Source organism: Micromonospora sp. NPDC127501, assembly GCF_040302185.1.
Classification (GTDB): Bacteria; Actinomycetota; Actinomycetes; order Mycobacteriales; family Micromonosporaceae; genus Micromonospora.
This window is the reverse complement of record NZ_JBEORJ010000015.1, coordinates 1-55,420: the sequence shown is the minus strand read 5'-3', so window position 1 is coordinate 55,420 and position 55,420 is coordinate 1. Positions and strand designations below refer to the sequence as shown.

Here is a 55,420-nt window from a genome sequence, read left to right as displayed (position 1 = left end):
TGCGGCATCGACCGCAGCGACGTGGTGGCCGCCATCAACGACCTGGCCGGCCGAGGGCTCGTGGTGCGCGCCCCCGACCCGGCCGATCGCCGCCGCAACGTCATCAGCGCCACCGACGCCGGCGCCGACGAGGCCCGCCGGATGGGCGCGACCCTCGAGCGCGTCCAAGCCGACCTGCTCGCCCCGCTGTCCGCCACCGAGCGCGAGCAGCTGACGCGACTGCTCACCCGACTGCTGCGCCACCACAGCCGGCACTGACAGGCCTCAGCGGGCCTCGCGCAGCTCCGCCAGCCGGGCCTCGATCTCGGCCAGCTCGGCGCGCAGCTTCTCGGCCTGCTGCTCCGCCTCGGCCCGCTCGGTGCCGAGGATCTGCTCCACCGCCTCCTGCACCCCCGGCACGTCGACCAGTGCCACCATCTTCAACGCCTCCGCCGGCTTCACCACGTACGGCTTCGCGAGGGCCTTGCTGCCCTGCTGCGCGGCGACGGTCCACTCACCGTCGGCGTACGCCAGGGTCACCGTGAGGCCCGCGGGGCCCTTCGGCTTGACGGCCTTGACCGCCCGCCGCGCCGGCGGCTTCTCCGACTGCTCCACCTTCGGCTCCTCCTGTCGCTGCGCGGGCACCCGCGGCGTGTCCAACACGAACTCCGGCGCGGCCACCGCTGGCGGCTCGGGCTCGGGCTCCGGCTTCGGCTCCACCACCCGACGAGTGACGCCCTTGGGCGCCACGGCCAGGTCGGCGGGGGAGAACGGCAACTCGTCGCGACCGAAGCGCACCACCACGAACTCGTCGGACACCTCGGGGTCGGTCAGCTCGATCACCTGACCGACCTGACCGGCGATCTGCCCCGCCGACGCGGTGAACACCACCCGCGGTTTACGCCCGGCCGCCAACGACTCCCGGATGCTCTGCACCTCGCTAGTGGACAAACCCTGGCCGGCATCCATCACAACCCTCTTCCGTACACCTGTTTGATTGCTGTCTTGATACCAGCCGACTGCGACACCCGCCGCACGGGGCTCACGCCCGCTCAGCCACCCAGCGCCCGCAGCGCCCGGTCCGCGTGCTCGTTCATGCTGACCTCGCTGTGGATCACCTCGATGACCCGCTGGTCGGTGCCGATGACGAACGTCATGCGCTTCATGCTCAACGGCCCCAACGGCACCCGCCGCTTGACCCCGAACTGCTGCGCCACCGCGCCGTCGGCGTCCGAGAGCAGCGGATAGTCGAAGCCGTGCAGCTTCGCGAACTCGGCCTGCTTCGCCACCGGGTCGCGGCTGATGCCCACCCGCGTCGCGCCCAGCGCCGTGAACTCCGCGCCGAGGTCGCGGAAGTGGCAGCTCTCCGCCGTGCACCCCCGGGTCATCGCCGCCGGGTAGAAGAACAGCACCACCGGCCCGGCCGCCAGGAACTCCGACAGCCGCCGCGGCGTGCCCGTCTCATCCGGCAGCTCGAAATCCTGCACCTCGTCGCCGACACCCACACCCGCCACCGCGCACCTCCATCGTCTGATCGACCGCGCGGTGAGCGTAAGCGATCACGCCCAGAGCGCCGCCACCTCGTCGGCCACCACGTCGGCCTGGCTTCTCCCGGCTCGCGCCGCGCCCGCGCGCCGGGCCGGGTCCAGCACGTTGCGGCCGATCGCCGTGCGCGCCGCCGCGTCCGGCGTCAGCACCACCACCCGCGACCCGGCCGCCCGCAACGCGTCCACCTGCGCCGACAGCCGTGGCATCGGTCCGAACGCCGCCGACGTCGGCGCGAGCACCAGCACCCTGCGCCCGCCCGCCGCCAGATCCGCGTTCACCGTCGAGCGCATCCCACCGTCGACGAATCGGCGCGCGCCGATCGTCACCGGCGGCCACACCCCGGGCACCGCGCAACTCGCGCCCACCGCGTCCACCAGGGACACCCCGCTGTCCCTGTCGAACACCACGAACTCACCGGACGACGCGTCCACCGCCGTGATCAGCAGCCGCCGCTGCGGCCACTCCCGGTCCGGCAGACGGGCCTCGATCACCGCCCGTCGCGACGCCTCCGACGGGGTACGCGCCGCCACCGCCATCGCCCCGATCCGGGCCCGCGAGCGCACCGCGTCGCGGGTCCGACCACCGGCCCAGATCAGCCGCGCCAACGTCGCGAAGCCCAACCGTGCCGCCAGCTCGCTCGACGGCGGCACCAACTGCTCGCTGTAGAAACCCTCGACGGGCAACCCGGAGCACACCTGGGCGCCGACCACCGAACCCGCCGACGTGCCCACCACCAGATCCGCCTCGGTGACCGGCACGCCCCGCTCGACCCACCCGGCCAGCAGCCCCAACTCCCAGGCCACCCCGGTCACCCCGCCACCGCCGAGCACCAACGCCCGCTGCATGTGACCCTCCTCTCGACGACCGACCCGCGCCGGTCACGGTAGCGTCGGCACGACCAGCGCGCAGCCGTCAGACCGCCAGGAGGCACCGTGGCACCCGTCACCGTCATCACCGGCGGCGGCCGGGGCATCGGCGCGGCCACCGCCCGTCGGCTCGCCGCCGCCGGTCACCACGTCGCCCTGTGCTACCGCCGCGACGAGGCCGCCGCCACCACCGTCCTGGCCGACCTGCGGGCCGCCGGCGCACAGGCCATCGCGGTACGCGCCGACACCACCGACCCCGAGCAGGTGCACGCCCTGTTCGACGCGGCCGCCCAACTCGGCCCGCTCACCGGCCTGGTCAACAACGCCGGCGTCACCAGCCTGATCGGGCCGTTCACCGAGCTGCGCGTCGAGGACCTGCGCCGGGTCGTCGACGTCAACCTCGTCGGCTACGTCCTCTGCGCCCAGCAGGCCGCCCGCCGGCTCACCGACGGTGGGGCGATCGTCAACGTCTCGTCGGCGGCCGCGACCCTCGGCAGCCCGGGGGAGTACGTGCACTACGCCGCCGTGAAGGCCGCCACCGACACCCTCACCGTCGGCCTGGCCAAGGAACTCGCCCCGAAGGGCATCCGGGTCAACGCCGTGGCCCCCGGCATCGTGCGCACCGACATCCACGCCGACTCCGGGGTGCCCGACCGCGCCGACTCCGCCGTCGGACGCATCCCGCTGGGCCGCGCCGGCGAACCCGACGAGATCGCCGCCGCCATCGCCTGGCTGCTCGGCCCGGATGCCTCGTACGCCACCGGGACCGTGCTGCGCGTCTCCGGCGGTCTCTGACGGGCGCCGCGGGGTGCCGCTTCACGGCACCCCGCGCGCACTCAGTGGGTGAACAGCTTCGCCGCGGTGACGACGGTCTGGGCGACCCCGTAGCCGAGCAGCGCCGCCACCACCAACCAGGAGATCCACAACCGGGCCTGCTGCCCGGGTCGGCTGTCCTCACTCATCGCGTACCACTCCTCTGCGCCGTCGTGTCCTCGTCCACGTCCCGATCCGCGTTCTCATCCGCGCCCTGTTGCGGGGCCTGCTCCGCCGCCGGTTCGTGGTAGCGCTGCGGCACCGGCCGCACCAGCAGGTTCGCCACGAAGCCCACGGCCAGCACAGCCACCATCGTGAACAGCGCCGGCCGGTACGCCGCGGCGGTCAGCGAGCCCGGCTCGCCCTGGGCGTCGAGGAACCCGTTGACGATCAGCGGACCGGCGATCCCCGCCGCCGACCAGGCGGTCAGCAGCCGACCGTGGATCGCGCCGACCTGAAAGGTGCCGAACAGGTCCCGCAGGTACGCCGGCACTGTCGCGAAGCCACCGCCGTAGAACGACAGGATCACGCAGGCCAGCAGCACGAACAGGGCCGTCGAGGTCTGCCCGACGAGCGCCAGCAGCGCGTAGAGCACCATGCCGACACCCAGGTACACCAGGTAGATCGGTTTGCGGCCGATGACGTCCGAGGTGGACGACCACACGAACCGCCCGGCCATGTTGAACAGCGACAGCAGACCCACGAACCCACCGGCCGCCGCGACGGTCACCGCCGAGGTGCCGTTGTCGCGGAAGAAGTCCTGGATCATCGGGCTGGCCTGCTCCAGGATGCCGATGCCGGCGGTCACGTTGCAGAACAGCACCACCCACAGCAGCCAGAAGGAGCGGGTCTTCACCGCGTTCGCCGCCGACACGTTCGCCGTGGTGACCAGCGGCTTCGCCGCCACGCTCGCCGGGTCGAAGCCGGCCGGGCGCCAGCCCTGCGCCGGCACCCGCACGTTCGCCACCCCGAACATCATGATCACGAAGTAGCCCAGGCCGAGCGTCACGAACAACCACACCAGGGCGCTGCCCGACGCCGTCGACCCCGCATTGGCCGGGTCGTAGCCGGAGTCGTAGAACGACAACAGTTGCCGCGACAGGGGAGAGGCGACCATCGCCCCACCACCGAACCCCATGATCGCCAACCCGGTGGCCAGCCCTGGCCGGTCCGGGAACCACTTGATCAGGGTGGAGACGGGGGAGATGTAGCCGATGCCCAGCCCGATGCCGCCGAGCAGCCCGTAGCCCAGATACAGCAGCCACAACTGCTTCGTGGCGATGCCCAGCGAGCCCACCAGGAAACCCGTCGCCCAGAAACAGGCGGAGACGAACATGGCCTTCCGCGGCCCGTTCGCCTCCACCCAGGTCCCGGCGACCGCGGCGGACAGCCCGAGCATCACGATCGCGATGCTGAAGATCACCCCGATCGCGGTCTGGCTGGTGTCGAAGTGGGCGATCAGGGAGTTCTTGTAGACGCTGGTCGCGTAGACCTGACCGATGCAGAGGTGGATGGCCAACGCCGCCGGGGGGATGAGCCACCGGCTGTAGCCGGGCGGCGCGACGGTGTGCCGACGATCGAGTGCGGAAAGCATGCGCTGCTTCCTCTCCGATGAGGACGAGAAACGTCGCACCCAACGTGCCCACACCACTCGTAAGCGGCAAACCTCACCGTCGCCGGACGGTCGTTCCGCTGAGCTGAGCGGTCAGTCAGCGTCCGCGCGGCGCGCTCCGTGATCGACTCGGCTTGCGGAAAGTCGGGGCATCACGGCGGTCCGGACACCACGACACGCCGGGAAACCGAGTCGGCCACGCCAGCGGCTCAGGCCGCGACTAGCGCAGGTCCGGCAGGTGCCAGCCGCCGGCCAGCGCGTCGGCGTCCGCCGGACCCCAGCTGCCCTTCTCGTACGACTGCACCGCCGTCGGCAGATCCAGGATCGGCTCGACGATGCGCCACTCCTGCTCGATCGTCTCGGCCCGCGCGAAGCGCAGGTGCTGCCCGTCCATCGCATCGTCGAGCAGCCGCTCGTACGCCTCCTGCCGGCGACCGAAAGCCGAGCCGAAATCGACGGACAGATCCACCGGACGACTCGCCACCTCGGCACCCGGGCTCTTCGCCTGGATCGACATCGTGATGCCGTCACCGCGCCCGAGGCGGAAACGCAGCAGGTTCGCGGCCCTCGCCGTGCCCTGCTCGGCGGGGATCAGCGAGCGCTGCGGCTGCTTGAACTCGACCACGACCTCCGTCGCCGTCCCCGGCAGGGACTTACCGGTGCGCAGGTAGAAGGGCACGCCCGCCCAGCGGGGGGAGTCGACGGTCAACCGGGTCGCCACGAACGTCTCCGTGTTCGAGTCCGCCGCCACGCCGGGCTCGTCGCGGTAGCCGGCGTACTGCCCCCGGACGGTGGACTCCGGCGACAGCGGCGCTACCTGGCGCAGCACCGCGGCCTCCGCCTCCCGGAACGCGGCGGTGTCCTCGCTGGCCGGCGCCTCCATCGCGATGAGCGCCACGACCTGGAGGATGTGGTTCTGCAGCACGTCCCGGGTCGCACCCACCGTGTCGTAGAAGCCGGCCCGGCCCTGGGTGCCGAAACCCTCGGCGAGGGTCACCTGGATGTTGTCGATGTGCTCGTTGTTCCACAGCGGCTCGAAGAGCCGGTTGGCGAACCGGAAGGCGTAGAGACCCTCGACGGCTTCCTTGCCGAGGTAGTGGTCGATGCGGAACACCCGCTCGGGCGCGAAGACCGCGCCCAGGCTGCGGTCCAGCTCGCGGGAGGACTCCAGGTCACGCCCGAACGGCTTCTCCACGATCACCCGACCCCGGTCGGCCAGACCCACGGCCGCCAGGCCCTCCACGACGGAGCCGAACACCGCCGGAGGGATCGCCAGGTAGAAGACCGGCCGCTCGGCGTCGCGCAGCCGCTCAGCCAGCCGCTGGTACGTCGTCGGGTCCGCGTAGTTGCCGGAGACCATCGAAAGGTTGTCCGCCAGCCGATCGAAGATCTCGTCGTCGATCTCGTCATCGGCCTCGTTGACCGACTTGCGGGCCATGGTGACCAACTGCTGATCATCCCAGGGGGAGCGGGCCACGCCGATCACCGGAACGTCGAGGCGGTCGCGCCGGGTCAGCTCGTACAGCGCCGGAAACAGCTTCTTCGAGACGAGGTCTCCCGTGACGCCGAACAGCACTACCGCGTCAGAGCGCACGTCCATGGCACTTCCCATTCGATCATCCGAACCTGATCTTCCGAACGGACAACGGCACGACCCACCCCAGGAATTCCCCAGCGTGCGGCGTACGTGAGGTCGGCGACAACACTGTCTCGACGAGCCCTTACGTTAAGGAAGGTTTACAGTGCAGGCGCAACGCCGGTAGCCTGCGACTCTAATCGACGAAGGTCGATCATGACGAGGCCTGGAGGTACCGTGCGTCGCCGACACACCACCACACGGCTGCTGGCCATAGCCGCCCTCGCGCTACCAGTCATCCTGCCCGCAACGCCCGCCGCCGCCACGACACCCACCGCACCAGCCCGACACCTCAGCGACGTCATCCCCGCACCGGTCGAAACCCACCCCGACGCGCACGACACATTCCGGATCACCCCCCTGACCGTCATCCGCACCACCCCCGGCTCAGCCGCCGCCTGGCACGTCGGCCACCAACTCGCCACCACACTTCGCCCCGCCACCGGCCACGCCCTGCCCGTCCTGCCCGTACGCTCCACCCCGCTACCCGAGATCGCCCTGCTCATCGGCGGCGCCGACGACCGCATCGGCCAACAGGGCTACCAACTCGACGTCACCCGCCGCGGCATCACGATCCGCGCCAACACCCCCGCGGGGCTGTTCGCCGGCACCCAGACCCTGCGCCAACTGCTCCCCGCCGAGATCGAGGCACCCGAGCGGCAGCGGACCACCTGGACAATCCCCGGCGGACGAATCGTCGACTACCCACGCTTCGCCTACCGGGGCGCGATGCTCGACCTGGCACGCCACTTCCACACCGTCGACGACATCACCGCCTACGTGGACCTGCTCAGCCAGTACAAAATCAACTACCTGCACCTGCACCTGACCGACGACCAGGGCTGGCGCATCCAGATCGACTCCTGGCCCCGCCTCACCACCGTCGGCGGCGGACCCGGCACCGGAGTCGACGGCGTCGGCCCCGGATACCTCACCAAGGCCGACTACAAGGCCGTCGTCGCCTACGCCGCCGCACGACACATCACGATCATCCCCGAGATCGACATGCCCGGGCACACCAACGCCGCCCAGTCGACGTACCCCGAACTCAACTGCGACGGCGTCGCACCGCCCCCGCGCACCGACATGGCGGTCGGCTACAGCTCCCTCTGCATCAACGACGAACTCACCTACCGCTTCGTCGAGGACGTCATCCGCGAAGTCGCCGCCATCACCCCCGGGCCATTCCTGCACATCGGCGGCGACGAAGCCCACGCCACCACCGACGCGGACTACCGCACCTTCATGAACCGGGTCCTGCCCCTGGTCGCGAAGTACGGCAAACGCGCCTCCGGATGGAACGAGATCACCCAGGCCGACCTGCCCACCGACGCCGTTGCCCAGTTCTGGGGCACCGGCACCACCAACGCCAGCCTCGCCGCGGCCGCCGCCCGCGGCAACAAGGTCATCATGTCCCCGGCGAACAAGGCCTACCTGGACATGAAGTACGACGCCAACACCCGCCTCGGCCTGCGCTGGGCCGGCCTGATCGAGGTGTCCGACGCGTACGGCTGGGACCCCGCCACCCGGGTCACCGGCGTCGGCGAGAACGCCATCCTCGGCGTCGAGGCCCCCCTGTGGTCCGAGACGCTGCGCACCCTGGACGACATCGAATACATGGCCTTCCCCCGCCTACCCGCGATCGCCGAGCTCGGCTGGTCCACCACCGCCAGCCACGACTGGGAATCCTTCCGGACCCGGCTGGGGGAGCAGGCGCCCCGCTGGCGACTGCAACAGGTCGACTTCTACCCATCCCCGCAGGTGCCCTGGCTCTGAGCCGTACCCCGTCACCCACCCGTCGTGGGCACCGGCCGAAACGGCCGGTGCCCACGACGGTCAACGACCGCAGACGGTGTCCAACGCCTTCACCGCCGGATCGAACGCGGACCGCACCCCGTCATCTGGCGTGACCCCGATGCGACACCGCGCGGACAATCATCGCGTCGGCCCCCACCAGAACCCGCACCCCCGCGGGACCCGGACGGGCAGCGGTGACGATGGTCGCCGGTTCGCCAAGGACGTCACCCATGTCGGCGGTCAACTCGGTGAAGCCGTTGCCCGCCATCCGGGCGGCCAGGCAGGCGGTGCTGTTCACATTGGCGACGTCCTCAGCAACCCCGATCGACGGCGCGAACATCCGCGCCACCACACCCCCCACGCGGGTGGGGACCGAATAGACGTAGCAGCCCAGCAACCCCAACCTGTCGCACGCCGCCCGGAGCCGGTCCAGGCGAGGGTCCAGGGCCACGACGGCACCAGGTGCGGTGACCGGCACCAACATCCGCGCCCGCCCCAACGACGCCACACACGCTCCGGAAACAAGGTCGCCCGCAGCGACACCGAGAGCGTCGACGACGAGCCCAACCTCGAACGAGGTCGCCTCCCGTACGACCACCGGACCCGGGTCGAACTCGGCCCGGATCCGGTCACCGTCGCAGGCCGCGCGACCGACGAACGTACGCCCCGACACCCGCAACCTGAACTCGTGCTCGCCACCGCCACGACGCCCGGCGAGGTACGCCACCGCCGCCACCGTCCCATGCCCACACGCGGGCAGCTCCCCCTCTGCGGTGAAGAACCGCAGATCCACCGGCTCGTCGCCCACGACGCGCCCCACGAACACGGCATGTGACGTGCCCATCCGAACCGGCACCCGGCTGCGCTCGGCATCGCTCAACACGTACCTCGCATCCGGTGCGGGGGACAGGGGCTCATCGACGACAGACGTTGGACTGCCCCCACGCCCGCCCCGAAGGCAGGCGTTGACGATGGTGACCACAACCGAGTCATCGAAAGCGGCCACCGCCGCACTGTCGCCACCCACGACGCAACCACCCCTCTGGATCCGTGCCATCACCGTCCACCCACGAGGTACATACCAAGCCAACAACCTCAGTAGCATCTCGACCATGAACCTGGCGGTCGATCAATCAGCGGAAACCGGAGCACCCGTGGTGTGCCTGCCCATGTTCAGCATGAGCCGCGCCGCCACGGCCGCCGCCTTCCGCCCCGCGCTCGCCGACGCCGGCCTGCGAGAGATCTACCTGGACCTGCCCGGCCACGGCGACACCCCCGCCAACTGCCCACCCACCTCCCAGGCGGTGCTGGACACCGTCTGCGCCTGGCTCGACCACCACGTCGACGCGCCAGTCCTGCTCGCCGGCAGCTCCTACGGCGCGTACCTGGCCGCCGGCATCGCCCGCCAACGACCCGAACTCGTCCGCGGCCTGCTCCTCGTCTGCCCCGGCGTCACCATCGCCCGCGACAGTCGGAGCCTGCCCGACGACCCACCACTCGACGCGCCCCCGGGCTGGCTCGACGCCGCTCCCGCCGCCCTGCACGGACACTTCGACGCCGCCCTGGGCCACCGCACTCCAGCCGTCGTCGCGACGGTGCTCGCGGCACTGAACGCCGGCGGCCCCGGCGACGAGGCATTCCAACAGGAGTTGCAGAGCGGTCCCGGCTACGCGCTACCCGACGAGAACGCTGACGTCGTCTTCGACGGCCCGGTCACCGTGATCACCGGAAGACAGGACGGAATCATCGGCTACGCCGACCAGTTCCGCGCCATGCGCCACTACCCGCGTGGCACCTACACGGTGATCGACGCGGCAGGGCACTATCTGCCGTACGAACAACCCGCCCTGCTGCGCGCGCTCACCCAGGACTGGCTGCGCCGCACCCGCGGCACATCACCGTACTGACGACGCCCAGCAGGGGAGAGCATCGCCAGTGGTCAATCCGGTAGCCCTGCCAGGACCAGGGCCACGCAGCGGGCGGCGTCAGCCGTGCCCCACTCGTGTCGACGATCTGCCGCCGTCACCCGGTACCGATCGCCGTCCAGTGGTTCGACCCAGGGGCAGTCGCCGCTGTAGGGATAGCCAACGGTGCGGCTGAAGCCGAGAGCCGCGTGACTGGTGAAGGGCATCAGCCGGCGCAGTCGAGGCTCACCGATGGCCACGGCGATGAAAGACTGCAGGCGGAGCAGGTGCGGAGCCCGACGGGCATTCTGGTGGTACTGCCGCCAGGTGTACTCGGCGGCTTCGCCGCGCTCGTGCGCCTCGGCCAGAGGGCTGATGGCAACGAACGGCCACTCGCGACCCAACTCCCGCAGTCGTGACCCGGACTGCCAGGTCCGCATCGCGCCGGCCACGCCGTACAGATCATCGGTGTCGCCCCGCGCCAGGCAGACCCCACGCGCCGAGAACCGCATCAGGAACACTCGCTCGGCACCGCCCATCAGGACAGTCGCCGTGCGCTCGCCGTCCTGCACCCTCGCACCCAAGAGACGCCAACCGGGCGCTGATTCGGGACGGGCCCGCCGGAGCGGGGCGACGCCGACGGACCCGGCTCGCAGGATGCCGCTGAGGCTGCCCACGCGAGCGACGTCCGGGTAGAGAGCCGGATCTGGCCTTGTGGAACCACGGTGGTCAGACACCTCCCATGATGCCTCGCGAAATCCTCGTCAATCGAGGTGCGGGGTGACGCGGTCACCCCTTCTCGACGACTCCCAATTCACCAGAACCAGATTCGATAATGCACATTATGTAAAGTAGCGTCCTTCGAGGGTCCCCTCGCCGCCTGCCGACAGGGGTCAGTCGCGCATCAGGCCGGGCGGACACGCGTCCTCGTCCGGCCCGACGAGACGCGCGTTGGCCAGCGGGTTGCCCCGCAGGGCCGCGAGCACGGCACCGCTGGCGCCGATGTCGGTCCAGGTGTCGTCCCAGAGGGCGGAGACGAGCCAGGAGCGATCCGCCGGAAAGAACAGGTCGGGCAGCGCGCCGTCGCCGCCGCGCATGTGACCGACGCGCCAGGTGAGAGCCTGCTCCGGCCCGGCCTCGACCAACACGTAGGGCCAGTCCCCGTAGAGGGACACTCTCGGGGCGTGCGGGAAGACGACGTCGTGGGCGCCGGTGTCGAGAAAGCCGAGCCACCAGGGCTGATCCGGGGTGCACGACACCAGTTCGTCGATCACCGCGCGTTCGTGGGCGTGGAACTCGACACCCTCTGGCCGGTGGAATGTGCCGTACGCCTCGAACACCGGTGGGATCGCCGCTGTGACCGACAAACCCTGCGTGGTGCGCCCGGCGAGCCAGGCGACGTCGCTGGCCGCGCCGATCCGCCAGGTCCGCCCGTCCTTGCTGACGTCCATGGGCTCCGTCGGGGTCGTCACGTCGTGCTCGACGGCGGCGGGCGACGCGTACGGGGCCCACCCGGCTCGGCCAACGGCCCGCCACTGGTGCCCCTCGGAGCAGACCAGGTCTGTCGGACCGTCGAGGTCCCGGTACACGATGGGCGTGCCGTGTCGACCACAGGTGGGACAGGTGGCGGCGAACGACGTCATGCCGCGCACGTTACGTGCTTCTCGATCGGCTCCAGCCGTACTCGCCTCGGTCCGGGATTGAGGCCCCTCTCCCCTCGCTCACCACTTCCCGGATACGCGAAAATGCTGCATAATATCCCTTATGCATGACAAACAGGACGAATCGCTCGCGGTACTGATCGAGGAGTTCCTGACCGCGCGGGCCACCCGTAAGCCCTCCCCGCACACCCTGGCCGCGTACCGCAGGGATCTGCGCACTGTGGCCTCCCTGGTGGCGGAGGATGCCACCCCTCCCCTACCCCTGGACGCGCTGTCGATCACCGACCTCTCCCCCCGGGTGATGCGGGCGGCCTTCGCCCGGTTCGCCGCTCCCCGGGCGCCCGCGTCGGTGCATCGGGCCTGGTCCACCTGGAACACCTTCTTCACGTTCCTGGTCGTTGACGGGTTCGTGGCGGGCAACCCGATGCCAGCGGTTGGGCGGCCTCGGGCGCTACTCCCCCAGCCGAAGCCGCTGCGCGGTGCGGACACCCCCGAGGTGCTGCTCGCGTCCGCCGCGCGGGACGACGGCCGGCAACGCGACCCGTGGCCGGAGCGCGACGTGGCGGTGTTGGCGGTGGCGCTCTGCGCCGGGCTGCGGCTGTCGGAGCTGCTGGCGTTGCGCGTCGACTCGCTCGGTGGTCGGTCCGGTGAGCGGCGGGTCGAGGTGGCGGGCAAGGGCGGGCGGCCTCGGGTGGTGCCGATCGAGGCGGATCTGGACCGGGTGCTGCGGGACTACCTGGACAGTCGGGTGCGGCGCTTCGGTTCGCGGTCGGTACGCCCCGACTCGCCGTTACTGGTGGATCGGCGTGGTGAGCCGTTGCGCCGTGGTGGCCTGCAGTATCTCGTCGAGTCGTGCTACCGGCGGGCCGGCATCGGTGACCGGGTGCCGCGTGGTGCGCGGCTGCACGCGCTGCGGCACACCTTCGCGACCCGGTTGGCGGAGGACGGCGCGAGCGCGGCGGAGATCATGCGGTTGTTGGGGCACGCGTCGTTGGCGTCGTCGCAGACGTACATCGAGGTGACGGCCGGGCAGCAGCGCGACGCGGTCCGCGCGAACCGGACCAACCGCGCGCTGGCGGGTCTGGTGCCGCCCGGTTGAGCGTGGTCAGTGTGCGCGGTGGCCGGTGCCGTCGGCGGTGACGGGCAGTGGGCCGAGGACGGCGTTGATGATGTGGATGCGGGCGTTGGTGGCCTGGTAGTCGGCGCAGACGGTGTCGGCGCGGTCGCCGAGGCGGGCGGTGGGTCCGGTGCGGGTGACGGTGACGGTGACGCCGTCGAGGGTGGTGGCGGTGCCGGCGGTGGTGAGGTCGGCGATCGGGTGGCTTCCGGTGATGAGGTGGGCTTTCAGCAGCGTGCGGAGCTGGTCGGTGTGGTGGGTCATGAGGTCGTCCCAGTTGTCCTCGGAGAACGTGGCGGCGAAGGCGTCGTCGGAGGGCGCCAGGACGGTGATGCCGTCGCCGGCGGGCAGGTCGGTGAGGACGCCGCTGGTGCGCAGGGCCGCTTCGAACGTGGTGAGGGTGGGGATCCAGCGCAGCGCCTGGTCGACGGGTTGACCGGCGAGGAAGCTCGGGTTGCCGGGGTCGGTGCCGGTGGGTAGGGCGGCGCAGAGTGGCCCGGTGGGCTGGGGTGCGGCATTCGTGCGGGGAGCTGCGGGGCTGGCGGTGCAGGCGGCCAGCAGCAGGGTCGGCAGGAGCAGGCCGAGGGTCCGTCGGACGCGCCGAGCGTCGTGCGGTCCGCGGAATCGTCGGGGGTGTCGCTGTGGGGTGGCGGTGTGCGACACGGCGGCCTCCACGGGTGCGGGGTGGGTGGTGAGGTGCCGGCGGCGCGGGTGTCGGGCCCGCGCCGCCGGCGTGCTGGCTCGCTAGTTGTCGGTCACAGTGCCGCGCACTGGCTGGTGCGGGGGCCGTGGACGGTGTTGGCGATGCCGAGGTTGCGCGGGGTGGGGTTGTTGCCGGTGCAGCTGAGGGGGCCGCGGATGGTGGTGCCGGCCAGCACGGTTGCGTCGGTGCCGGTGGTGTTGCGGGACAGGTCGACGGGGCCGGCGATGGTGGCGTCGATGATGGAGATCGTGTCGGTGGTGGCGATGCGGACCGGGCCGCTGATGGTGCTGTCGGCGAGGAGGATGCCGGCGGCGCCGGTGGCGGTGAGGGGGCCGCTGATGGTCGTTGCTGTCGTCACGAGTGCCGCACCGGCCCGGACGGTGACCGGGCCGTTGATGGTGGCGTCGTCGGCGCAGGTGAAGCCGGTGACGACCAGGGGTCCGTTGCGGCGGCCGGTGAGGGTGGGATAGACGCGTTCGCCGTCGGTCAGCTTCTCCACGCCCTTGCCGTCGAGGAGCAGGGGGATGAGGCCGCGTTCGGGTTGGTTGAGGGGGACGTAGTGGTCGTCGCCGATCGTGATGACCTTCCAGCCGTGGGCGGCGATGCGCTGGGCGACGGTGGTGCCGACGCCACCGGGTCCGTCGGTGCGGGGGCCGTTGTACTGCGCGGCGGTGAGTTTGTAGGCGCAGGGCGCGTTGTCGAGGATCAGGTCGGCGGGGGGCGCGTCGAGTGGTGGTGGGCTGTCGCCGGGGTGCGGTGCCGGGTGTGCGGGGATGGGGCGGGAGCCGCGGAAGACCAGCCGGCCGGTGTTGGCGGCTTGGGATTCGATGGCTTCGCTGCGGGCCTTCAGGATGTCGGCGCGGTCGGCGCGGTGGTAGTCGAGGAACTGGTGGAACGTCCACAGGGCGGAGTAGGTCTTGCGGCGTCGGTTGTTGGTGGTGTTGCCCTCGTCGGGGCGGGTCTGGCCGCCGGAACTGCGCAGTTCCAGCAGGGAGTTCGTGACGTTCTTGAGCCCGAGGGTGTTGCGCAGGATGGTTTCTTCGCTGAGGCCGACGTTGCCGCCGCCTTCGCAGCCGTAGGGGCAGGCCCACCAGCCGGCTTCGGCGCCCTTGGCGTACATGTGGCCTTCGATCATGTCCTGGGACTGGTCGAAGATGGGTTGGGCGACGTTCTGGTGGCGTGGGGGCAGCATCGGCAGGTCGCCGGCGCGGGAGTTGCCGAACTCGTGGCCGTCGTAGCCGGCGACGGGTCGGTAGTCGCGGACCATCTTGATGTACGCGGTGGTCTCGGGTTGGCGGATCAGGGAGTAGTCGCGGTTGAGGTCCTGGCCGGTGGAGTTGCCGCGGGTGTTGTTGGCGCGGCCGTCTCCGTTGATGGTGGGGACGATCAGGACGGTGGTGTGGCTGAGCAGGTCGGTGATGCGGGGGTCGGTGCTGAAGGCGAGTTGGCGGGCCATGATGAGGCAGGCTTCGCGGTCGCCGGGTTCGTTGCCGTGCACGTTGCAGTTGATGGCCACGGGTGAGGTGGCGGCGACTGCTTCCGGGGTGGCCGCCGGGGTGGGGTGGCCGATGACGAGCATGTTGATGGGTCGGTTCTGTACGGTGCGGCCGAGTTCGACGACGCGTACGCGGTCGCTGAGGGCGTCGATGGCGGCGGTGTAGGCGTACTCGTCGGTGTCGGTGGTGTACTGCGCGGCGTGGGTGGTCTCCCAGCCGGTGCGCAGTTGCTCGCCGGGGGTGGTGGGGTTGCCCCAGGGTGCGGTGGTGGTGGCGGTGACCGGGTCGGAGTAGGGCTGTTCGGTGGTGCCGGTGCGGGCGCGTACGCGCCATTGGAAGGTGTCGCCGGGGTTGTAGCCGGAGTCGGCGAAGGTGGGTGCGTGTTGGTTGATCTGGCGGTTGGGTCGCCAGATGCCGACGATGGTGGGTGCGCCGGTGGGGGTGTTGTCGGCGTCGACGGGGGTGCGTTCGATCTGGTAGTCGGTGGCGCCGTCGACGGGTTGCCAGGCGAGGGTGGTGTATCCGTCGGCCTGGTGGGCGGTGAGGGCGGTGACCTGGTCGGGTGGTGCGGCGTTGGCGGGGGTGGGTGCTGCGGTGGTGAGGGTGATGGCGATGAGGGTGGACACGGCGATGAGGGTTGGTCGCTGGCGTCTCATGTGGCCTCCGACGGGTTGATCGTGGCGCGTGTCGACCAGCATGATCGTCGAAGTCCGTCGATGCAATGATCTTGAGGGAATCTTGCGAGTTGGCGGTCCGCTCCCCCGCCGATCCTTGATCGCCTCGGTTTTCAGGAAGGCGCGGTGTCCGGGGATGCCCCGGATTTCAGGAAGCCGGGCGCAGTGGCAGGCCGAACGGTCGGCCCGGTGAGGCGTCGCGGTCAGCGGGCGTGGCGCAGGGCCCAGTCGAGGGCGACGTCGGCGATGCGCTGCCAGCCCTGCTGGGCGGGCAGAAGATGCGCGTACCCCTCGAAGAGTTCGACCTCGGTGATGGTGTCGCCTTTGTAGTGCGCGGCGTTGGCGCGTTGCACGCTGGGCGGCATGATGTGGTCTTCCGAGCCGGAGATGAACAGCAGCGGCGCGCGCTGGTCGTTGTGGTAGTTGACGGCGATGTCCTGGGGGCCGGGCAGCAGGTTGGCCAGGACGCTGTCCCAGAGGATGCCGCCGGCGGCGGGGATGGCGTATCGCTCGTACAGTGCGCGGGCGGTCTGCTCGTCGAAGGTGTTGGTGAACGCGTAGTTCCACTGCTCGAAGGTGAACCCGACGGCGCGGTGGCGGTTGGCGGGGTTGCGCAGCACCGGGAAGGTGGAGCGCACCTGCGAGAAGGGGATGTTCCGGACGCCTTCGGTGGGTGCCGAGTTGAGCACGACCGCCGAGGCGCCGTAGCCGCGGTCGAGCAGTACCTGGGTGAACGCCCCGCCGGCGGAGTGGCCCATGATGATCGGCGGCTTGGGTAGCGCGGCGACCACTTCGGTGAGGTGCGCGATGACCTGCGGTGCGGTCAGCGTCTCCAGGGGGCTGGGGTCGGCGTTGATCGCCTCGACCTCGCCTTCCAGCCCGGGGTACGTGGGAGTGAGCACCCGGAAGCCCTTGTCCTGGTAGTGGGTGACCCAGTGTTCCCAACTGCGGGGGGTGACCCAGAACCCGTGGATGAGGACGATCGTGTCCGGCGTGTCGCTCATGGTCAGCTCCGTGACTGTCGGGGGCGGCGATGACGCACGACGGCGGTGTCGGTGAGCCCACCCTAGACATTCGTGAGCCGCGATGGCGGAGTTTCGATCGTGGATTTTCAGCCGAGGTCGACCAGCAGGGGGCGGTGGTCGGAGATGGTGGACGCGGGTGCGGTGACCGCGCGTACGGGTGGAAGCTGGTCGAGGGCGTGCCGGTCGGCGAGGATGTGGTCGAGTTGGACGCGGGGCTGCCCGGACGGGTAGGTGGGGCGTCGGCCCAGGGGGTACCAGCCGGAGATGAGCCGGGCCGCGCCGGCGGGCAGGTTGAGGTCGCCGAGCAGCACACGGGGTCCCGGTAGCGCGCGCAGGGCGCGGACGGTCTGACGTAGTTGGCGGGCGTTCCAGCCGGGCACGAAGGACAGGTGGGTCGCGGCGACGGTGAGGGGGCCGTGCGGGGTGTCCAGGACGGCGGCGAGGACCACGCGGGGTTCGTCGTGCAGCAGGATGAGGCCGCCGCGGGGGCCGGGCACGTAGACCGGTGAGCGCACCGGCGCCGGTTTGAGTCGGGTGACCTGCCAGCTGCGGACGGGGTGTCGGCTGATCAGCCCGATGCCGTAGCAGGGTTCGCCGTGGCCGTCGTCGTCGTGGCGCAGTGGGCGGAACTGTTCGCCGGGGGTGCCGACGACGGCGGCGGCGAAGCGGTGGTGGGGTGCGCCGAGGGCGCGGGCGGCGATGGCGGTGAGGTCGAGGTTGCCGCTGCGGCGTTGGTCGCGGTCGACCTCCTGCAGGGCGAGCACGTCGGCGTCGAGGGCGCCGATGGCGGCGGTGAGTCGGTCGGAGTCGACGAGCCCGTCGGTGAGGGACCGTCCGTGCAGCAGGTTGAAGGTGGCCAGGCGCACTCCTGCACCTTACGTGCCCGTGGCATGGTTGCCGGGTGGTGAAGGTGTTGCTGTGTTCGGTGCTGGTGTTCGTGGCGGTCGGCGCGTTGGGGGTGTGGTTGCGGCGTACGCGGGGTCGGTGACCGGGTGAGGCTGGCCACTCGGGTGCCGCTGCGGCGCCTCGGATGGGCAGAATTGCCGCCCGTGGACGCCGTGACGCTGAGTACCCTGCTGGCCGCCGCCGCGATGGCCGGGTGGGTCGATGCCGTGGTCGGTGGTGGCGGGTTGCTGCTGCTGCCGGCGCTGTTGGTGGCCGCCCCGGGGTTGCCGGTGGCCACCGCGTTGGGCACTAACAAGTTGGCCGCGATCTTCGGTACGGCCACCGCGGCGGCGACGTACGCCCGCCGGACGAAGGTCGACTGGCGGGTGGCGGGCCCGGCGGCGGGGTTCGCGGTGCTCAGCGCGGGCGTCGGCGCGGCGCTGGCCGGGGCGGTGCCGGCGTCGGCGTACCGGCCGGTCGTGCTGGTGGTGCTGGTGTCCGTGGCGGTGTTCGTGCTGCTGCGTCCCCGGATGGGGGTGGTGGCGGTGCCGGCGAAGCGCACCCCGGTGCGGGTGGCGATGGTGATCGGGGTGGCCGGGGTGGGGATCGCCCTGTACGACGGGTTGATCGGCCCGGGCACCGGCACGTTCCTGGTGTTGGCGTTCACCGCCCTGGTGGGCGCGGACTTCGTGCACGGCTCGGCGATGGCGAAGGTCGTCAACGCAGGGACGAACCTGGGCGCGCTCGTGGTGTTCGGGGCGACCGGGCACGTGTGGTGGCTGCTGGGCGCGGGCATGGCGGTGTGCAACATCGCCGGCGCGGTGCTGGGAGCGCGGATGGCGTTGCGCCGCGGCTCCGGGTTCGTGCGGGTGGTGTTGCTGGTGGTGGTGGTGGCGTTGGTCGCGAAGCTGGGCCACGACCAGTGGGTGAGCTAGCCGCGGCGGCTGGGTGAGTCGAAGCGCCCGGCGCGGATCTCGCGCAGGGCCCGGCGGCGGGTGTCGCCGCGCAGGGTGTCGACGTAGAGCTTGCCGCCCAGGTGGTCGGTCTCGTGTTGCAGTGCGCGGGCCAGGAACCCGGTGCCGGCGATGGTCAGAGGCTCGCCGTGCTGGTCGACGCCGTGGGCGGTGGCGTGCAGCGCCCGCACGGTCGGGAAGTACAGCCCGGGGATGGACAGGCAGCCCTCCTCGTCGTCCTGGAGCTCGTCGGACAGCTCCAGGGTCGGGTTGATGAGGTGGCCGCGGTGCCCGTCGGCGTCGTAGACGAACACCTGTGCGCTGACGCCGATCTGCGGTGCGGCGACGCCGGCGCGGCCGGGGGCGCCGAGCAGCGTGTCCATCAGGTCGGTGACGAGGCCGCGCAGCTCGGCGTCGAAGGTGGTGACCGGTTCGCATCCGGTGCGCAGGACAGGGTCGCCGATGATCCGGATGGGCCGCATGGTCATGGGGTTCAGCGTATCGCCGTGCCTCGCTGCGGTCAGCGCCCGGCCAGGGTGGCGCGGATCGGGGTGGTCTTCGCGGCGGCCTCGGCGACCTCGGCGTGTGCGTCGCTGTCCCACGTGATGCCGCCGCCGGCCCAGGTGTGCAGCCGCTGGCCGTCGGCGGCGGCGGTGCGGATGGTCAGGCCCAGGTCGACGTGGCCCGGAGCGACCCAGCCCAGCGCGCCCATGCTGGCGCCCCGCCCGACCGGTTCGAGGGCGCTGATCTGGGTCAGGGCGGCGAGTTTCGGGGCACCGGTGACGGAGCCGCCTGGGCAGGTGGCGCGCAGCAGGTCGGCGAGGCCGAGGCCGTCGGCGGCGTCGGCGCGGACGGTCGACTCGGCCTGCCACAGGTCGCACCAGCGGCGCACGGCGAACAGTTCGTCGACGGTGACGGTGCCGGTGCGGGCGATGCGGGCGAGGTCGTTGCGTTCCAGGTCGACGATCATGATGTGTTCGGCGCGTTCCTTCGCGCTGGCGAGCAGTTCGGCGCGGCCGGTGGCGGTGGCCGGGCGGGTGCCCTTGATCGGTCGGGTGATCACCTGCCCGTCGGTGACCTCGACGAGGGTTTCCGGGGAGGCGCAGCCGATGGCCCAGCCGTCGCCGGTGAGGACGCCGCCGTAGCGGGCGCCGGGGAGCGCGCCGAGGCGGCTCAGGGCCGGCAGCGGGTCGCCGGTGTAGGGGGCGGCGGCGTGACCGACGAGGTTGCTCTGGTAGACGTCGCCGCGGCCGATGGCGGCGCGGACCGCGTCGACGGCGGCGGCGTGCTGGCTGGGGGTCCAGCTCTCGACCCACTCGCCGAGGCGCCACGGCGGCGGTGGGCCGGGCCGGGTGACCCGGGTGGGGCCGTGCTGGTAGACGACGACGGCGAGGTCGGGCAGGGCCGGCGCGGGTTCGGGTGCCCCGGTGGGTGCGCCGGCCAGCAGCGCCCCGGCGGCGGCGGACAGGTACAGCGCCGCGCCGCAGACCCCGGTGCCGTGCTGGCCGGTGGCGGGCCGGGTCAGGTCGTGCAGGGGCAGGCCGTGCGCGGCGAGGAACTCCTCGGCGAGGGTCGCGGGGTCGCCGCCGTCGCCGCGAGACCAGTGCAGGCGGGCGCGTTCGGTCAGCGCACCCCGGCACGCGGCCGGCGCGGCGGGTACATCGATCGACGCAGCCGGGCCGCGATATGCGAGAGCCACCTGTGGGAGCGTTTCCACGCCGTACGGTCCAACCTTCCTCATCCGTTCAGTGGATTTCCCGTGCACCAGGCGGGCACCTGCTCGATGCTGGCCACTTTCGCTTGGTACTGTGCGTCACTGGTCATGTGAACCATGACACAGTGCCCCCACAGTCCGGAGAACCCGATGTGCCAGCACCAACCGACCTGCCCCTCCGCTGAAGCCACCGACCGGGAAGCCGCGCGGGTCCTCGCCTGCTTCCGTGAGCAGGGCTGGAGCCTGCTCTGCAACGGTGTCATCGTCTTCGAGGACACCGGCGAGTTGCTTCCCGACGGCAGCAGCATCGCACCGCACCGCGGCCCCGCCCGCCACGCTCTCGTGGCCTGACCGACCACTCAGCGTCACCGTTTAGCCGCCGTCGACCCAGGCTAGTCCCCCGGTAAGGGACGTCCCCGCCCAGGTCGCAGCGGCTGCCGGGGCAGGCCGTACCGCCCGCCCCGGCGCGCCGTCGTCAGTCTTCGACCGGCTGCGGCGTCGTCAGTCCTCGAACGCCTCCGGCGACGGGCACGAGCAGACCAGGTTCCGGTCGCCGTACGCGCCGTCGATGCGCCGCACCGGCGGCCAGTACTTGCCGGCCCGGTCCACTCCGGCCGGGTACGCGCCCACCGACCGCGGGTACGCGTGTGACCACTCGTCACCGCTGACCATCGCCGCGGTGTGCGGTGCGTTGGCCAGGGGGTTGTCCCCCGCCGGCCACGCCCCGGAACCCACCTGCTCGATCTCCGCGCGGATCGCGATCATCGCGTCGCAGAACCGGTCCAGCTCGGCCAGGTCCTCGCTCTCGGTCGGCTCCACCATCAGCGTCCCCGCCACCGGGAACGACATCGTGGGCGCGTGGAAGCCGTAGTCGATCAGCCGCTTCGCCACGTCGTCGACGCTCACCCCGGTCGCCTTCGTCAACGGCCGCAGGTCGAGGATGCACTCGTGGGCCACCAGGCCCTTGTTGCCGGCGTACAGCACCGGGAAGTGTCCCCGCAGTCGCGCCGCCACGTAGTTCGCCGCGAGCACCGCCACACCGGTGGCCCGGGTCAACCCCTCGGCGCCCATCATCCGCAGGTACGCCCACGGGATCGGCAGGATCCCCGCCGACCCGTACTTCGCCGCCGAGATCGCCGGCGTGGCGTCCACGTGCGCGCCCAGCGGGTCACCGGGCAGGAACGGCGCCAGGTGCGCGCGGACCGCCACCGGGCCCACCCCGGGGCCGCCGCCGCCGTGCGGGATGCAGAACGTCTTGTGCAGGTTCAGGTGCGACACGTCCGCGCCGAACTTGCCCGGCTTGGCGAACCCGACCAGGGCGTTGAGGTTCGCCCCGTCGACGTACACCTGCCCGCCGGCGTCGTGCACCTTCGCGCACAACGACGCGATGCCCGTCTCGTACACACCGTGGGTGGACGGGTACGTCACCATGATCGCGGCGAGCGCATCCCGGTGCTTGTCGATCTTCGCGTCCAGGTCGACGAGGTCGACGTTGCCGTCGTCGTCGCAGGCCACCACCACGACCCGCATGCCGGCCATCACCGCCGACGCCGCGTTCGTGCCGTGCGCCGACGACGGGATCAGGCACACGTCGCGGTGCGTCTCACCCCGCGACGCGTGGTACGAGCGGATCGCCAGCAACCCGGCCAGCTCACCCTGCGAACCGGCGTTGGGCTGCACGCTCACCGCGTCGTAGCCGGTCACCTCGGCCAGCCACGACTCCAGCTGACCGATCATCTCCCGGTACCCGACGGTCTGCGCGTCCGGCGCGAACGGGTGGATGTTCGCGAACTCCGCCCAGCTGATCGGCTCCATCTCGGTGGTCGCGTTCAGCTTCATCGTGCACGACCCGAGCGGGATCATGCCCCGGTCCAGGGCGTAGTCGAAGTCCGACAGCCGCCGCAGGTAGCGCAGCATCGCCGTCTCGGAGTGGTGGCTGCGGAACACCGGGTGGGTGAGGAAGTCGCTGCCGCGCGTCAGGTCGACCGGCAGGGCCGCGTCCACGTCGGCGTCGAACGCGGGCACCCCGAACGCCGCCCACACCTGCGTCAGGTGCGCGTCGGTGGTGGTCTCGTCGCACGACACCCCCACCCGGTCGGCGTCGACCAGCCGCAGGTTGACACCACGCTCGGCGGCGGCGGACACCACCTCGCCGGCCCGCCCGGGCACGGTCGCGGTGACGGTGTCGAAGAACGCGACGTCCGCGACGTCCACCCCACCGGCGCGCAAACCGGCCGCGAGCCGCGCCGCCATCCGATGGGTACGCGTCGCGATGTCACGCAGCCCGTCCGGGCCGTGGTAGACGGCGTACATGCCGGCCATCACCGCGAGCAGCACCTGCGCGGTGCAGATGTTGCTGGTCGCCTTCTCCCGCCGGATGTGCTGCTCACGGGTCTGCAACGCCAACCGGTAGGCCGGGTTGCCGTCCGCGTCGCGCGACACCCCGACCAGGCGCCCGGGCAGCATCCGCTCCAGCCCCGAGCGCACCGCCAGGTAGCCGGCGTGCGGCCCACCGAAGCCCATCGGTACGCCGAAACGCTGGGTGGTGCCGGCGGCGATGTCCGCGCCGATCTCCCCCGGTGCGCGCAGCAGCGTCAACGCCAGCAGGTCCGCCGCGACGGTCACCAGGGCGCCGACGGAGTGTGCCGCCTGCACGAGGCTGGCGTGGTCGCGCACCGCCCCGGACGCCCCCGGGTACTGCAGGTGCAGGCCGAAGAACTCCGCCGGCAACTCGTCGCGCTGCACGTCGAGGACCCGCACGTCGATACCGAGCGGCTCGGCCCGACTGGTGATCACGGCGATGGTCTGCGGCAACGCGTCGGCGTCGACGACGTACACACCGCTCTTGCTCTTGGAGGCCCGCCGCGCCAGGGTCATCGCCTCCGCCGCCGCGGTGCCCTCGTCGAGCATCGAGGCGTTCGCGGTGGCCAACCCGGTCAGGTCCGTGACCATGGTCTGGAAGTTCAGCAGCGCCTCCAAGCGGCCCTGGCTGATCTCCGGCTGGTACGGCGTGTACGCCGTGTACCAGGCCGGGTCCTCCAGCACGTTGCGGCGGATCACCGCCGGGGTGTGCGTGCCGTGGTACCCCAACCCGATCATGGAGACGGCGACGGTGTTACGCGCCGCGAGGGCCCGCAGCTCGGCGATCGTCTCAGCCTCGGTGGCCGGGTCGGGCAGGTCGAGGGTGCCGTGCCAGCGGATCACCTCGGGGATCGCGGCGTCCATCAGCTCGTCGATCGAGTCGTGCCCGACGACCTCCAGCATCCGACGCTCATCGTCGGGGCCGGGACCGATGTGACGGGTGGCGAACTGCTCTACGGTCATAGGGGGCACTCCCGGGGCGAGGTCGACGTGTCGGCCTCCCCCTCTGTCGCACCCACAGGGGCACTCCACAGTGCCTGCCCACGAGGTCCTTTTGCCTGAGAGGTTCCGGGGAGGATTTGCCCCTTCGGCGCCGCCCTGCGTGCTGTCGGGCGGTCTCTCCCACGTGGGTGTTACCGGCGTGGTCAACGCTACCAGCGTTGGTGTTTCCGGCGGATGTCCTACCCCCGGGCCGGGTGCCCAGCCGGAGCCCGGCCCGTCACACCGCCAGCGGCGCCCCGGCGCCGACCCGCGCGACCAACCGCGGCAGCACCACGCCCAGCGGCGCGTCGACGCACACGGTGGCGTGGCCGTCACCCCGGGTCGGCCCCTGGTTGACGATCGCGACCGGGATGCCCCGTTTCGCGGCCCGAATCACGAACCGGCGCCCCGACATCACCGTCAACGACGACCCGAGCACCAGCAACGACCGGGCCTGTTCCACGGCCGCGAAACACCGCGCCACCCGCTGCGCCGGCACCGTCTCACCGAAGAACACCACGTCCGGTTTCAGCATCCCGGTGCCGCAGATCCCGCAGTCCACCGGCCGAAACGACGCCACCTGCTCATCGGGGAGATCAACATCACCGTCCGGGTTGACCGCGGCGACGCGGGCCACGAACTCCGGGTTGGCCTCGCGCAGCCGCCGGTGAAGCTCCTCCCGGGAGGTCAGGTTGCCGCAGTCGAGGCAGGTCACCTCGTCGAGGCGGCCGTGCAGCTCGATCACCGACGGGCTGCCGGCCGCACCGTGCAGACCGTCGACGTTCTGGGTGATCACCGTGTCGACCAGCCCGGCCTGTTGCAGCCCGGCCACCGCCCGGTGCCCGGCGTTGGGCGCCGCGCCCGCGATCAACCGCCAGCCCAGGTGGCTGCGCGCCCAGTAGCGCCGCCGGGCCAGGGGATCGCTGGTGAACGCCTGGAAGGTCATCGGCGTGTGCCGCCGCGCCACCCCGCTGGGCCCCCGGTAGTCCGGAATTCCCGACTCGGTGGACAGGCCGGCGCCGCTGAGCACCACCACCCCACCAGCGGCCACCAGCGAGGTCAACGCGTCGAAGCTCTCCATCACCTCTCCATGCTGCCTCAACCGGTTCACCAACGCCGAGCCCCGCGCCGGGTGGGCGGCCCCACCCGGCGCGGGTGGCGTCGGCTATACCGCGACGACGTCGGCGACGACGCAGGCGACGTTGTCCGGCGCCCCCTCGGCCCGCGCCAGATCGATCAGCGTCCGCACCGTGTCCTCGGGATCGTCCGTCGCGGCCAACACCGACCCCAGGTCGGCCCGGTCGACGACCGCGGACAGCCCGTCGGAGCACAACAGGTACCGGTCCCCCGGCAGAGCGGTACGCAGCGCGAGATCCGCCTCGACCTGCCGGCCGCCACCGAGGGCGCGCATGAGCACCGCGCGCTGCGGATGCGCCGCGGCCTGGTCCCGGTCGAGCCGGCCCTGATCAACCTGGGCCTGCACCCAGGTGTGATCCTGCGTGAGCAGCGACAGTTCACCGCCGCGCAGCAGGTAGGCCCGGGTGTCGCCGACGTGCACCAGCGCCAACCGGGAACCGCTGAGCAGCAGCGCGGTCAGCGTGGTGACCGGCTGGTCGGTGTCGGTGGCCAACCCGTGCACGGCGCGGTCGGCGTCGCTCACCGCGCCAGCCAGCATCGTCAGCAGGTCGGCGGCCGGCACGTCGGTGAACGCCAACGGCTTCAGGGCGTCGACGGCGGCGGCGCTGGCGGCCGCACCGCCGGGCCCCCGCATACCGTCGGCGACGGCGAGCAGCCGCTCGCTGGCGTACGCGGCGTCCTCGTTGCTGTCACGTACCAGCCCGGTGTCACAACCGGCGGCGCAGCGCACGGCAACTGTGGGATTCGGGTCGGACATGGTGGCGCCCCCTTCAGACAGGTGGTCCACGAGGAGAGTGGCGAGCCGGGCGCGCGCTGCGGTGTCGGCGCTGACCTGCCGCCAGTACGCGGTGACCGCCTCAGCCGCCGCCGCGGGCTCCAGGCCGCACACGACCCGGATCGTCGCCAGCGGCATACCGAGCCGACGCAACTGGGCGACCAGCCGAGCCACCGGCAGCTGAGCCGGGTCGTAGAGCCGGTAACCGGACTCCGGATCGACAGCGGCCGGCACCAGCAGCCCCACCTGGTCGTACAGGCGCAACGCCTTCGGTGTCAGCCTCGCCGCCCGGGCGAACGCCCCGATGGTCATCAGCCCCACGTCGACATCCTCCTCGCGCCGGTCACGGCGACCGGCACTCACCAGGCTCAGGGTTGCCCGAAGGTCAAGGTCAAGCCGCTGACACCGCCCGCACCCCGCGGCGCCGGTAGGTTGGGCGCATGCGCGTCGTCATCGCCGGAGGCCACGGCAAGATCGCCCTACTGTTGCAACGCCACCTCGTCGGGCGCGGCGACACCGCCGTCGGCCTCATCCGCAACCCCGAGCAGACCGCGACGCTGCGCGCCGCCGGCGCCACCCCCGTCGTCTGCGACCTGGAACACACCCCGCTCGAACAGGTCGCCGGGCACCTCGACGGCGCCGACGCGGTGGTCTTCGCCGCAGGCGCCGGCCCCGGCAGCGGCGCCGCCCGCAAGGACACCGTCGACCGGGCCGCCGCCGTGCTGCTCGCCGACGCCGCCACCCGCGCCGGCGTCCGCCGCTACCTGCTCGTCTCCTCCATGGGCGTGGACACACCACCCGCCCCCGGCACCGACGACGTGTGGGCGGCGTACCTGCGCGCCAAACGCGCCGCCGAGGACGACCTGCGCGGCCGCGACCTGGCCTGGACGGTGCTGCGGCCCGGCCGGCTCACCGACGACCCACCCACCGGGCGGGTCACCCTCACCCCCCACGCCGGCAGTGGCGCGATCAGCCGCACCGACGTCGCCCACGTCCTCGCCGCGCTGCTCGACGAACCGCGCACCACCGGCGCGACCCTGGAACTCGTCGACGGACCCACCCCGATCGCCGAGGCCGTCCGCGCCGCCGCCAGCTGACCACCCCGCCGCACCGACGGTCGCCTCAGCCGCCCGGTCGGTGCGCGGCGACCAGGACCGGCCCGCCGGGGACGGTCGGAAAACGCCGAACCTCACCCAGCCCGGCCCCCGCCAGCACCTCCGCCATCCGGTCGGCGTCGAAGGCGTTGCCGCCGTTGCGGACGGCGTTCCACCGGTCGACGGCCGCCCGCAACGGGTCCCCGGCCGGCGGGTTGGTGCCGGCCACCAGCCAGCCACCGGGTCGCAGCGCCTGCACCAGCCGGGGCACCGCGAGCGCCAACGTCTGTTGGGGAAGAAACGGCGCCGGCACCCAGACCAGGTCGTACCCGCCCGGCTCGGCCACCTCCGCGACGTCCTGCCGGCGCAAACTGATCCGATCCGCGACATCGCGCGCCTCGGCCAACTCCACCCGGGCCAGGTCCAACGCCCGTTGCAGCACGTCGATACCCACCACCGACACCCGGGGCAACGCGCGGGCCAGGGCGACAGCCAACGCCGCCACACCGGTGCCCACGTCCAGCACCCGGGCGTCCGCCGAGTCCAAGCGCTGCGCCAGCCCCGCCAACTCGGGCACCACCCGGGTCGCCAACGCCCGGCCGGTCGCCGCCGACGCCCGGCCCTGATGCAGCAACACCTCGTCGTCCACCTGCGCCCAGCCGGCCCCACCCCCGCCGGAAGGCTCCTGCGCCGCCGCGGCGACCGCCTGTCGCAGCGAACTCAACCGCGCCTGCACCGCGCTGCGCCCGGTCGGCCCGTCGGAAGGCACCAGAGACGGGTGCGCGACCGGCGTTCCGCCGTCCCAGGACAGCAGACCGGCGGCCTCGAGCACCGCGCTGCGGTGCGGCGACGCCGCGAGGACCTCGGCGAGCGGGGCCGACAGGGCGTCGCTCATGGTGCCGACCGCGGCGGCCAGCGCCCACGCCGACGCCTCCAACGCGGCCAGCGGGTCCGTTGACCCGCCGGACGGGGACGGTGATACCGACACGAGGGTGGCCTCTCCCAGGGGCGGGCCACGGGTCAGCCCCGCCTGACCCCTCCGACTATGCCACCGCCGTCAGCGCACCGGGTGGGGTCCCCGTCAGGGCACCCCACCCGGCGACTCAACGCTGCTGGTGCCGCGGCAACGCCGACTGGCCCACCACGCCACCCACGAACGGCGCCCCCGGCGTCTCCGCCGCGATCCGATCCATCGTGCGCGCCAACTGCTCACTGCCGTCGTCGAGATGCCGCGCCGCCGCCTGCATGTGCGACACCATCATCTCGCCGAAGATCCGCAACGCCTCCCGGGTCGCCACCGTGTCGTCGAAGCTCGGCCCCGCCGCGCTGCGGTACTCCGCCACCGCCCGCTCCGCCTCCTGCTTCGCCTCCGCCTCCGCCGCGTGCAGGTAACTCTCGTACTGCACCCGGGCGTACTCGGCGACCCGACGCGCGTAGTCATGCGCCTGCGCGATGATCTGCTCGGCCTCCCGCTGCGCCGCCGACAGCAGATTCACCTCCCGCGCCGCCGGGACCTTCGCCGCCGCCCCCGTACTCGGAATCACCCCGTGCCGGTGCAACTCCACCCGGTCGGTCAGCCGCTCGTTCTCCGCCCGCAACGTCGCGATCTGCGTCGCCAACAGGTCCAACTCGTCAGCGACCTGCACCCGGAACCGGTCCACGTCAGCGTTGTCGTACCCACGCCGAGCGAACGACGCCGCACCGAACTCCCACCGCCGAACCCGATCGGCGGTCATCCGCACCTGCACACCGCCGGAAACCTGCACCCCGTCATACCGACTGATCGGCGTCGCACTCACCTGTGCAGACCTCCGTTCGCGACCGCCGGGCCCGCAAGCTCACTGCTCGCGCTCACCTGTGCCCACCTCCCGAAGTGTCACCCGCAGCCGGCTGCTGCACCGCCGTCCGCCACGCCGGGCCGTACCACTGCGCGCCCAGGCCCTCGTGGTGCACCTGACCCGCGTGGTAACCCGCCTGAACCAACGTCCGCACCGCGTGCGACACCATCTCGTCCGACCCACACACGAACACGTGCCGGGACCGCCAGTCACCGTCGGCCAACGCCCGGTCCACCGCCTGCACGAACTCCCCCGGCCGGTGCACGTCGGCACCGACCACGTACGTCACCGTCAACCACGGATACGACGACGCCAACTTGTCGATCGCGTCGCTGTCGTAGAACTCGCTACGGGACCGGGCCCCCACGTACAGGTCCACCCGCCGACGGGAACCCTCCGCGGCCACCTGCTCCACCAACGCCTTCACCGGCGCCCAGCCGGTGCCCGAAACCAGCAGCAACAAGTCGCTGGAGCCCGCCGACCACAACCCCAGCCGGTCCCCCACCGGCGCCGCCAGGTGGATCCGATCCCCCACCGCCGACCCGTACACCAGCCGCGACGACACCGCGCCACCCGGCGCGGCCCGCACATGCAACTCCAACGTGCCGTCCGCCCGCGGCGCGTTCGCCGGCGAGTAGTACCGCCACGACCGCACCGACGGGTGCGACACCCCGATCGACTGACCCGGCGTGAACGGCAACAGATACTGCGGACGCACCGTCAACACCGCCACGTCGAACGCCCGCCGCTCATGCGCCACGATCTCCGCCACCCACCACGGCGGATTGACCGCCTCAGCGGCCTGCGCGGCCTCCATCATCACCTGCGCGACCAGCCCGTACGCGGCCGTCCAGTCCGCAGCCAACTCGTCGGTCCACTGCTCGGCGAGGAAATGCTGCAACGTCGCCACCAGCGCCTCACCGACCGCCGGATAGTGCTCCGCGCGGACCGCGAACTTGCGGTGATCCGCGCCGAGATCCTGCAGGAAACCCACCAGCCGATCCACCTGGTCCACGTTGGACACGATGTGACCCAACGCGGTCACGAGGCGGTCCCGCTGACCGGCCATGTTCGTGGGGAACATCTGCCGCGTCTCAGGATGAGCGAGGAACAACGTCGAGTAGAAGTAGAGCGGCACCTGGTCGCCGTGACCGGCGACCACCGACCAGCTCTGCTTGAGGCGAGCCGCGTCCACGCTCAGGCGCCCGACCTGTTCCCGGCAGCCACCACCTGGCCCTGCACCTGCCCCAGCACTGTCTGCACGTCGGCGAGGATGTCCGCCGGCACCCCCAGCTCGGTCAGCGTCACCGTCAGGTGCTCGCCCACCTTCGCGTAGTGCCCCACCGTGATGTTCAACGGCTGGTGCGCCTCGGCCAACCCGCGACCCGTGTACTCGTTCGGGCCACCCAGCACCACCGTCAACATCAACGCCAGATGCCGCCGCTGACCGGCCATGTCCACGTCGGCGAAGTAGCCCGCCAACTCCGGGTCCGCGAGCACCTTGTCATAGAACAGCTCAACCGCCGCCTTGACCGAACTGGCGCCGCCAATGCGGTCGTAGTGCGAGGCGGGAGCAGTCTCTTCCGTAACCGTCACGGTCGTTCCTTCCGGGGATGAAGGGTCCAGAACCGTGAGGGACCATAGCGTGTCAACCGCTTCCGGTCAGCGCCCCCTTATCGGATTCCCGACAACACGCTGACACGTTGCGTCATCACTACCGATGGGTATCTCCACAATGGGCCACCGAAACGACACCCACGGTATCCACGGTGGACCGCCGTCGCTCACAGAACCCCACCACCGTCACCGACGGTCGCGAGAAAACCACCGAAAAAAAATCGGAAGACGAACGATCAGCCGGCGCGCCGCCGCGCCCGCCGCGCCGCCAACTCGTCACCCATCGGATCCGGGCCCGACGCCACCGCCGGCTCCACCGGGCCGCTCGCCGCCGGCTCCGCCGGCAGATGCGACAACGACCCCTGGATCTCCTTGAAAGCCCCACCGATCGCGATGCCAAAGACACCCTGGCCACCCTGCAACAGGTCGACCACCTCCTCCGGAGACCGGCACTCGTACACCGTCGTCCCATCAGAGATAAGCGTGATCCCCGCCAGATCCTCCACGCCCCGCGACCGCAACGCCTCGATCGCCTTACGGATGTTCTGCAGGGACACCCCCGCATCCAACAACCGCTTCACGACCTTCAACACCACCAGGTCCCGAAACGAATACAACCGCTGCGTCCCCGAACCCGAGGCATCACGAACGCTCGGCACCACCAGCGTCGTCCGCGCCCAGTAATCCAACTGCCGGTAACTGATGCCCACCGCGTGGCAGGCCGTCACACCCCGGTAGCCAACCGAACCGTCACCCTCAGCCGCCACACCTGGCGACGAGGCACCCGACTCGTCGAACTCTGCACCCGGATCGGAATCCCGCGGCTCGTGCATCCGGACAACCTCCCCGTCAGTGTGGCGACGCATCGTTTCCGGGACGCGCACCCCTCGACATGGAAACCCTATCGCCACCGTCAGGGGTTACCACGGAGGAACCGACGCGACACGCCGCGCAGCCACCGAGAAAGATCACCAACCGAGCCCGGGCACACCTCAGCCCGCGAAATCCTCCGGACGCACCTGCTCCAGGAACTCGCGGAACTTCTCCACCTCATCCTCCTGCTCGTCAGGGATAACGATCCCCGCCTCGCTGAGGACCTGCTCCGCACAACGAATCGGCGCACCAACCCGCAACGCCAACGCGATCGAATCGCTCGGCCGCGCCGACACCCGCACCCCGTCGCCGATCAACAGATCCGCGTAGAAGACGTTTTCCTTCAGCTCGGTGATCTCCACCGCCTGCAAGGGCGCCTTCAACGCCGCCAACACATCCCGCAGAAGATCATGCGTCAACGGCCGGGCCGGCTTGACCCCCTGCTGCTCATAAGCGATAGCCGTGGCCTCGACCGCGCCGATCCAGATCGGCAGATAGCGGTCCCCCTCGACCTCCCTGAGCAGGACGATCGGCTGGTTGCTGGGCAGCTCCACCCGAACTCCGACCACGCTCAGCTCGCGCACCGCCGCCTCCGTGTCGTTGTCACCTACGCCGCACCGCGCCCTTCCCTGCACGGTACACGGACCGCAACACGGCCGTCCCATGCGCTACAGCACCACGCCCGCGCCGAAAAGGGGTTACCCCGGCAAGCCTACGGCACGCTTCCCGGAAGAGATCTTTCCGCTCAACCGCCACCCGCCGGGCACCCTCACCGACCCAACGTCGACCGCAGCCCCACCCGCACCAACGCCGCATGCAGCTGCTCCGACAACGCCACCAACTCCCGCGCCGTCTCCGCCGCCCGCGCCCGCGCCGCCGGATCACTCTGCCGCGCCAACGGCGCCACCAACTGCGCGAACAAACCGACCTCCCGGTCCGCCGCCGTCCGATAACCCCGCAGGTGCCGCGGCTCCAACCCGTACGACGCCAACCCCGCCACCGCCGACGCGATGATCAGAGCATCCGCGTCATACCACCCCGGCGGATCCGACACCAGCACACCGAGCCGCTCCAACTCCACCAACGTCGACTCGTCGATCCCACTGCGCGCCACGAGATCCGCCCGGCCGAGCCGCACCTGCGACGACTCGGCCGGCTCCGCCAACTCACGACCCGGCACCGCACCATCGGGACCAACAGCCACCAACGCCGGCCGCGACCGCCCCGACTGCTCACCGGACGAATCCCACTGGGCCAACTGCTCCCGGATCACCCGCAAGGGCAGGTACTTGTCCCGCTGCGCGGTCAACACGAACCGCAACCGCGCCACATCGTCCCAGCTGTACTTCCGGTAACCCGCCGCCGTCCGCTGCGGCTCGACCAAACCCTCGGCCTCAAGAAACCGCAGCTTCGAAATCGTGGTATCCGGAAAATCCACCCGCAACTGCCCAAGCACCTCACCGATGCTCATCAGCGGCTCAGACCGAGCCGCCCCGGGTGACATGGAGGCCGCAGGCTCGTTCACCCCCGGCCGGCCTCCTCCTCCGGGCGCGGACCGGCGATGAACACCACCCGGAACTTACCGATCTGGACCTCGTCACCATTGCTCAACGTGGCCGCCTCAACCCGCTCACGATTGACGTACGTGCCATTCAGGCTGCCCACGTCCCGCACCGTGAACGTCCCACCATCGCGGTGGAACTCCGCATGCCGACGCGACACCGTCACGTCGTCCAGGAAGATGTCACTGTCCGGGTGCCGGCCACTGGTCGTCACATCGTGGTCCAACAGGAACCGGGCGCCCGCATTCGGACCTCGACGAACCACCAGCAGCGCCATACCCGGCGGCAACGAACCGGACATCCGGCTCGGAACCACATCGGTATCCGGCCCCTCCAGCACTTCGTCGAGCGAACCGAGATTGAGCGTCGAAGTGACGTCGAGTGGGGGGAACTCGTCGTCTGGCCGCGTCATGGGACCACCTCACGGATCTGTTCGGTCGGCGTCGGGTAATGGCGGGTCTGGCCGCCGGGCACTTGAACACCCGGCGGCTGGCTCCCCGTGCCCGGGAAGGCAATTCCGCAACGCTCAACTATTGGGTTCTCGGTCGACTGGGCGAGCCTAGCCAGCGCCGAAATGCAGGGCAACCGGACGCGCGCAGACATCCCACGCACCGGATCAAGCACACTCAGCCTTCGGTGATCTTCTGATACGCGGCCGCCGTCAGCAACCCATCCGTGGCAGTCGGATCATTCGGCGTGATCTCCACCAACCAACCCTCACCGTACGGATCAGTGTTGATCAGCTCCGGCGTGTCAGCCAACGCGTCGTTGCGCGCCGCCACCGTACCGGCCACCGGCGCGTAGATCTCCGACACGCTCTTGGTCGACTCGATCTCACCCAACGAGTCACCGGCCGCGACCACCGCACCCGCCTCGGGCAACTGCACGTACACGATGTCACCGAGCGCGTCCTGCGCGAAGTGCGTGATGCCGACCCTGACCGAAGCCGTGCCGTCACCCGCCACCCACTCATGCTCGGCGGTGTATCGCAGATCCTCGGGAATCACCAGACGCGTCCTTCATCCATCGGTGCCCCGGACCACCCGGGTCCGGCGCGGCCGCGCCGGTCAGGAGACCGGACGGGCGTGTTCCAACTTGATCGGCACGTGCAGCGCCGAAACCTCGGCAACCTCACGCTCCCCAAACGTCACGTTACCGCCGTCACCCCGGACCGACGCCACCACCCCACCAGGAATGTTCAACGCCGTACGCATCGTCGCCGGATCACCGATCACCGTGATCGTGTACGGCCCCGACAACCGACGCCCCTCCACCATCAACGACCCGTTGTCGCCATCGAGGAAGTACGTCGACGCGATGATCCGCACCGTCGCCCGATCCCCACCGGAAATCTGCATCGCCTCGGCGCCCGCACCACGCAACTCCTGCACCGCGTCCAACACCCGGTTCGCCGAGATCGGCTTCACACCCGCGTCGAACTGCACCGTCAACCCCGGGCCCACCGCCGGCAACGTCCCCGCCAGGATGCCCAGCTCGTCCGCCCGCCGCGTCGCCTCATCCAACGCCGCCTGACGACCCTGCTCACCCGAGCGCAACTGCCGCTGACTGTCCTCCAGAGCCCGGATGTCCTGCTGCAGGCGGTTCTCCCGCGCATCCAGATCCGACAAGATCCGGACCAGGTCCTCCTGCCGGGTGGCCCCCAGCGTCGGGTCCGTCGAAGTCGTCTTCAACTGCACGACCAACGTGAACCCCAGCAACGCCAACAACGCGGCGATCATCACCCCGGCCGCACTCCACCGGGACCGACCAGCCGCCACCGGCGCCGCCGACTCCGCCGAACCGTCGGAGTTCGCAACCACCGGCTCTGCCAACCCGTCGGAACCCGCGACCGGCGGCTCCCCCGACCGCGACACCGCGTTCAGGTCCACCGTCGCACCATCGTCGACCGGCTCCACACCCGGCTCCGCCGCAGGCTCGTCATCCGACGGCTGCGCCGGCCCCTGCGGCGCCAACGGGCTCAACTCATCCGGATCCGGCGCATCCGGGCGCGGATCCGGCTCACCCGCCGGCCCACCCGGCCGCACCGGACCCGCCGGCTGCGGCCACCCGGTCCCCGTGTCGGTCTGCTCGTCACTCATCGCAACCCAACCTACGCCCGGAACAGGTGCCGACGGATCGCCGCCACGTTGCCGAAGATACGCACACCCAACACGACGACCACACCGGTGGACAACTGCCCACCCACCCCCAACTGGTCACCCAGATACACGATCAGACCAGCCACCAGCACGTTCGAGATGAACGACACCACGAACTGCTTGTCGTCGAAGATGCGGTCCAACCGGGCCCGCACCCCACCGAACACCGCGTCCAACGCGGCCACCACCGCGATCGGCAGGTACGGCTGCAACGCCGCCGGCACCGTGGGATCAAGCCACACGCCCAGCACCACACCGGCGAGCAACGCCAACACCGCGATCATCGGCCACCTCCGGAGGGGCTAACAGTCGTCGCCGGACCGGACGACCCGGGACTGCCGGAACGGACACCCGACGCGGAAGGGCTCGGACTGACCGACGGCTTGGCGTAGCGTAGCTGCGGCTCCGGCGCCGCCGGCAGGGTGAGGTCGTCAGCCTCCCGCACACCGAACGACAACCCCGTCCCCTGCGCGACCTTCCGCATCAGCGCCGCGTTGCGGCTGTCCTCGAACTTGCGCCGCATCGAACCCGGCCCGATCGCCGACACCTCGTACGGCCCGGTCACCGGCCGGAAATCCACGAGCATCGCCTCACCCGCCGACCGGATCGTCGACGTCGACGTCAACCGCTGCCCGTTGATGGCGATCGCCTCCGCGCCCGCACTCCACAACGCGTTCGCCACACCCTGCAGGTCGCTGTAGAGCACCCGAGGCGGCCCAGCGCCGGCACCGGTGACCGCGTCCGCCTTGTCCGGCGCGTCCGCCAACCGCACCACCACACCATCACCGCGCACCCGACCCAGCCCGGTGCTCGCCTCCAGGTTGCGCAACCGGGCGGCGGCCGACCCGCTCAACGCAGCGTCCCGCTGCCGACCAACCTCCTCGCGCAGCTGATCCGCCCGCGTGGACAACCGGTCGGTCTGGCTCTCCCGTTCCTTGATCTGCGTCACCAGACCCGAACGGGCCTGGCTCCGGCCCGGCTCGTCCGCCATCGTCTGCCGGTACGCGACAGCGAACAGGAAACCGAGCATCACCACCACGACCAGGCTCACCGACCGTGCCGGCAAGGCCCGCCACCCGCCCGCCGAAGCCGACTCCTCCGAGCGCCGCCGCGCGGCAGCCGCGTCGGCGTACCCCGGATCCAGCGGGTTGCGGAACAGTTCGGTGAGGAAGTCCGGCGCGTACACCCGGTCCTGGCCGGGTTTTCCCAGCCGCGGCGCGCTCACGCCGCCGCTCCCGGACCGCGCGCCGCGCGCACCAACCGGGCCGCCTGCACGACGTACATCCCGCCGGCCACCCAGTACAGCACCAGCCCCCACCAGGCCAACGCCCAACCGATGGCGCTCGCCGCCGTCGCCACGTCGGTCGCCGCGCTGGCCAGCAGCAGCACCGGGAACGCCGCGAGCAGCAGGAACGTGGCGGTCTTGCCCACGTAGTGCACCGGCGGCGGCCCGTACCCGTAGCGACGCAGCACCGCCAGCGAGGCCAGCAGGAGCACCTCACGGGCCAGCAGCGCCGCGGTGAACTGCCACGGCACCACCTCCCGGGCGGTGAAGGCGACCAGGGTGGCGAGGATGTAGAGCCGGTCGGCGAGCGGGTCGAGCAGCTCGCCCAGGCGGCTGACCTGGTGCAGGCGGCGGGCGATCCAGCCGTCGACCCAGTCGGTGGTGCCACCGATGGCCAGCACCACGACCGCCGCGACGTCGGCCCGCGCCACCAGGAACAGGTAGAGGAAGAGCGGCACGCCCAGCAGCCGCCCGAAGCTGATCAGGTTGGGCAGGGTGAGCACCTGGTTGCCGGGAGTCTCGTCACCGGTGTCCCGCGGTTGCTCTGCCCGAGCCTGCCGACGCGACACCGATCCTCCTCCACGGCACGCGGGCCCCCGGCCGGCGCCGGGCGCGGCTGAGGGTCGTACGCGCTGTCGGGCCGACCAGCGCCGGCTCTCCCCTGCGGCCCCGGGCGGGGCCCCTTCCCCTGATGCGGCCCGCGATCTCGATGATCGCGGGCCGGGTAGGTGCGCTGCCACTATATCGGGCCTCCTCTCGCTGGCCGGGTGCCGCCGCGTGCTGTCGGTGCGGCTCTGCCGCACTGTGGCGTGGATCACCACGCCTAAAGCATCCTAGGACACCAGTGGGAGAGGGAACGACGCTCAGGCCGTCTGGACGGCGGGATCGGTCTGCTGCTCGGGCGCCGACGTCGCCGCCCGAGCGAACCCGGCCAACGCCAGCAACAGCTCGTGCTGCATCCGCACCGGCATCCGGTCCAACACCGCCTGCACCGCGCGCTGCCGCCGCTCGGCCAGCTCCCCCAACAGGGTCAGCGCCGCGGCGGTCGGCACCAGCCGCACCTCACGCCGGTCCCGCGGATCGGCCACCCGACGTAACAGCCCGGTCGCCTCCAACCGGTCGCACAGGCGGCTCGCCGACGAGGGCACCACGTCCAGCAACTCCGCCAACCCGTTGACGTTGGTCTCCGGGCGACCGCAGATCAGCGTCAGCACTCTCAGCTGGGTGGGCGGCACCTGATGCCGCGACGCGGCCGACTCCAGTACGGCGATCAGTGTCCCGGCGGCCGCGTCGATCGCCGCGGCGAGATCCGCAGGTCGCTCCACCTGATGTCCCCTGCCGTCGTCGCGCTGGTGCCCGCCCGGCAACGCGGCGGCGAATCTCACCCCGTGCCCCGTTCGCGCGGACCGTGCCAGTCCAGACAGACCACGACGGCGTCGTCGCGCAGATCGGAATCCGCGTGATAGGCGTGCAGTTCGCGCATCACCGTACCAACTGCCTCGGCCGGCGGCTGCAGCCGCGTGGCGCGCAGGGAACGAGCCATCACCCGCTGCCCGTACGGCTCCTGACCCGGCGGCTCGGCGGCCCACACCCCGTCACTGACCACGAAGAGCCGGTCACCCGGGGCGAGTTGCACCTCCTGAAGCTCGTAGCGGGTCTCGGCGAACATGCCCAGCGGCAGCTGCTGATCCAGCTTCAGAGGCTCGACCGTGGACCCCCGCATCCGCAACAGATGAGGGGAGCCCGCGTCGACCGCCCGCACCCGGCCGACGCGAGTGTCCACCTCGAGCAGCAGGGTGGCCACGTGCCGGGCGCCGCGGTGCTGGTAGAAGACCGTGTCCGAAGCCAGCTCGGCCTGTTCCACAAGGCCGCCACCGGAGCGGCGCGCGTTGCGCATCGCGTTGACCGTGACGGCGGTCAACAGGGACGCCGCCAGCCCGCTGCCCTCGCCGTTGAGCACCGTGACGGTGAGACGGTCGCCGTCCAACGACCAGTCGAAGTGGTCGCCGCCGACCGTGTACGCCGGTTCGAGCTGGCCGGCCAGCTCGAACGCGTGGTGGGACACACCACGGCCGGGCAGCAGATCCCACTGCATCTCGGCGGCCATCGTCAGTCGCTCCCGACGGCGGGCCCGCCGGTAACGGTCGGTCTCCCGGTCCGCCGCGCGCATCGCCACGGCCAGAGCGCCGGCGATGTCCGTCGCCCAACCGGTGACCGTCGCGTTCGCTGCGGTCGAAAGCTCGATCAGCAGCACGCCAAGCCGCTCCCCCCACACCGTCAAGGGCAGGTAGAGCCGGCAGGGGCCTTCACCGTCGCGTACCGGCTGCTGGCTGCTGAAGCAGCGCTGCGCCATGGTGTGGCAGGCCAGGAAGCCGCCCGCCGGCAGGTCCGGGTCCAGCACCGGCCAGAGGCCGCTGATCCGGTAGTCGGCGACGAAGACGTCGGTGCGCAGCGCGCCCATCGCGGACCGGATCGCCCGGTCCGCCGCCTCCGCCAACTGGTCGGGCGGAGCCTCGCGCAACGCGCGCGACACCACGTCCGGCGCGTCTACCATCGTCGTCCTCCCCAGAAGCTTGCTATAGGGCAAGCATCATACGGACGCCCCCGGACGGACGATCGGCGCGGTCAGTCACCCGCGCGGGTTGCGAGCACACCGTGGAACGCGTCGGGCACCCGCGCCGGCGGGCCGTCCGGCCGCCACTCGGCGACCGGGACGATCCCGTCCGCCGTCGGCGCCCACTGACCCAGCAGGGGCGCGAACGCCGCCGGTGGACGCATCCGGAACTGCGGGCCCATCATGGCCAGCGCCTGCGGGTGGCCGGCCAGCTCCTCGGTGTCGAAGTCCACGGCGAGCAGGCTGCCCGGCGCCGCGGCGGCGTACAGCTCGTCGAGGGTACGGGTCAGCGTGGCGTCGTCGAGGAACGCGGCCAGGCCGAGGAAGACCACCCCGACCGGCCGCCGACCCCAGCCCGGCACGAAACGGTGCAGCTGCGCCGGGTCGACAGTGCCGATGTCGGTCGCGTCGCCGAAGCCGTAGCCGGCCCGGTCGCTGCCGGCGAGGATGCTCTGTCCCAGTCGGATGGTGACCGGGTCGACGTCGGTGTACAGCACTGTCGCGTCGGTGGCGACCTCGTGCACGTTGCCCATCGTCGGCACACCGGCGCCGAACACCAGGAACCCGTCCACGCCGTCGGCGGCCATCGCCCGCACCGCCCGGCCCAGGAACGCCCGCAGTTCGCGGAACACCGGTGCGCACGGCCCGTACGCCTGCTCGAAGGCGTTCGCGGCGGCCACGTCCACGGGGAAGTGATGCTGCCCGCCGAGCCAAAAATCGATCATCCGAGCGGTGCTCGGCTGGTCTGGTTCATCCATCGGCGGCGCTCCCTCCCCGGTCGTCGCCAGCGTACCGACCGGGACGCACTCAGCGGTATCGCGGCGCGAGGGCGTCCGGGCCCGCGATACTGGCCGCGAGCGGAGGTGGGCGGTGAACTCGGCGAACAACGCGGCGGTGGTGGTCGGCGTCGACGGCTCGGAGTCGGCGCTGCGCGCCGTGCGCCTCGCCGCGACCGAGGCGGCGCGCCGGCACCGACCGCTGCGGGTCGTGCACGGCTTCATCTGGCCGCTGCTGCACGTACCGGTCTCCCCCGCCCCGGACGCGCCGCCCGGCGGCGGACTGCGTCATCGGGCCGAGGAGCTGGTCGAGGCCGCGGTGCGCGAGGCCGAGGCGACAGTGCCCGGGTTGTCGATCTCCGGCGAGATCATCGACGGTGAGGCCGCCGCGGTGCTGGTGGGCGAATCCCCCACCGCCGCGCTCATCGTGCTCGGCGATCGCGGGCTGGGCGGCTTCTCCGCGCTGCTGGTCGGCTCGGTCGCGGTGCAGGTCGCCGCGTACGCCGACTGCCCGGTGCTGGTCGCGCGCGGCACGCAACGACCCGACGAGCCGGTCCTGGTCGCTGTCGACGGCTCGGACGCCTCCCGGCGGGCGGCGGACTTCGCCGCCGAGACCGCCGTGTCGCTCGGCGTGCCGCTGGTGGCGGTGCACGCCTACCGACACCCCGGCAGCAGCGGCCCGGGCGACATGCAACCCCTGGTGTACGACGAGGCGAAGCTGCACGGCGAGCAGCAGCGGATGATCGCCGGGTGGTTGACCGGGCTCACCGAGGACCACCAAGGTCTGCGGTTGACCTGCCAGGTGGTGCATGGCCGACCCGGCACCGTGCTCGCCGAGGCGTCCCGTTCCGCCCAACTGGCGGTCGTCGGGGGGCGCGGGCGCGGCGAGGTGACCGGGTTGCTGCTGGGGTCGGTGAGCCAGTCGATGCTGCACCACGCGCAGTGCCCGGTGGTCGTGGTCCGCGCGCCCCGCTAGCGCACCGGGGTTGGTCCGCCACCAGACGGGTAGACGGCCGCGGTACGCCCAGCGGACGGTGGGCAGCACCAGGTGCCCAGACCGACGAAGGAGGCACAGATGCCAGGACCACGGCCGGGCAGTAACGCGTACGACAAGCAGCGCGCGCGGTTGCGCAACGCGATCGACGACTCCGGGCGTCGGGTACCCGACGGTAAGGCCAACCAGGTCGCGAACCGGATCCTCCAGGAGGATCGCGGTCAACGAGGCGTGGTGCGCGGTGAGCGGACGTACGGCCCGAAGAGCGAGCGCGAACCGGGCGACCCGAAGTGAGGACGGTCGACGTGGCCGACGGCGCGATCGCTGGCGCCGTCGGCAGCACCGCGCTGAACGTGGTCAGCTACCTCGACATGGCGCTACGGGGACGGCCGGAGAGCGACGTCCCCCAGGAGACCGTCGACCGGCTGGCCGGGATCGCGCACGTGGACCTCGGGAACGGGGCCCGGGCGGCCAACCGCCGCTCGGGCCTCGGGCCGCTGATCGGTTACGGGCTGGGTGTCGCCGCGGGCGTCGGGTTCGCGCTCTACGCCGGTGGTCGACGTCAGCCGTTGCCGGTGGCCACCGGTCTGCTCGGCGCGGGCGTGATGACCATGACCGATGGGTCGATCACCGTGCTCGGGATCAGCGACCCGCGTACGTGGCGGCGCTCCGACTGGATCTCCGACATCATCCCGCACCTCGCGTACGGGCTGGCGGCCGCCGCCACCTGGAACAGGTTGCGGCGGCCGCCAGCCCGCGGTCGTTAGCTCAATCGGTCAGCGGGTGTCGCTGTCGTCCTCGGCCACGGGTTCGCCGGCCGGGCCGTACGGCGACACCTGCCCCTTGGGCACCGGTCGACCCTCGTCGCCCCGCGACGAGCCACGGTTGAGCGGGTGCCCGGTCGGCTTGGGCCCCTTGCTGTCCTGGCTGGTGGCGCCCTTGGCGTTGCGGCGGAACTCTTCCTGCTGCGGATTGACCACCGGTGTCTCCCTTCCGGGTAAGGGGGCGGCATCGACCGCCTCCCCGCCCCGGCATACCCGCCCGCCCCGGTGGCATTCCGGCCGTGGTCAGCGGTGCGACGGCTAGCGGGTCCTCAAGTGGGTAACCCGGCGGGGTGGGCAACGATCGAAGTGTGGTGCGGGTGCTGCTCGACCGGCGTGGCCGCACGTACGCGGAGGAGGCCGGCATCCGCCTCTCCGACCGGCCTGGGCCGCTGTACCAGCTGCTGGTGCTGACCACGCTGCTGAGCACCCGGATCCGCGCCTGCGTGGCGGTGGACGCCGCGCGGGAACTGTTCGCCGCCGGCTACCGCACCCCCCAGGCCATGGAGGCGGCCAGTTGGCAGGAGCGCGTCGATGCGCTGGGCCGGGGCCACTACCGCCGCTACGACGAGCGGACCGCCACCATGCTCGGCACCGGTGCCCGGCTGTGCCTGGACCGTTGGCACGGTGACCTGCGACGCCTGCACCGGGAGGCCCAGGGCGACCCGGCCGGGCTGCGGCGGCGGCTCACCGAGTTCCCCGGCATCGGGCCCACCGGCGCGGACATCTACCTGCGCGAGGCGCAGACGGTCTGGTCGGACGTGCGCCCGTACGCCGACCGTCGGGCCCTGGCCGGGGCGAAGCGGCTGGGCCTGCCGGGATCCCCGGACCGGCTCGCCGGTCTCGTCGACGAACCGGACTTCGGCCGGCTCGCGTCAGCGCTCGTACGGGTGGCGCTCGGTGAGGAGTCCGCCGGTGAGGTCACCCGAGTCGCCGCCCGCTGAGGCGCTCACTTGACCGTCTTGTCCCCCGGGCGGGTCAGGTGCCACACCAGCAGGGCGGCGAGCAACGCCAGGACCACCACCCCGCCGGAGATGCCACGGCCCTCCTCGGGGCTGCGGCCGGCGCTGCCGAAGTAGATCACCGCGAGGCCGGCCAGCACCGTGACGAACGTACGCAACCCTCGGTCCTTCACGTCTGGCACCGTAGGCGGACCGCAGTCGGAGCCGTGTCGTTTTGGACCTTTTGTCAACCTTCTGAGTGAACCCTCAGCGCTCGGTGACGAACCCGCACAGCCGCACCCGGCGCACCGCCCGGTCGGCGACCTCCACCACCTGCAGGGTCAGCCCGGGCAGCCGCACCGTCTCACCCGGGGAGTCCGGCAGGTGCCGCAGTCGGGCCAGCACCAGACCAGCCACCGTCGTGTAGTCCCGGGACAACGGAAAGCTCAGCCGCACCCCCAGATCGGGCAGGTCGTGCAACGGAAAGTCGCCGGGCACCAGCAGCGACCCGTCCGGTTCCCGGACGACCCCGCGCACGTCCCGGTCGGTCTCGTCATACAACTCGCCGACCACCTCGGCCAGCAGGTCCTCCATCGTCACCATGCCGTCGATGCCCCCGTGCTCGTCGACCACCAGGGCCAGCTGCTGATGCTCCTGCCGCAGCTGACGCATCGCGTCGGCGACCGGCAGGGTCACCGGCAGCAGCAGCGGAGCCCGGACCCGCTCACCCACCGGGGCGGTGCCGGCCCGCACCAGGTCGCGGATGTGCACCACCCCGAGCACCTCGTCCAGGCCGCCGGGGCCGGTGACGGGAGCGCGGGACCGCCCGGCGGCGGCGAGCCGCCGGACCCCCTCGTCGGCGGCCAGCCCGGCCGGCAGCGTCATCACCTCCCGCCGGGCCACCAGGATCTCCCGCAGCGTCCGGCCGGCGATGTCGAACGCTCCGGTCAGGATCTCCCGCTGCTGGGCCGACAGGCCGCGCTGGCTGGCCAGCATCTCCCGCAGCTCCTCCTCGGTCATCTCCTCCCGGTTGGCCCGCGGATCACCACCGGCGAGCCGCACGACCGCGTCGGTGGCCCGGCTGAGCAGCCACACCGCCGGCCGGGACACCCGGGCCAGCAGATCCAGCGGGCCGGCGCTCAGCAGCGCCCAACGCTCGGCCCGCTGCATGGCCAGCCGCTTCGGGGCCAACTCCCCGAGCACCAGCGTGACGAACGTCAGCAGCACGGTCACCAGCAGCACCGCGGCGGGACGCGCCGCCCCGCCGAGGAAACCCAACGGCCCGACCAGCGGCCCGGCCAACGACACCGCGGCCGCCGCCGAGGCCAGGAACCCCGCCAGGGTGATGCCGAGCTGAATCGTGGCCAGGTAGCGGTTCGGGTCGCGCGACAGCTGCACCAACCGGTCGCCGGCGCGGCTGCGCCGTCCCAGCCGCCGCAACTGCCCCTCCCGCAGGGTCACCAGCGCCATCTCGCTGCCGGAGAGCGCGGCGTTGACCAGCACCAGCACGGCCACCAACGCCAACTGCCCGAGCTGACCGCCCATCGCGTACCCCCGTCCGCCGCCTGAGGTCACTCAACCGCAGCGGGACGCGGCGCGGGCCCGGTTTGGGACCGCGCCCCGCTCAGTCGACCTCCAGGTCGTCCAGCGAGATGGCGTGGGTCATCAACCACCGGGCCAGCGCCGACATCCCGAACAGCCACAGCGGCACCGACTCGGTGGGGCCGTTGGTGGCGTAGATGGCGAAGCGCAGGTCCGGCGCCCGGTACGCCTCGATCCGCCACCGGTGCTGCCGGTCCCGCCAGACCGCCGAAGGGTCCATGGCGTCACCGTAGGTGACCGTCGCCGACCTCGGGGCGCGTTGGCCCGGCATCGCCGGCTCAGCCCGGCACCACCGCCGTCCCGAACACGATGCGGGCAACGGACACCAGGAGGCTGATGCCGACCGCGGCGAGGATCAGCCAGCCGAACCCACGCCACCCCGAGCCCCGGCCAGGCACCGGCACCGGCGGTGGTCTCCACAGCTCCCGGTAGGTCCAGGCCAGCACACCCACCCCGAACGGCAGGAGCCCGACCCAGAACCAGAACCACCGGGTGCCGACCAGCGGCGGCGCGCCACCGATCAGCCGGCCCAGCCACAGCACTGTCAGCACACCGGCGAGCACAGCCGCGGCGCTCCCGATCCGGTGCGCGGTGCCGCCACCGGCCTGCCACGAATCGTCGACCGCGGCACGCCGCGCGTCCCACCCGGTGCTCGCCGACGAGTCCGGCCCGACGGTGTACGAGTCCGAGGCGAGCGGCGCCCCAGCGGCGTACTGGTTCTGGCCGTTCGACACGGTCCAGGTCAGCATCCCCCCGTCGGCCGCGTACTGCACACGCGGCCGGCTTCCCCAGTACGCGCCGTCGTCGGCCCAGCCGTACGCCCGCTGGTAGCTCACCACCCGGCCGGCCGCGAGATCCCGGTCGAGCTGGGCCTCGGTCGACTCGCGGGGCTCGACCCACCACGCCAGACCGGCCCACAGCACCCAGAGCACCGGCAGCGCCCAGCGCAGCACCACCGGGACGACCGCACGCCACCGGCGGCAGGAGGTCCGCGCCCGGGTGGGGACCTCCTCGACCATCAGTCCACCGTCGCACCCCGGGGCAATGCTGTCAGCCCCGGATCGGCCGCGAGTGACGGCCGTGCGGCGGTCAACGGCCCGGTTGGTCCTGGTCCGTCGGGACGATGGCTCGTCGGACGCAGTCGCGGAGCAGAGCGCGACGTTGACCATGGACGTCGTCGGGCTCCTGGTTGGTGGCCGCGTAGACGTTGCTGACCGGCGACCAGGCCATGGACATGGCGATGACCAGGGCCATGATGTCGAACGGGTCACCCGCGCGCACCCGCCCGGCGGCCTGCGCCTCGGCGATGGCCGTGAGCTTGCGATCGTCATAGTGCTGGTGGGTCTCGACGAGGTGCCCGGCGGGCCGGCGCTCCAGTCGTGTCCAGGTCGCGAGCCGGATGAGGTCGGGGCGGCGCAGGTATTCGTCGTAGAGGCGGACGGCCCAGCCCGCAAGATCGTCAGCGTCGATCGGCACGACGTTCGTGATGCGCTCCAGTGAGCTGAGGAAGATCGCGTCGAAGAGCCGTTCCTTGTCGCCGAAGTAGGCGTAGAGCTGCGCCTTGTTGGTGCGCGCTGCGGTCACGATGCGTTCCACCCGCGCTCCAGCGATGCCGTGCTGGGCGAACTCCTCGGTTGCGGCGTCCAGGATGCGCTGGTAGGTCGCGGCGCCTCGCGAGGTCAGGGGCTGCTCCGGCATACCCGTACTCTAGCAAACAGAACGGTTGGTTTGCGATACGTCGCCGTCGGGTCTACGGTCAAACAGACCGAACAGTTTGTTTAAGGAGTTCACCGATGCGGACGACCACCGGATGGCAGGCGACCAGCCCCACGACGCTGCGGCGGACGTCGCTGCAACGCCGCGACCTGCGCCCCGACGACCTCTCGGTACGGGTCGAGCACTGCGGCGTGTGCCACAGCGACCTGCACGCCCTGAACGACCACGACCAGCGCGCGGACGCGCCCCTGGTGCCCGGTCACGAGTTCACCGGCGTGGTGACCGAGACAGGCCCCGAGGTGACCGCCTTCACGATCGGCGATCGCGTCGCGGTGGGCAACATCGTCGACTCCTGCGGCGGGTGCGCGATGTGCGCGGCGGGACAGGAGAACTTCTGCCACTCCTTCCCGACCCTCACCTACGGCGGCACCGACCGGCAGGACGGCTCAACCACCCTTGGCGGCTTCTCCCGCGACTACGTCGTCCGCGACGCCTTCGCCTACCCGCTGCCCGCCGGCCTCGACCCTGCCGCGGCCGCCCCGCTGCTGTGCGCCGGCGTCACCGTCTGGGAACCGCTGCGCGCCCTAGGGGTAGGCCCCGGCAGTCGTGTCGCCGTGGCCGGGCTCGGCGGCCTGGGCCACCTCGCGGTCAAGATGGCCGTCGCACTCGGTGCCACCACCACCGTCATCAGCCGCACGCAGGACAAGCGCGACGACGCCCGACGGCTTGGCGCACACGACCTCATCGCCTCCACCGACACCCGGCAGATGACCACGGCACGAGACAACTTCGACATTGTCCTCGACACCATCTCCGCGCCGCACGACCTCGCTCCCTATCTGAAGCTGGTGGCGATCGACGGCACCCTCAGCCTGCTCGGGTACCTGGGCCCGGTCAACGTGCAGGCCACCGACCTGCTCGTCGGCCGCAAGAAGCTCAGCTCCGCTGGCAGCGGAGGCCGCCGCTCGACAGCCGAGATGCTCCAGTTCTGCGCCGACCACGGCATCGTCGCTGACGTCGAGGTGCTCCCGTCTGCGCAGGTGGAGACGGCACTCGACCGCCTCCGAAAAAACGACGTCCGTTACCGCTTCGTGCTCGACATGTCCGACCTGGACTGACAGGGCGGTTGGCCAGGTCGCGGCACTCAGGTGACGACGATGCGGGCGTCGTCGGGCAGCCGGCGGGTCGCGCCCCGCCGGTCCAGCAACTCCAGCAGGGGCACCGCCACCCGGCGGGTGGTGTCCAACGCCTGCCGGGCCGCCGACAGGGTGAACGGCTGCGGCAACCCGGCCAACACGCGGACCGCGTCGTCGAGCGCGTCGGGCAGCAGCACCACGTTGTCGGCCAGGCGCAGCAGGGCGCCGGCCCGCACCGCGGCGCCGATCTCCCGGGGGCCCAGGCCGAGGTCGACGAGGCGGTCCGCTTCGGGGGCGCGGAACGGCCGGTCGCCGTACTCGGCGCGGACCCGTTGCACGGCCAGGGCCACCGGTTCGGGCAGCGCGTTGGCGCTCGCCGCCCCGACCCGACCGGCGTGGATCCGCAGCGGCGGCCGGACCAGCGCCTCGACCAGCACCCGGTCGGGCAGGGCGAGGCGCTGACGCAGCGCGTCCACCGGCATCCCGGGCTCCAACGGGTGTTCCCGCGCGTGCCGGGCGACCTCCTCGGTCAGCCGCTCGCCGAGCCGCCGCCAGTGTGCGGGGTCGGCCAGCCAGTCACCGGCCACCGGCTCGGCGTGCACCGGCACACCCATCCGGATCAACGCGCCGGTCCGGATCAGCCGGCGACGGCGCAGCTCCCCCGCCAGGTCGGGTCGACCGTCCAACTCGGCGAGGACCTGGGCGCGGGCGGCGGCCGCACCCCGTCGACCCAGCGGTGGGGGTGCCACGTCCAGCACCCGCACTCCGCCGCTGACGTGGTGGCGGCCCGGGTCCCGCAGCAGCGCCCGGTCACCCACCAGCAACGGCAGCGGGCGGGCCAGCCGCAGCCGGACGGTGTCCGGCCCGAGCGGGCGCACCCGTACCGGCACCGCCGCCGACCCCACGTGCAGGGTGAGGGTGGCCGGCAGGTCGGCGGCCGGGTCGCCGGCGAGCCGGACGTCGACCAGGTCGGTGTGGTGAAACCGGCCCGGGGTGAGCAACGCGTCGCCACGGCCGAGCCGGTCGCGGGGCGTACCGCGCAGGTTGACCGCGACCCGGGCGACCGCCGCCGCCTCCGGTCGGGCCTCGCCCAGAGAGTGCAGGCCACGAACCCGGACCGGTTCGTCGGCGCCGGCCAGTTCCAGTTCGTCGCCCACGCGCAGCCGCCCGGTGCCGAGGGTGCCGGTGACGACGGTGCCGCTGCCCCGCACGGTGAAGCTGCGGTCCACCCACAGCCGGACCGGGTCGTCCACCACCGGCGCGGGCAGTTGCGCGGCGAGCCGGTCCAGGGCCTCCCGCAGTTGCGGCAGGCCGGCACCGGTCAGGCCACTGACCGCGACCGCCGGCACCGCGCCGAGGCTGGTCTCGGCGATCTCGGCGCGGGCACGGGCCGTCGCAGGCCGCGGATCGGCGAGGTCCGCGCGGGTCACCGCCAGCAGGCCGTACGCGACGCCGAGCGCGTCGAGCGCGGCCAGGTGCTCGGCGGACTGCGGCATCCAGCCCTCGTCGGCGGCCACCACGATCAGCGCCGCCGGGACCGGGCCGACCCCGGCGAGCATGTTCGGCACGAACCGCTCGTGCCCGGGTACGTCGACGAAGGCGACGGTGCCGCCGGACGGCAGCGTCGTCCAGGCGAAACCCAGGTCGATGGTCATCCCCCGGCGGCGCTCCTCGGCCCACCGGTCGGGTTCCATCCCGGTCAACGCCCGGACCAGTGTCGACTTGCCGTGGTCGACGTGCCCGGCGGTCGCGACGACGAACACGCTCAGTCCTCCCCGGGTACGCGCAGCACGGCCTCGCGCACAGCCTCGTCCGCGTCGGCGGGCACACAGCGCAGGTCGAGCAGGAGCCGGCCGCGCACCACCCGACCCAGGACGGGCGGGTCTCCGGTGCGCAGCGGCACCGCGTACCGCTCGGGCAGGCTCAACGCCCACGAGTCCAGCTCCACCCCGGGGGCGCCGCCTCCGCCGACCACCGCGACGGCTGGAACCACCTCCGCCTTGCGGCCGTCCGCGCCGAGCCGGTCCCGCAGCCGCTCCACCCGTTCACGCAGGGCACCCGGATCGGTGTGCAGCGCCGCCCGGGTCGGAGTGTCCGGTTGGTGCAGGGTGGCGGCCAGCGCGGCCAGGGTGAGCTTGTCCACCCGCAGCGCCCGCGCCAGTGGGTGGCGACGCACCCGCTCGATCACCTCGACGTCACCCAGCAGCAGCCCCGCCTGCGGCCCACCGAGCAGCTTGTCGCCGCTGGCGGTGACCAGCGCGGCGCCCGCGCGCAGGGTGCTGGCCGCGTCCGGTTCGTCGGGCAGCAGCGGGTCCGCGCCGAGCAGCCCGGAGCCGATGTCCGCGACCACCGGCACCCCGAGCGTGGCCAGTTGCCGTACCCCGACGGCGGAGGTGAAACCGGTGACCCGGAAGTTCGACGGGTGCACCTTGAGCACGAAGCCGGTCTGCGGGCCGAGCGCGCCGGCGTAGTCCGCGAGGGTGGTGCGGTTCGTGGTGCCCACCTCGCGCAGCCGCGCACCGGTGCTCTCCAGCAGGTCGGGCAGGCGGAAACCGTCGCCGATCTCGACCAGCTCGCCCCGGCTGACCACGATCTCCCGGCCGGCGGCCAACGCGGTGGCGGCCAGCACCAGCGCGGCGGCGCCGTTGTTGACCACGTGCACCGCGCCCGCGTCGGGCACCGCGGCGGCCAGCGCGTCGAGCGCACCCCGGCCGCGACGAGCCCGCCGACCGGTGGCCAGGTCCAACTCGACGTCGGTGTGCCCGGCGGCGGCCACCACCGCGGCGACCGCGGCGGACGACAACGGCGCCCGACCCAGGTTGGTGTGCAGCACGACACCGGTGGCGTTGAGCACCACCCGGGGGCCGGGCGTGGGCAACGTGGCCACCGCCGCGTCGCGTACCTGGTCGGGGTCGAGTTCCCCCCGGCGGGCGCGGCCCTGCGCGTGGGAGACGATCGCCTTGACCCGCTCCCGGCCGAGGGTGACGGCGGCGGCGGCCAGCACCGGGTCGGCGAGCAGCGCGTCCGTACGGGGCACCCGACGTCGCGGGTCCACCGGGCCGTCGCCCATCACGTCATCTCCTGCAAGCGGTGTGGCGGAGACGGACGGGAATCGAACCCGCCTGGCCCGGGTCCCGGACCACTCCGGTTTTGAAGACCGGGAGGGGCACCAGCCGCCTGAACGCCTCCACCGGACATTCGATCACACCGCGGGCGGGACCGCCCGATCAGCTGGAAGATCCATGCCGGTTCGCCGCGCCTCGACCCGTTCGCGCTGCGGCACCACCGTGTACCGCGGGTCGCGGGCCGAGGCGACGCCGCCGTAGAAGATGCCGAACCGGGTCAGCACCGACGCGGCCAGCAGCGCGGTCCCCGAGAACGCCCCGACCACCCGGCTGCGCCGACCCAGCAGAGCACCCGCCACCCCGCCGGCGGTCAGCAACCGCCCGGCGCGCAGCAACCGACCCGGCCGACCCAACCGGTAGGGCTCACTGAGCAGGCCGAGGCGGGTCTCCACCCGATGCGCGCCGTACAGCTCCAGGGCCGCGCCGGCCACCGCCATCCGCCGGGCCGGCCCGGCCTGGGCCGGCGGCGCGGCGAGCAGACCCACGCCGGCGCCGCTGGCCAGTGCGCTGCCCGCGAAGATCACCGGCAGCTCGGGGTACGCCTCGTGCCAGGACGGCACCGCCGTGTCGGCCAGCAACACCCCGGTGTACGTGGCCAGCGCCGGCGCGGTGCCGGCGGCGAGCAGCCCAGCGGCGTGCCCGATCGGCGGCAACGCCCGGCCGGCCAGCCCGAGCAGACCGTGCCGGGGCAGCACACCGGCCGCTTCGGCGATCGCGGCGACGCCCGCCGCCGGCCCGTACGCGGTGAGGATCCAGGTGCCCATCGACATCGGCGAGGTCGGCTTGGCCACCCGCAGCATGTGATGGAACCGCGCCGGCCGGCCCAGGTCCTTCACCAGGAAGACGGCGCTGGCGCTGACGGCGGCCAACGCGGTGACCCGACCGGCGCGCCGCAGCGCGGGCCGCCCGGTGAGCTGCCCGCCCGCGGCCAGCAGCGACGAGCCGGCTGCCAACCCTCCGGTGAACAGGTACGCGGCGATGTCCCACTTCCAGACCGGCCCCTTCAGGATGGGTCGACCGTAGTAGGAGGTGAACTCGGCCTCCGGCACCCGCAGTTCCTCGCCGCCGCCGCGCCGCCTGCCCCGCCGGCCCTGCCTGCCCCCGGCTTCGGTGCTCCGCCGCGCCGTCAGGTCGCCCCGGCGGCTACTGGCAGTGGCGCCCCTGTCGTTCGGATGATCGCCACCGCTCGCGACCTCGGTGCCGCTCGTGGCCGCCGCACCGCTCGCGGCGCTGCGGCGGTCCTCGCTCACCTGCGGTCGGTCGCCGTCCTCGGCGGCGAGCCGCTCCCGGAAGCGACGGAACCGGTCGCCCACGGGGCCCGGTGGGGTCATGAGGAACCTCCGACGAACGCGGCGACGGTGGCCGCCGCCATGGCGAGAGCCGCGAGGCCGGCGCGCTTCCACATCTTCGGCAGGTCGCGGGTGGTCACGATCGGGTCGGGTGGCAGCCCGTACACCTCGGGTTCGTCCAGGAGCAGGAAGAACGCCCCGTCCCCGCCCACGCCGTCATTCGGGTCGTGCCCGTACAGGCGGGCCTCGGGGACGCCCCGCTCGTGCAGCGTCGCCACCCGGGCTGCGGCGCGTTCACGCAGTTCGTCCAGTTCCCCGTACTGGATCGACTCGGTCGGGCACGCCTGCGCACACGCCGGTGTCATGCCCGCGCCCAACCGGTCGTAGCACAGCGTGCACTTCCACGCCCGGCCGTCGTCCTTGCGCTGGTCGATGACGCCGTACGGGCAGGCGGAGATGCAGTAGCCGCAGCCGTTGCAGATTTCCTCCTGCACCACCACCGTGCCGAACTCCGTGCGGAACAACGAACCCGTCGGGCAGACGTCCAGGCACGCCGCATGCGTGCAGTGCTTGCAGACGTCCGACATCATCAACCACCGGAAATCCGTTCGCCCCTCCGGCCCGGACCCCCGGCCCGGTGGCTGCGCCCCCGGCATCCCCAGGAACTGCGGCCCCGCGTCACCCCGGCCCGCGGCGGTCGGCTCGGCCGCGATCGCGCCGAGCACGTCCGCCGGCCCGCCCCCGGCCATCCGGGCGGCGGCGGACGGCGTGCCGGTCGGCAGACCCGGGTCCGTGCCGGTGCGCTCGCTGGTTCCGGCCGCCGCGGCCGCCGACGCCGCGCTGACCGAACCGTCCGTCGGCGTCCCCGCGAACGGCGGCGTGCGGTGACCCGCCGGCCGGGGCTGCTCGATGAACGCGACGTGCCGCCACGAGTTCGCGGTCAACGCGCCGGTGTTGTCGTACGACATGCCCAGCAGGTCGAGCCCACTCTCGGGGACGCCGTTCCACTCCTTGCAGGCCACCTCGCAGGCCTTGCACCCGATGCAGACGCTGGTGTCGGTGAAGAACCCCATCCGCGGCGGCGCGTTCTCGTAGCCCGCGTCAGGTGCCGGGTCCAGCGGACCGTACAGGCTGTTCGGGTCAGGAAGCACCGTGCTCCTTTCCCTCGCTGTCGGTGGTGACCGCCGGGGCGTTGTGGCCCGGGTTGATCCCGGCGCGCCGCTGGTAGTCGGCCACCAGGTCCAGCAGCGCCGGGCCGGTCGGCCGGCGGCCGGGCCGCACGTCGCAGGTGCCCACCTTGCTCTCCTGGATCAGCACGTTCGGGTCCAGGCTGATACCGAACAGGTCGTTGGCCGAGTCGCCGGTCACCAGACCCTCGAAACCGAAGTGGTACGGCAACCAGACCTGGTGGATCAACCGGTCCTCGATGCGCAACGGGGTGAGCCGGTCGGTCACCAGCACCTTCGCCTCGATCACCGCACGACCGCTGACCAGATGCGCCCAGCCCAGGTGGGCGAGGCCGCGTTCGACGGCCAACTCCGGGGACACCTCCACGAACATCTCCGGCTGCAGCTCGGCCAGCGGCGACACCATCCGGCTCATCGCGCCGGCGGTGTGGTGCTCGGTGAGCCGGCTGACCGTGAACACGTACGGGAACACCTGACTGTGTTGCTCCGGCGGGCTCGGGTTCACCGAGTTCACCGGGTGCGCGTACATCTTGCGGGTCGGGTTGGCCTGCTGACCGTAGAGGGGGTTACGCACCGGCGACTCCACCGGCTCGTAGTGCGTCGGTAGCGGCCCGTCCAGGACACCGCTGGGCGCGTACAGCCAGCCCTTCCCGTCACCCTGCATGATGAACGGGTCGTCGCCGGCGATGCCCTCCGTCCCGGACGCGCCGGGTGGCGGCCGGTACGACGGCGGCTTGGTCTTCTCGAAGTCCGGCACGTCGTGACCGGTCCACTCGCCCTTCTCGGCGTCCCACCAGACGTACCGTTTGCGCTCACTCCACGGGTTGCCGTCCGGGTCGGCGGACGCCCGGTTGTAGAGGATGCGTCGGTTCGCCGGCCAGGCCCACCCCCACTCGGCGGCCACCCAGTCCTGCTCGTGTCGGGACTTGCGCCGGGCCGCCTGGTTCACGCCGTCGGCGTACACCCCGGTGTAGATCCAGCAGCCGATGGCGGTGGAGCCGTCCGCGCGGGCCTCCGCGAAGCTGGACAGCGGACGGCCGGTGGCCACGTCGTACCCGTTGATTTCGCGCAGCACCGCCTCGGCGCTCGGCTCCGCGTGCGGACCGTGCGTGGGGTAGTCCCAGGTGAGGTCGAGCAGCGCGCGGTCGCGCGGCAGCGGTGAGTCGGCCAGCTTCTCCCGCAGCTTGCGGCCCAGGTGGTAGAAGAACCACAGTTCGGAGCGGGCGTCGCCTGGTGGCTCGACGGCCTTCTCCCGCCACTGCAACAACCGTTGGGTCTGGGTGAACGTGCCCTCCTTCTCCACGTGCGACGCGGCGGGCAGGAAGAACACCTCGGTGCGGCACTCCTCCGGCACGATCTCCCCGGTGGCGACCTCGGGGCCGTTCTGCCAGAACGTGGCGCTCTCGATCATGAACAGGTCGCGGACCACGAGCCAGTCGAGGTTGGCCATGCCCAGACGCTGCGCCCGGCCGTGCGCCGACCCGACCGCCGGGTTCTGCCCGAGCAGGAAATACCCCTTGATCTTCCCGTCGATCATGTTCAGCACCTGCTGGTAGGTGCCGTGGTCACCGGTCAGCCGGGGCAGATAGCCGTAGCAGTAGTCGTTCTCCGGTGTCGCCGCGTCACCCCAGTACGCCTTCAGCAGGCTGGCGGCGAACGATCCGGCGTTACCCCAGAAGCCCTTCTGGCCGGGGTGCCGGATGCTGTCCACCCACTCGTCGAAGGTCGGGTGGTCGGCGTGGTGCGGCATCGGCAGGTAACCCGGCAGCAGGTTGAACAGCGTCGGGATGTCGGTGGAGCCCTGGATGCTGGCATGACCGCGCAGCGCCATCACCCCACCACCCGGACGACCCATGTTGCCGAGCAGGAGCTGGATGATCGCGCCGGTGCGGATGTACTGCACACCCACACTGTGCTGCGTCCAGCCCACCGAGTAGATCAGCATCCCCGTGCGTTCCCGACCGGAGTTTCGCGTCCACGCCTCAGCCAGCTCCAGGAACTTGTCCTGTGGAATGCCACAGACCCGCTCGACCATCTCCGGGGTGTAGCGGGAGAAGTGTCGCTTGAGGATCTGGTAGACGCAGCGCGGGTGCTGCAACGTCTCGTCCCGCGGGGTGTCCCCGTCGACCTGCGCGCCGTGCGACTCGTGTTCCAGCCCGGAAGCGCTGTCGCGCTCCTTGGCCGTGTGCCCACTGCCGGAGGAGCCCTCGTTGCCCTCGTACTGCCAGCTGTCCTGCACGTAGGTGCCGGTCTCCGGGTCGAACCCGGAGAAGAACCCGTCGCCGTCCTCGGTGTCGCTGAACTCCTCGCTCACGATCGTCGCCGCGTTGGTGTACGACAGCACGTACTCCCGGAAGTCCAACTCGTTGTCCAGGATGTAGCGCACCACCCCGCCGAGCAGCGCGATGTCGGTGCCCGCCCGGATCGGCAGGTACGAGTCAGCCACCGCGCTGGTACGGGTGAACCGCGGGTCGACGTGGAAGACCTTCGCCCCCCGACGCTTGGCCTCCATCACCCACTGGAAGCCCACCGGGTGCGCCTCGGCCATGTTCGAACCCTGAATGACGATGACGTCAGCGTTGGCGATGTCCTGCTGGAAATCCGTCGCACCGCCACGACCGAAGCTGGCCCCCAGACCGGGGACGGTGGCGGAGTGTCAAATACGGGCCTGGTTCTCGATCTGGAGCGCCCCCATCGCGGTGAACAACTTCTTGATGAGGTAGTTCTCCTCATTGTCCAGCGTCGCCCCACCCAGACTGGAGAAACCCAGCGTCCGGTTGAGCGGCCGGCCCTGCGAGTCGACGTCCTCCCAGGTCTGCTCACGAGCCGCGAGCATCCGGTCGGCGATCATGTCGAGCGCGGTGTCGAGCTCCAGATCCTCCCACTGCGTCGAGTACGGCCGGCGGTAGCGGACCGTGGTCTGCCGCAGCGGACTGGTGACCAGGCTCTTGCTCGCCGAACCCTTCGGGCAGAGCCGACCCCGCGAGATCGGGCTGTCCGGATCACCCTCGATCTGACTGACCTGCCCGTCCTTCACGAACACCCGCTGACCACAACCCACAGCGCAGTACGGGCAGACGGACCGGGCCATCGAATCGGCGGTGTCGGTGCGGGCGGTGAGCGCGCGGGACCCGTCGGACTTCGCCGCAGCACC

At 71.8% G+C, this 55,420-nt stretch carries 58 protein-coding genes, 1 tRNA gene and 1 riboswitch (1 of these 60 cut by a window edge); of the genes, 13 read left to right on the top strand and 46 right to left on the bottom strand.

From position 1 onward, the window contains the following. A protein-coding gene (locus ABTW72_RS28405; protein WP_350863790.1) for a MarR family winged helix-turn-helix transcriptional regulator crosses the window boundary here: on the top strand, positions 1-258 show its 3' portion. It extends 195 nt beyond the left edge of the window; 258 of the gene's 453 nt are visible here — the last part of the coding sequence; its start codon lies off the left edge, out of view; the stop codon is at positions 256-258. 6 nt (positions 259-264) lie between these two features. Here ABTW72_RS28405 and ABTW72_RS28400 read toward each other — a convergent pair whose 3' ends face one another. The 3 genes from ABTW72_RS28400 to ABTW72_RS28390 all read right to left on the bottom strand — a co-directional run bounded on the left by ABTW72_RS28400 (position 265) and on the right by ABTW72_RS28390 (position 2,372). Continuing rightward, the gene (locus ABTW72_RS28400; protein ID WP_350863788.1) at positions 265-948 is read right to left on the bottom strand and encodes a hypothetical protein; all 684 of its coding nucleotides are present in this window, start codon (positions 946-948) and stop codon (positions 265-267) included. Between the two features lie 83 nt (positions 949-1,031). After that, positions 1,032-1,493, bottom strand: coding sequence for a peroxiredoxin (locus ABTW72_RS28395; RefSeq protein WP_350863786.1), 462 nt, complete (start codon positions 1,491-1,493; stop codon positions 1,032-1,034). 45 nt (positions 1,494-1,538) lie between these two features. Then, the gene (locus ABTW72_RS28390) at positions 1,539-2,372 is read right to left on the bottom strand and encodes a patatin-like phospholipase family protein (RefSeq protein WP_350863784.1); all 834 of its coding nucleotides are present in this window, start codon (positions 2,370-2,372) and stop codon (positions 1,539-1,541) included. Between the two features lie 87 nt (positions 2,373-2,459). Between ABTW72_RS28390 and ABTW72_RS28385 the strand changes: the two genes are divergently transcribed. After that, positions 2,460-3,188 (top strand): SDR family oxidoreductase, encoded by a 729-nt coding sequence (locus ABTW72_RS28385; RefSeq protein ID WP_350863782.1) that lies wholly within the window; start codon positions 2,460-2,462, stop codon positions 3,186-3,188. 41 nt (positions 3,189-3,229) lie between these two features. Here ABTW72_RS28385 and ABTW72_RS28380 read toward each other — a convergent pair whose 3' ends face one another. The 3 genes from ABTW72_RS28380 to zwf all read right to left on the bottom strand — a co-directional run bounded on the left by ABTW72_RS28380 (position 3,230) and on the right by zwf (position 6,418). After that, positions 3,230-3,355: an MFS transporter small subunit gene (locus ABTW72_RS28380; RefSeq protein ID WP_256442137.1), complete on the bottom strand. Its 126-nt coding sequence runs from the start codon at positions 3,353-3,355 to the stop codon at positions 3,230-3,232. Further along, a complete protein-coding gene (locus tag ABTW72_RS28375; RefSeq protein ID WP_350863779.1) occupies positions 3,352-4,800 on the bottom strand; it encodes an OFA family MFS transporter in 1,449 nt (482 codons plus the stop codon). Before ABTW72_RS28375 ends, ABTW72_RS28380 begins: the two co-directional genes overlap by 4 nt. A 238-nt stretch (positions 4,801-5,038) precedes the next feature. Next, positions 5,039-6,418 carry a glucose-6-phosphate dehydrogenase gene (zwf, locus tag ABTW72_RS28370; protein ID WP_350863776.1) on the bottom strand — a complete coding sequence of 460 codons (1,380 nt, stop codon included), beginning with the start codon at positions 6,416-6,418 and terminating at the stop codon, positions 5,039-5,041. Between the two features lie 192 nt (positions 6,419-6,610). Here zwf and ABTW72_RS28365 point away from each other — a divergent pair, with 192 nt between their 5' ends. After that, positions 6,611-8,230 carry a beta-N-acetylhexosaminidase gene (locus ABTW72_RS28365; protein ID WP_350863773.1) on the top strand — a complete coding sequence of 540 codons (1,620 nt, stop codon included), beginning with the start codon at positions 6,611-6,613 and terminating at the stop codon, positions 8,228-8,230. A 121-nt stretch (positions 8,231-8,351) separates the two neighbouring features. Here the strand turns inward: ABTW72_RS28365 and ABTW72_RS28360 are convergent, their stop codons facing one another. After that, a complete protein-coding gene (locus ABTW72_RS28360; protein WP_350864009.1) occupies positions 8,352-9,233 on the bottom strand; it encodes a PhzF family phenazine biosynthesis protein in 882 nt (293 codons plus the stop codon). 130 nt (positions 9,234-9,363) lie between these two features. On the opposite strand from ABTW72_RS28360, the gene ABTW72_RS28355 reads away from it, so the two are divergent. After that, on the top strand, positions 9,364-10,158 hold the full coding sequence (locus ABTW72_RS28355; protein ID WP_350863771.1) for an alpha/beta fold hydrolase: 795 nt from the start codon (positions 9,364-9,366) through the stop codon (positions 10,156-10,158). Positions 10,159-10,190: 32 nt separating this feature from the next. On the opposite strand, the gene ABTW72_RS28350 is transcribed toward ABTW72_RS28355, so the two are convergent. Then, a complete protein-coding gene (locus ABTW72_RS28350) occupies positions 10,191-10,727 on the bottom strand; it encodes a DUF6193 family natural product biosynthesis protein (protein ID WP_350863768.1) in 537 nt (178 codons plus the stop codon). Positions 10,728-11,048: 321 nt separating this feature from the next. Further along, positions 11,049-11,798 (bottom strand): hypothetical protein, encoded by a 750-nt coding sequence (locus ABTW72_RS28345; protein ID WP_350863765.1) that lies wholly within the window; start codon positions 11,796-11,798, stop codon positions 11,049-11,051. A 121-nt stretch (positions 11,799-11,919) separates the two neighbouring features. Here ABTW72_RS28345 and ABTW72_RS28340 point away from each other — a divergent pair, with 121 nt between their 5' ends. Then, on the top strand, positions 11,920-12,915 hold the full coding sequence (locus tag ABTW72_RS28340) for a tyrosine-type recombinase/integrase (RefSeq protein ID WP_350863762.1): 996 nt from the start codon (positions 11,920-11,922) through the stop codon (positions 12,913-12,915). Positions 12,916-12,921: 6 nt separating this feature from the next. On the opposite strand, the gene ABTW72_RS28335 is transcribed toward ABTW72_RS28340, so the two are convergent. The 4 genes from ABTW72_RS28335 to ABTW72_RS28320 form a co-directional block, all read right to left on the bottom strand. Next, positions 12,922-13,596: a fasciclin domain-containing protein gene (locus ABTW72_RS28335; RefSeq protein ID WP_350863759.1), complete on the bottom strand. Its 675-nt coding sequence runs from the start codon at positions 13,594-13,596 to the stop codon at positions 12,922-12,924. Positions 13,597-13,688: 92 nt separating this feature from the next. Continuing rightward, complete coding sequence (locus tag ABTW72_RS28330) at positions 13,689-15,788, bottom strand: M14 family zinc carboxypeptidase (protein WP_350863757.1); 2,100 nt, start codon at positions 15,786-15,788, stop codon at positions 13,689-13,691. Between the two features lie 221 nt (positions 15,789-16,009). Then, positions 16,010-16,810, bottom strand: a complete 801-nt coding sequence (locus ABTW72_RS28325) for an alpha/beta hydrolase (protein WP_350863754.1) — start codon at positions 16,808-16,810, stop codon at positions 16,010-16,012. 107 nt (positions 16,811-16,917) lie between these two features. Next, positions 16,918-17,697 carry an endonuclease/exonuclease/phosphatase family protein gene (locus ABTW72_RS28320; RefSeq protein ID WP_350863752.1) on the bottom strand — a complete coding sequence of 260 codons (780 nt, stop codon included), beginning with the start codon at positions 17,695-17,697 and terminating at the stop codon, positions 16,918-16,920. Positions 17,698-17,880: 183 nt separating this feature from the next. Between ABTW72_RS28320 and ABTW72_RS28315 the strand changes: the two genes are divergently transcribed. Then, entirely contained in the window at positions 17,881-18,651 is a 771-nt protein-coding gene (locus ABTW72_RS28315) for a sulfite exporter TauE/SafE family protein (protein WP_350863749.1), read from the top strand. Here ABTW72_RS28315 and ABTW72_RS28310 read toward each other — a convergent pair. Both ABTW72_RS28310 and ABTW72_RS28305 read right to left on the bottom strand, forming a co-directional pair. Next, positions 18,648-19,157 (bottom strand): peptide deformylase, encoded by a 510-nt coding sequence (locus tag ABTW72_RS28310; RefSeq protein WP_350863746.1) that lies wholly within the window; start codon positions 19,155-19,157, stop codon positions 18,648-18,650. The two genes, ABTW72_RS28315 and ABTW72_RS28310, sit on opposite strands and share 4 nt — an antisense overlap. A gap of 32 nt (positions 19,158-19,189) precedes the next feature. Further along, entirely contained in the window at positions 19,190-20,410 is a 1,221-nt protein-coding gene (locus ABTW72_RS28305; RefSeq protein WP_502892257.1) for a chorismate-binding protein, read from the bottom strand. Positions 20,411-20,533: 123 nt separating this feature from the next. Here ABTW72_RS28305 and ABTW72_RS28300 point away from each other — a divergent pair, with 123 nt between their 5' ends. After that, positions 20,534-20,734: a DUF5999 family protein gene (locus tag ABTW72_RS28300; RefSeq protein ID WP_007460326.1), complete on the top strand. Its 201-nt coding sequence runs from the start codon at positions 20,534-20,536 to the stop codon at positions 20,732-20,734. Between the two features lie 150 nt (positions 20,735-20,884). Here the strand turns inward: ABTW72_RS28300 and gcvP are convergent, their stop codons facing one another. The 3 genes from gcvP to ABTW72_RS28285 all read right to left on the bottom strand — a co-directional run bounded on the left by gcvP (position 20,885) and on the right by ABTW72_RS28285 (position 25,958). Then, entirely contained in the window at positions 20,885-23,707 is a 2,823-nt protein-coding gene (gene gcvP, locus ABTW72_RS28295; RefSeq protein WP_350863742.1) for an aminomethyl-transferring glycine dehydrogenase, read from the bottom strand. A gap of 73 nt (positions 23,708-23,780) precedes the next feature. Further along, positions 23,781-23,879: riboswitch (glycine riboswitch) on the bottom strand. 84 nt (positions 23,880-23,963) lie between these two features. Next, a complete protein-coding gene (locus ABTW72_RS28290) occupies positions 23,964-24,806 on the bottom strand; it encodes an NAD-dependent protein deacetylase (protein ID WP_350863739.1) in 843 nt (280 codons plus the stop codon). Positions 24,807-24,890: 84 nt separating this feature from the next. Then, the gene (locus tag ABTW72_RS28285; RefSeq protein ID WP_350864004.1) at positions 24,891-25,958 is read right to left on the bottom strand and encodes a MerR family transcriptional regulator; all 1,068 of its coding nucleotides are present in this window, start codon (positions 25,956-25,958) and stop codon (positions 24,891-24,893) included. 119 nt (positions 25,959-26,077) lie between these two features. On the opposite strand from ABTW72_RS28285, the gene ABTW72_RS28280 reads away from it, so the two are divergent. Next, positions 26,078-26,734 carry an NAD(P)H-binding protein gene (locus tag ABTW72_RS28280; protein WP_350863736.1) on the top strand — a complete coding sequence of 219 codons (657 nt, stop codon included), beginning with the start codon at positions 26,078-26,080 and terminating at the stop codon, positions 26,732-26,734. A gap of 25 nt (positions 26,735-26,759) precedes the next feature. Here the strand turns inward: ABTW72_RS28280 and ABTW72_RS28275 are convergent, their stop codons facing one another. The 16 genes from ABTW72_RS28275 to ABTW72_RS28200 form a co-directional block, all read right to left on the bottom strand. Further along, positions 26,760-27,719, bottom strand: a complete 960-nt coding sequence (locus ABTW72_RS28275; protein ID WP_350863734.1) for an SAM-dependent methyltransferase — start codon at positions 27,717-27,719, stop codon at positions 26,760-26,762. A gap of 115 nt (positions 27,720-27,834) precedes the next feature. Beyond that, positions 27,835-28,530, bottom strand: a complete 696-nt coding sequence (locus tag ABTW72_RS28270; protein ID WP_091397983.1) for a DivIVA domain-containing protein — start codon at positions 28,528-28,530, stop codon at positions 27,835-27,837. Positions 28,531-28,582: 52 nt separating this feature from the next. Next, a complete protein-coding gene (locus ABTW72_RS28265) occupies positions 28,583-29,764 on the bottom strand; it encodes a globin domain-containing protein (protein WP_350863731.1) in 1,182 nt (393 codons plus the stop codon). A 2-nt stretch (positions 29,765-29,766) separates the two neighbouring features. Next, a complete protein-coding gene (locus tag ABTW72_RS28260) occupies positions 29,767-30,165 on the bottom strand; it encodes a group I truncated hemoglobin (RefSeq protein WP_091397976.1) in 399 nt (132 codons plus the stop codon). 257 nt (positions 30,166-30,422) lie between these two features. Further along, positions 30,423-31,019 (bottom strand): MerR family transcriptional regulator, encoded by a 597-nt coding sequence (locus ABTW72_RS28255; protein WP_350863728.1) that lies wholly within the window; start codon positions 31,017-31,019, stop codon positions 30,423-30,425. Positions 31,020-31,178: 159 nt separating this feature from the next. Beyond that, the gene (locus ABTW72_RS28250) at positions 31,179-31,643 is read right to left on the bottom strand and encodes a bifunctional nuclease family protein (protein ID WP_030327706.1); all 465 of its coding nucleotides are present in this window, start codon (positions 31,641-31,643) and stop codon (positions 31,179-31,181) included. A 185-nt stretch (positions 31,644-31,828) separates the two neighbouring features. Further along, positions 31,829-32,530 carry a transcriptional regulator FtsR gene (gene ftsR / locus ABTW72_RS28245; RefSeq protein WP_350863725.1) on the bottom strand — a complete coding sequence of 234 codons (702 nt, stop codon included), beginning with the start codon at positions 32,528-32,530 and terminating at the stop codon, positions 31,829-31,831. Positions 32,531-32,580: 50 nt separating this feature from the next. Continuing rightward, entirely contained in the window at positions 32,581-33,033 is a 453-nt protein-coding gene (gene odhI, locus ABTW72_RS28240) for an oxoglutarate dehydrogenase inhibitor Odhl (RefSeq protein WP_007071101.1), read from the bottom strand. A gap of 214 nt (positions 33,034-33,247) precedes the next feature. Next, complete coding sequence (gcvH, locus tag ABTW72_RS28235; RefSeq protein ID WP_091397961.1) at positions 33,248-33,628, bottom strand: glycine cleavage system protein GcvH; 381 nt, start codon at positions 33,626-33,628, stop codon at positions 33,248-33,250. A 60-nt stretch (positions 33,629-33,688) separates the two neighbouring features. Continuing rightward, entirely contained in the window at positions 33,689-34,720 is a 1,032-nt protein-coding gene (locus ABTW72_RS28230; protein WP_350863722.1) for a DUF881 domain-containing protein, read from the bottom strand. An 11-nt stretch (positions 34,721-34,731) separates the two neighbouring features. Then, positions 34,732-35,064, bottom strand: a complete 333-nt coding sequence (locus tag ABTW72_RS28225; protein ID WP_030327710.1) for a small basic family protein — start codon at positions 35,062-35,064, stop codon at positions 34,732-34,734. Beyond that, positions 35,061-36,005 (bottom strand): DUF881 domain-containing protein, encoded by a 945-nt coding sequence (locus ABTW72_RS28220; RefSeq protein WP_350863719.1) that lies wholly within the window; start codon positions 36,003-36,005, stop codon positions 35,061-35,063. The genes ABTW72_RS28225 and ABTW72_RS28220 overlap by 4 nt, the downstream gene beginning before the upstream one ends. After that, positions 36,002-36,634, bottom strand: a complete 633-nt coding sequence (clsA, locus tag ABTW72_RS28215; RefSeq protein ID WP_112673328.1) for a cardiolipin synthase ClsA — start codon at positions 36,632-36,634, stop codon at positions 36,002-36,004. The genes ABTW72_RS28220 and clsA overlap by 4 nt, the downstream gene beginning before the upstream one ends. Positions 36,635-36,928: 294 nt before the next feature. Continuing rightward, complete coding sequence (locus ABTW72_RS28210) at positions 36,929-37,390, bottom strand: MarR family winged helix-turn-helix transcriptional regulator (RefSeq protein ID WP_112673330.1); 462 nt, start codon at positions 37,388-37,390, stop codon at positions 36,929-36,931. Positions 37,391-37,446: 56 nt separating this feature from the next. Next, positions 37,447-38,619, bottom strand: a complete 1,173-nt coding sequence (locus tag ABTW72_RS28205; RefSeq protein WP_350863715.1) for a PP2C family protein-serine/threonine phosphatase — start codon at positions 38,617-38,619, stop codon at positions 37,447-37,449. A 71-nt stretch (positions 38,620-38,690) separates the two neighbouring features. Beyond that, on the bottom strand, positions 38,691-39,437 hold the full coding sequence (locus ABTW72_RS28200; protein WP_350863713.1) for an SAM-dependent methyltransferase: 747 nt from the start codon (positions 39,435-39,437) through the stop codon (positions 38,691-38,693). A 112-nt stretch (positions 39,438-39,549) separates the two neighbouring features. Between ABTW72_RS28200 and ABTW72_RS28195 the strand changes: the two genes are divergently transcribed. The 3 genes from ABTW72_RS28195 (at position 39,550) to ABTW72_RS28185 (ending at position 41,216) form a co-directional block, all read left to right on the top strand. Next, the gene (locus ABTW72_RS28195) at positions 39,550-40,431 is read left to right on the top strand and encodes a universal stress protein (RefSeq protein ID WP_350863711.1); all 882 of its coding nucleotides are present in this window, start codon (positions 39,550-39,552) and stop codon (positions 40,429-40,431) included. A 99-nt stretch (positions 40,432-40,530) separates the two neighbouring features. Then, complete coding sequence (locus ABTW72_RS28190) at positions 40,531-40,743, top strand: phosphatidylethanolamine-binding protein (protein ID WP_088948250.1); 213 nt, start codon at positions 40,531-40,533, stop codon at positions 40,741-40,743. After that, on the top strand, positions 40,740-41,216 hold the full coding sequence (locus ABTW72_RS28185; protein WP_210783814.1) for a hypothetical protein: 477 nt from the start codon (positions 40,740-40,742) through the stop codon (positions 41,214-41,216). The genes ABTW72_RS28190 and ABTW72_RS28185 overlap by 4 nt, the downstream gene beginning before the upstream one ends. A gap of 9 nt (positions 41,217-41,225) precedes the next feature. On the opposite strand, the gene ABTW72_RS28180 is transcribed toward ABTW72_RS28185, so the two are convergent. Then, a complete protein-coding gene (locus tag ABTW72_RS28180) occupies positions 41,226-41,429 on the bottom strand; it encodes a hypothetical protein (protein WP_091397934.1) in 204 nt (67 codons plus the stop codon). Positions 41,430-41,563: 134 nt separating this feature from the next. Here ABTW72_RS28180 and ABTW72_RS28175 point away from each other — a divergent pair, with 134 nt between their 5' ends. Then, entirely contained in the window at positions 41,564-42,214 is a 651-nt protein-coding gene (locus ABTW72_RS28175) for a hypothetical protein (RefSeq protein WP_091397931.1), read from the top strand. Between the two features lie 5 nt (positions 42,215-42,219). Here the strand turns inward: ABTW72_RS28175 and ABTW72_RS28170 are convergent, their stop codons facing one another. The 5 genes from ABTW72_RS28170 to ABTW72_RS28150 form a co-directional block, all read right to left on the bottom strand. Beyond that, positions 42,220-42,405, bottom strand: a complete 186-nt coding sequence (locus tag ABTW72_RS28170; RefSeq protein ID WP_036410487.1) for a hypothetical protein — start codon at positions 42,403-42,405, stop codon at positions 42,220-42,222. Positions 42,406-42,478: 73 nt separating this feature from the next. Then, complete coding sequence (locus ABTW72_RS28165) at positions 42,479-43,756, bottom strand: hemolysin family protein (protein WP_350863707.1); 1,278 nt, start codon at positions 43,754-43,756, stop codon at positions 42,479-42,481. A 79-nt stretch (positions 43,757-43,835) separates the two neighbouring features. After that, complete coding sequence (locus ABTW72_RS28160; RefSeq protein ID WP_030327722.1) at positions 43,836-44,033, bottom strand: hypothetical protein; 198 nt, start codon at positions 44,031-44,033, stop codon at positions 43,836-43,838. A 58-nt stretch (positions 44,034-44,091) separates the two neighbouring features. After that, the gene (locus tag ABTW72_RS28155; protein WP_350863704.1) at positions 44,092-44,832 is read right to left on the bottom strand and encodes a hypothetical protein; all 741 of its coding nucleotides are present in this window, start codon (positions 44,830-44,832) and stop codon (positions 44,092-44,094) included. 70 nt (positions 44,833-44,902) lie between these two features. Next, the gene (locus ABTW72_RS28150) at positions 44,903-45,511 is read right to left on the bottom strand and encodes a TetR/AcrR family transcriptional regulator (protein WP_350863701.1); all 609 of its coding nucleotides are present in this window, start codon (positions 45,509-45,511) and stop codon (positions 44,903-44,905) included. 95 nt (positions 45,512-45,606) lie between these two features. On the opposite strand from ABTW72_RS28150, the gene ABTW72_RS28145 reads away from it, so the two are divergent. Continuing rightward, positions 45,607-46,647: an NAD(P)-dependent alcohol dehydrogenase gene (locus ABTW72_RS28145; RefSeq protein WP_350863698.1), complete on the top strand. Its 1,041-nt coding sequence runs from the start codon at positions 45,607-45,609 to the stop codon at positions 46,645-46,647. 26 nt (positions 46,648-46,673) lie between these two features. Here the strand turns inward: ABTW72_RS28145 and selB are convergent, their stop codons facing one another. From selB to fdh, 6 genes are all read right to left on the bottom strand, one after another. Next, on the bottom strand, positions 46,674-48,428 hold the full coding sequence (gene selB, locus ABTW72_RS28140; protein WP_350863696.1) for a selenocysteine-specific translation elongation factor: 1,755 nt from the start codon (positions 48,426-48,428) through the stop codon (positions 46,674-46,676). A gap of 2 nt (positions 48,429-48,430) precedes the next feature. After that, the gene (selA, locus tag ABTW72_RS28135) at positions 48,431-49,735 is read right to left on the bottom strand and encodes an L-seryl-tRNA(Sec) selenium transferase (RefSeq protein WP_350863693.1); all 1,305 of its coding nucleotides are present in this window, start codon (positions 49,733-49,735) and stop codon (positions 48,431-48,433) included. Between the two features lie 23 nt (positions 49,736-49,758). Beyond that, a tRNA-Sec gene (locus tag ABTW72_RS28130) sits at positions 49,759-49,854 on the bottom strand. Between the two features lie 13 nt (positions 49,855-49,867). Next, entirely contained in the window at positions 49,868-51,121 is a 1,254-nt protein-coding gene (gene nrfD, locus ABTW72_RS28125) for an NrfD/PsrC family molybdoenzyme membrane anchor subunit (protein WP_350863690.1), read from the bottom strand. Then, positions 51,118-52,230 (bottom strand): 4Fe-4S dicluster domain-containing protein, encoded by a 1,113-nt coding sequence (locus tag ABTW72_RS28120; protein WP_350863687.1) that lies wholly within the window; start codon positions 52,228-52,230, stop codon positions 51,118-51,120. Before ABTW72_RS28120 ends, nrfD begins: the two co-directional genes overlap by 4 nt. Then, on the bottom strand, positions 52,220-55,420 hold a 3,201-nt coding region (fdh, locus tag ABTW72_RS28115), incomplete at its 5' end, for a formate dehydrogenase (RefSeq protein WP_350863684.1). The genes ABTW72_RS28120 and fdh, both read right to left, overlap by 11 nt.

Excerpts from the sequence above, each read along its gene's own strand:
- ABTW72_RS28400 (WP_350863788.1), bottom strand. The coding sequence starts at position 948 with ATGGATGCCGGCCAGGGTTTGTCCACTAGCGAGGTGCAGAGCATCCGG.
- ABTW72_RS28390 (WP_350863784.1), bottom strand. The coding sequence starts at position 2,372 with ATGCAGCGGGCGTTGGTGCTCGGCGGTGGCGGGGTGACCGGGGTGGCC.
- ABTW72_RS28380 (WP_256442137.1), bottom strand. The coding sequence starts at position 3,355 with ATGAGTGAGGACAGCCGACCCGGGCAGCAGGCCCGGTTGTGGATCTCC.
- ABTW72_RS28375 (WP_350863779.1), bottom strand. The coding sequence starts at position 4,800 with ATGCTTTCCGCACTCGATCGTCGGCACACCGTCGCGCCGCCCGGCTAC.
- zwf (WP_350863776.1), bottom strand. The coding sequence starts at position 6,418 with ATGGACGTGCGCTCTGACGCGGTAGTGCTGTTCGGCGTCACGGGAGAC.
- ABTW72_RS28365 (WP_350863773.1), top strand. The coding sequence starts at position 6,611 with ATGACGAGGCCTGGAGGTACCGTGCGTCGCCGACACACCACCACACGG.
- ABTW72_RS28355 (WP_350863771.1), top strand. The coding sequence starts at position 9,364 with ATGAACCTGGCGGTCGATCAATCAGCGGAAACCGGAGCACCCGTGGTG.
- ABTW72_RS28345 (WP_350863765.1), bottom strand. The coding sequence starts at position 11,798 with ATGACGTCGTTCGCCGCCACCTGTCCCACCTGTGGTCGACACGGCACG.
- ABTW72_RS28340 (WP_350863762.1), top strand. The coding sequence starts at position 11,920 with ATGCATGACAAACAGGACGAATCGCTCGCGGTACTGATCGAGGAGTTC.
- ABTW72_RS28330 (WP_350863757.1), bottom strand. The coding sequence starts at position 15,788 with ATGAGACGCCAGCGACCAACCCTCATCGCCGTGTCCACCCTCATCGCC.
- ABTW72_RS28325 (WP_350863754.1), bottom strand. The coding sequence starts at position 16,810 with ATGAGCGACACGCCGGACACGATCGTCCTCATCCACGGGTTCTGGGTC.
- ABTW72_RS28310 (WP_350863746.1), bottom strand. The coding sequence starts at position 19,157 with ATGACCATGCGGCCCATCCGGATCATCGGCGACCCTGTCCTGCGCACC.
- ABTW72_RS28305 (WP_502892257.1), bottom strand. The coding sequence starts at position 20,410 with ATGAGGAAGGTTGGACCGTACGGCGTGGAAACGCTCCCACAGGTGGCT.
- ABTW72_RS28300 (WP_007460326.1), top strand. The coding sequence starts at position 20,534 with ATGTGCCAGCACCAACCGACCTGCCCCTCCGCTGAAGCCACCGACCGG.
- gcvP (WP_350863742.1), bottom strand. The coding sequence starts at position 23,707 with ATGACCGTAGAGCAGTTCGCCACCCGTCACATCGGTCCCGGCCCCGAC.
- ABTW72_RS28290 (WP_350863739.1), bottom strand. The coding sequence starts at position 24,806 with ATGGAGAGCTTCGACGCGTTGACCTCGCTGGTGGCCGCTGGTGGGGTG.
- ABTW72_RS28280 (WP_350863736.1), top strand. The coding sequence starts at position 26,078 with ATGCGCGTCGTCATCGCCGGAGGCCACGGCAAGATCGCCCTACTGTTG.
- ABTW72_RS28255 (WP_350863728.1), bottom strand. The coding sequence starts at position 31,019 with ATGCACGAGCCGCGGGATTCCGATCCGGGTGCAGAGTTCGACGAGTCG.
- ftsR (WP_350863725.1), bottom strand. The coding sequence starts at position 32,530 with ATGAGCATCGGTGAGGTGCTTGGGCAGTTGCGGGTGGATTTTCCGGAT.
- odhI (WP_007071101.1), bottom strand. The coding sequence starts at position 33,033 with ATGACGCGGCCAGACGACGAGTTCCCCCCACTCGACGTCACTTCGACG.
- ABTW72_RS28230 (WP_350863722.1), bottom strand. The coding sequence starts at position 34,720 with ATGAGTGACGAGCAGACCGACACGGGGACCGGGTGGCCGCAGCCGGCG.
- ABTW72_RS28225 (WP_030327710.1), bottom strand. The coding sequence starts at position 35,064 with ATGATCGCGGTGTTGGCGTTGCTCGCCGGTGTGGTGCTGGGCGTGTGG.
- ABTW72_RS28205 (WP_350863715.1), bottom strand. The coding sequence starts at position 38,619 with ATGGTAGACGCGCCGGACGTGGTGTCGCGCGCGTTGCGCGAGGCTCCG.
- ABTW72_RS28200 (WP_350863713.1), bottom strand. The coding sequence starts at position 39,437 with ATGGATGAACCAGACCAGCCGAGCACCGCTCGGATGATCGATTTTTGG.
- ABTW72_RS28190 (WP_088948250.1), top strand. The coding sequence starts at position 40,531 with ATGCCAGGACCACGGCCGGGCAGTAACGCGTACGACAAGCAGCGCGCG.
- ABTW72_RS28165 (WP_350863707.1), bottom strand. The coding sequence starts at position 43,756 with ATGGGCGGTCAGCTCGGGCAGTTGGCGTTGGTGGCCGTGCTGGTGCTG.
- ABTW72_RS28160 (WP_030327722.1), bottom strand. The coding sequence starts at position 44,033 with ATGGACCCTTCGGCGGTCTGGCGGGACCGGCAGCACCGGTGGCGGATC.
- ABTW72_RS28155 (WP_350863704.1), bottom strand. The coding sequence starts at position 44,832 with ATGGTCGAGGAGGTCCCCACCCGGGCGCGGACCTCCTGCCGCCGGTGG.
- ABTW72_RS28150 (WP_350863701.1), bottom strand. The coding sequence starts at position 45,511 with ATGCCGGAGCAGCCCCTGACCTCGCGAGGCGCCGCGACCTACCAGCGC.
- ABTW72_RS28145 (WP_350863698.1), top strand. The coding sequence starts at position 45,607 with ATGCGGACGACCACCGGATGGCAGGCGACCAGCCCCACGACGCTGCGG.
- selA (WP_350863693.1), bottom strand. The coding sequence starts at position 49,735 with ATGGGCGACGGCCCGGTGGACCCGCGACGTCGGGTGCCCCGTACGGAC.
- nrfD (WP_350863690.1), bottom strand. The coding sequence starts at position 51,121 with ATGACCCCACCGGGCCCCGTGGGCGACCGGTTCCGTCGCTTCCGGGAG.